A 44400-nucleotide genomic window follows, 5' to 3' on the forward strand; every position below is an offset into this window, starting at 1 on the left:
CGTTTGCGCAGAAGAATACTTCGACAAGGCGACTGTGAACTCACTCGACCGGAAACGGGACCAACTTGCAGGTGCGCGGCTCAAGAAGCAGGCAGCGGATGCGATCATTGCGAACGCGGCAGCGGCGTTGCCTATCATCGACGACGAGATTGCCCACAACGAGTGGGCGGCGGAGGCCGCGATGATGAAACTCAGGCCTTTCGTCCCGCCTGCCGTCTGCGAAAAGATCAAAACGTCCGATGTCTCGGGCGTCGCGTATCTCGGCCAGTCATGCCGCGCCTTCGGTGATGCGCGCGGTGGGATCGCTTCAATCGCGGCAAAGGCCGATGGCGTCACAGAGGGTGAGGCCGTGAAACTTATGGAAAGGCGCGCGGCGGTTGTCGAGCGCATCGAGCAGCCCTCTGCGTCCCTGAAAAGCCGTTGCGCTTTCGCAGGTTGATGGATGAAGGCAAAAGTATCGTGATCGATCTGAGCAAGGGACAGCTTGGGGCGGACACGGCCAATGTACTCGGTGGCGTCCTTCTGGCGAGCATCGTCAACGCGGCGTTCTCGCGGGCGGATCTGGCCGCCAAGGAACGCAGACCCTTCATTCTCTACTGTGACGAATTTCATCATTTCAGCACGGCGGTGTTTGCAGATGCTTTGTCGGAATGTCGTAAATACGGATTGGGTGTTGTCTTGGCGCAGCAATACACCACACAGACCGACAAGGCCGTTCTGGAGGCGATATTCGGAAACGTGGGCACCATTCTAGCGCTGCGCCTTGGTGCTTTAGATGCGCCGATGATCGCCAGACAACTTTTAGGGGTGTCGCTCGAGCAATTGATCATGCAACCCAACCATCGAGCGTTTGTGCAATTGATGGTGCAGGGGCGGAAATACGTGCCATTCTCAGCTGACCTGCATCCGCCACGCGGGGCACATCAGCGGTCCTAGTCCTCAGATCTTCAGGCGTTATTATTGGTCAATGACAAACGAAGAACGCCTACAAGCTCATTTTGATCTCTGCGAACAGACATATCTGCGGCTATTGGCAGAGGGAAAATGGCCGTTTGAACCTCCGAAAGATTCGTCTGAATCTGACTCTTGTGCTAGAGTCCAAAACATAACCCTTCCACCATGAAACCCTGCTTTGGCTACATCCGAGTGAGTACCGTTCGCCAGGGGGAGGGAGTCTCACTTCAGGAGCAAAAGGATGCGATCTTAGCCTGTGCAGCTATACGCAACCTGCAGATTATTGAGTGGTTTGAAGAACTCGAAACGGCCGCCAAGTCGGGGCGACCAATTTTCAACAAAATGATTTCACGACTGCGCAAAGGTCACGCGCAGGGTTTCGTCGTGCACAAGATTGATCGGTCGGCGCGCAATCTTAAAGACTGGGCATTAGTATCTGAATTGCCAGACGAGGGCATTGACGTCCACATTGCCACAGAGACGCTGGACTTCAACACGCGCGGTGGCCGAATGACAGCTGACTTCTTGGCGGTGATTGCCGCTGACTTCATCCGCAATCAGCGCGAAGAAACCAAAAAGGGGCTGAATGGCCGTCTCAAACAAGGTTTGTATCCGTTCAGGGCGCCCTTGGGCTATCTCGATATGGGGCGTGGCGAGCCAAAAGCGCCCTGTCCAGTGAAGGCGCCACTGATCAAGCAAACCTATCAGCTCTACCTAACTGGTCAGCACTCATTGCGCAGTTTGCATGCAGAGATGCAGCGACGCGGGCTGAGCGGCCATACCGGAAAACCGGTGAGCCTGCATGGCATCGAAAAAATCCTCAGCAACACCTTTTATCATGGCTTGATCACGATCACGCGGACTGGTGAAACCTATGAGGGCGTTCATAAAGCTCTCGTGACCAAGGCTGCGTTTCAGCAGACTCAGAAAATCAAATCTCGTCGGTGCGGGCCAAAGGTAACCCGGCACAACCATCCATTCCGAGGTCTCTTTCGGTGCGGGTTCTGCAATGGACCAATGGTCCCCGAGCGGCAAAAGATCGTCCACGTCTACTATCGATGCAAAACGCCAAGTTGCTGCATGAAAACGATCCGCGAAGATCGTTTGGAATCTGCGATTACCGTGCGGCTAGCCAGGGTGCAGTTGAACAAATCAGCGGTAGCAGAACAAAAGCGGCGCTGGAAGTCGGGGCGGCTGCAGGATGATCTGACAAGGAAGCGCCGTTCGCTTGCCGCGAGAATAGAAGCCGAAGAAACCAAATTGGCACGAGCGGCGGATCTGCTGATCGAAGGTGCATTGGACCGGTCAACCTATAGCCAGAAGAAGCGTGATGCTGAGTTCGTACTGGGACGGCTGCGTGAAGAGTTAGATGCGCTGCCAGATCCAAAAGCTGTGAGGTCTGCTCGGGATGCGTACATCAAAAAGATGTCACGGCTATCGGCCTTGTATGCAGCTGGGACAGTGGCCGAGCGTCGTCAGCTGATTGACAACACATTTGATGGACGGCTGGTCACTCCGGACGGGGTGGAGCTCAGGCTTCGAGAGTGGACAGAGCATCATGCTCATGTGAGGCAGGTGACCCGCAAGGTTGCACAAAGCTAGTGTTCTGCACTTAACGCAAGTTCCGCAGCCTGCCTCTGATGCGCCCCCGCCGTTCGGACGAAGGTCTGAACGTCAACAATGCACAGGAAGCGGGCGGGCAAAGTCTTGTCCATCTACCGACAGCGAACTTTCGAAACATGATCGGCGAATGGCAGGAAGGCGATCTGTTTGACACGGGCCGCATCCACCAATACCGGAGAGGTACGAGATGAATACGAAAGGCCAATTATGGAGCGTGCAAGTGACATTATCGCCCAGATATCGTGCAACTCGGCGGCTCGTGCCTCCGGTGTCCGCGTGGTCATTCCAACTTTGCACAAGTCAGGCATCGTCGGGTTGGTCAGGATGTATACTCACGCTGGTTTGTTCAACAATATCGAGGCTGGCTCTGACATAGAATTGGACCTTGCGGATGCTTCCGACAAGGCATTTGTCGATGCAATTTTGGACGGGTTTGATGACCTAATAAATAATCACCCTCAGCATTGCTTCCGAATTTTGAATGGGCGTCAAATTGTCGATTTGATGAAGCAAGGAATTCTTGAGGACGAGCGCAACCCCAAGACGCAAACTGCGTTTGGTTCTGGTAAGCAAGGCAACACAACGAGCAAACCTCGAATAAACCTTCCGTTTAAGGGTTCACCTAACAAAACAAAGAAAAAGAAACCAAAGTTGACCGCGACTGCACCTGCCAGCGGCGCGCCCATCTCCCCGCCGATCTATGGACAACTTGTGTGGTCGAAGCCGAGATTGCCTCGATCAGATCTTCAACTGAACCCTGGACACGCGCCGGGTGTGCTTCGGCTCACCCAAGCAAAATACAAGATCAATGGGACAGTCATCGACCAAACGACTTATTTCCGAAATCAAGTTTTTTCACTGGTGAACTGGACATACAACCCAACAGCGCAGAAGGACGAAGCTGTTGTGGCGACTTCTCTGATCATCGCGGGAGTGCATGTCGGAGACTTCGATATGCCTCTCAGCCACAAGCCAGCTTGGGCGGCGGGTCAGGGTAGTGCGATACCGAATGTCGCCTGTCTCCTACAACGCGACGCGAACGACCGAAAGCGTCACGCGTTGCAAAACTGTTGCAAAAACCAAAAAAGGCGAACCCGAAGGTTCGCCCATTTTTCTTAACTATCAAGTAGTTAATTGGCTCCGGCGGTAGGGATCGAACCTACGACCAATTGATTAACAGTCAACTGCTCTACCGCTGAGCTACGCCGGAACACGCTGGCCGTATAGCAATCAGGTTTCGCGAGGTCCAGAGGGATTGTGACAAAAATTTCACTCAGGCGCATCATTCTTTGCCGGGCGCGCGAATTGGCTGTTGGCGTGCAGGGGGCCCTGCGGGAAAACCTTGGATTTTTGCATAAGATCAATCAGATGGGCCAGAACGTTGCGGGCGGCGGCGGGCATGAGCTTGGCCGTTGTCTCGGTGTAGATATCATGGGCGATTTGCGTGGCTGTGCGCGGACCGGCGGCAAGCGCTTCGAGAATCGCGGCTTCGCGCCCAAGGCGGTGGCCGATCAGCCAGCCAAGCCGCGCAGCGGGGGCGTCAACCGGGGCGCCGTGGCCGGGCAGGTGGCGGCGCGCATCAAGATCGCGAAGCCGCGCGCAGGAGGCCATGAAATGCGTGAGATCGCCGTCAGGGGGAGAGACGAGCGAGCTTGCCCAGCCCATCACCAGATCGCCGCTAAAGACGCTGTCACCGCTTTCAAAGCACAGGTGATTGCCAAAATGCCCCGGCGTCCAATGGGCCCTGATCTGCCAGCCGTCGCCGGTCACCTCCTGGCCGTCAACAAGGGCAATGTCGGGGGCGAACCCGTGATCGACGCCTTCGCCACCGCCGATCTCGCCACTTTCGGCAAGCCCGGTCATGACCGGGCTGCGGCCCGCGCGCGCATCGCCGTAGGCCAGCACTGGCGCGCCGGTCTCAACTGCAAGGCGCGCGGCAAGGGGCGAATGATCGAGATGCGAATGAGTCACGAAGATATGGCTGATCCGCTGGCCCGGTTCCAGCGCCCCAAGGATCGCGGCAAGATGCGCGGGATCGTCCGGGCCGGGATCAATCACCGCCAGATCGCGCGCGCCCAGAAGATAGGTGTTCGTGCCCCAGAACGTCATCGGCGAGGGGTTCGGCGCCAGAATGCGGCGCAGATCCGGGCCGATGGTCTCGGCATGACCAAAATGCGGCCTTTCGCCTTGGGGGAGGTGCATGGCTCTTCCTTCTCTGTGCGCCGGGGGCTAGGCTTGGGCGATGTCGTTACGCTGGCTTAAACCCTATGTGCCCCGCAGCCTGTATTGGCGGGCAACGCTGATCCTGCTCTTGCCGGTGATCACGCTGTTGCTCGTTGTCTCGATCGTCTTCATTCAACGCCATTTTGAGGGTGTGACGCAACAGATGACCGAGACGGTCAGCCGTGAAATTGTTGCGGTGCTGGGGGATGGCACGCGCCCGCCCGAGGCGTTGATCGATCAGCCGATTGCCAGAACGCTTGAGATTGATCTAAGCGTGATGAGCAAAGAGGACATCCCGGAAACTGATTTTCGTCAGTGGTTCGATTTTTCGGGCGTTGTTGTGATCCGGGAGTTCAAAAAGAAGTTCCCCGACTTGCAGGTGCTCGAACTGACGGATGACAGCCAGGTGCATTTGTATTTTCTGCGCGACGGGCAGGGCATAAAGCTGGCGTTTGACCGGCGCCGGGTCTCGGCGCGCCAACCGCATCAACTCTTGGTAAACATGGTGTTCTTCGGGGTTCTGATGACGGTTATCTCGTATATTTATCTTCGCAAACAACTGCGCCCGATCACCCGGCTGGCGCGCGCCGCAGAGGCCTTTGGGCGCGGGCGGCATGTGCCCTATCGCCCGACCGGCGCGGCAGAGGTGCGCGCGGCGGGGGGCGCGTTTCTGGATATGCGCGCCCGGATTGAGCGCCAGATCGAACAGCGCACGCTGATGCTCTCGGGGGTCAGCCACGATTTGCGCACGCCGCTGACACGGTTGCGGCTTGGGCTGGCGATGCTGGAGGAGGATGAGGCCGAGCCTATGCTGCGCGATGTCGAGGATATGCAGCGGCTTCTGGACGGGTTTCTTGCCTTTGCACGCGGCGCGCAGGAGGGCGAGGCAGAGCCGGTCGACCCGATCGCCCTGATGCGCAAGATCGTCGAGGACGCGCAGCGCAGCCAGGTCAACGTAGCCCTCACCGAAACCAGCGGCGAGGGCGAGATCAGCCTGCGCATCGGCAGTATCAGGCGCGCGGTCGAGAACCTGATCAACAATGCCGTCCGCTATGGCAGTCGCGCCGAGGTCTCTGTTGTGCTGACTGATAAATCGCTGCGCATCCGGGTCGAGGATGACGGGCCGGGGATTGCCGCCGAGAGCCGCGATGAGGCGGTCAAGCCGTTCACCCGGCTGGAACCCGCGCGCAACCAGAACCGGGGCACCGGGGTGGGGCTTGGCCTGTCGATCGTGCTTGACGTGGCGCGTGCCCATGGCGGCATGCTTCGCCTTGGGCAAAGCGACCGCCTTGGCGGATTGCAGGCCGATATCGTGATTGCCCGTTAGAGGGCCTCGCGTTCATTCGAATTCACGCGAGCCCCTCCAACGTATTGATTTTGCATGTTTGAGAAGCTCAAAACCGGGTTCCACTTTTGAGCAACATGCTCTGGGAAAACGGGGGGCTTGCCAGCCCTTTCAGGCTGGCCCGCAGGAGACCCTCTAGCGGGTGCGCCGCTCGTCAAAGCTCAGGGCGATGAAGCCGGGCAAATGGTCCCCCATGCCCGTCACCTTGCCGCCGCCATGATCCTGACGCCCGCGATCAGAGCCGCCGCCACCACCCCGGCGCGAGGAGCGCTCTTTACGCTCCGGCTTGGGGGCGGGTTGCTGCGGCTCCGGTGCTGCCTCCTGGGCGGCGACGGGGGCGGCAACCGGGGCCTCGGCAGCCTCTTGCGGTTTTGGGGTCTCTTCGGCCTTGGCCGCAGGTGCGTCGGTTTTTGGCTCTTCGGATTTCTTGGAGCGTCGGCTTACGCGGGGTTTGGCGGCTTTTTTCTCGGGCGCGGGGGCGGCTTCGGCTTCTGCCTCGGGGGCGGTGCCGGATTGCAGCGGATTATCGACGCGCGGAATCGCCTTTTGCAGCAGATCCTCGATCGCGGCGAGGTTCTTTTCGTCGCGCGGGATGCAGATCATGAGCGCCTTGCCATCGCGCCCGGCGCGGCCCGTGCGGCCGATTCGGTGCACGTAATCCTCGGCATGGCTTGGCACATCGAAGTTGAACACATGGCTGACGGCGGGCACGTCAAGGCCACGCGCGGCCACGTCCGAGGCAATCAGAAACCGCAGGTCGCCGGCGCGAAAGCCGTCAAGCGTGCGGGTGCGTTGGCTCTGATCCAGATCACCGTGAATCGGCGCCGCGTCATAGCCGTATTTGGTGAGCGATTTGGCAACGATATCCACGTCGACCTTGCGGTTACAGAACACGATGGCGTTGGTGCACTTGTCACCCTCACGCTCGATCAGCGCCCGCAACAGGTTGCGTTTCTCACTGGCTTCGCGGTCGCGCCGCGAGGCCTTGAGCATGACAACGCCCTGCTCGATCGTCTCCGAGGCGGTGGCCTGTCGGGCGACTTCGACGCGCTCGGGCGCGGAGAGGAAGGTATTTGTGATACGCTCGATCTCGGGCGCCATCGTGGCCGAGAAGAACAGCGTCTGGCGGGTAAAGGGCGTCAGGCTGAAGATGCGTTCGATATCGGGGATAAAGCCCATATCAAGCATGCGATCGGCTTCATCCACGACCATGATCTGCACCCCGGTCAGCAACAGTTTGCCGCGCTCGAAATGGTCGAGAAGGCGACCGGGAGTGGCGATCAGAACATCAACGCCCTTGTCGATCAGCTTGTCCTGTTCCTTGAACGACACGCCGCCAATCAGCAGCGCCTTGGTCAGTTTCAGGTACTTGGAATAGGTGTCAAAATTCTCGGCCACCTGTGCGGCCAATTCCCGCGTCGGGCAGAGCACAAGGCTGCGCGGCATCCGCGCACGGGCGCGCCCGCGCGACAGAAGCGACAGCATGGGCAGCGTGAAGCTTGCGGTCTTTCCGGTGCCGGTCTGGGCGATGCCCAGAACGTCGCGACCTTCAAGGGCGGGGGGGATCGCCGCCGCCTGAATGGGGGTCGGGGTTTCATATCCGGCATCCTCGACAGCTTTGAGGACTTTGGGATTAAGATTCAGATCTGAGAATTTGGTCATGGGCATCCGTAATTTACGGACACAATCCTGGCCCGTACGTATGAGACCGGATCGGGCCCCTCTTGGGCCTGTGGTTCTCCACATGGATGATCCGGTGGCTTGCACTTACCTGAATATAGGGGGGCTGGTCAATGGAGTGCTCTGCAGCGATGACAATGCACCGGTCCACACCAAAGATTGTATCCAAATTGGCAGCAATCAGCGGTGACTGGGAAAATGCAGCGCGCGTTTGCGGTCAAGATCGAGGGCCACATTATGGAGATGGCCTCGCTCTGCCAGACGCGCGCGCAGGGCCGGTGTGGCGGTACAGACCTCGTCAAAGAATTGCCGCAGGGCTGTCTCGCCGCCATCCCCCTCAAGCATCGAGAACAGCGCGTGCATGTTCAGCCCGGCGCCATCGGCCATCGGCGCAGGCTTTAGCCCTTCGCGGTAAGAGCCATGGCGCAGCCGATAGGCAAAGGCCGATTGCCACCGCTCCCAGCTTGGCGCGTGCAGGTGACAGAGCCGGGTCTCAGAGAGCTCAACCGGCGTGTCATCCATCACCTTGTCAACAAATGCGTTGTGAATCCGCAGGCTTATGTTCTCAAGCCCGGTGCGCACAAAGACCTTGCCCGCGACATGGCTGACAAAGCCGCCATTCAGGTGCGGGCCGAAAGTTGGATAGATCGCATTGGTGTCCTCGCGGCGCCGTCCCTGAAGGCGGGCGCAGGATTTGAACCATTGCTGCCCCTCGGGCGGGGGATCGGCGAGGTCAGGCGCCAGGGCCTCGATCGGTCGCGCGCGCGCACTCAGCGTATCGGCGGGCAGGGCGGCCAATTGCACCGACAGCGGGCTTGCAGGCAGCAGTAATTCATCCACATCAATATGGGCCAGCCAATCCACCTGCGGGCGCCGGTTCAGGCAATGGGTGGCGTTCAGGCTCTGGCGGGGCTGATGGGCATCGGGTCGGCCCTTGCGGCGACGACGGCGCCAATAGGCCTCATCGCACACGATCACACGGCATTTGGGATGCGCGCGCAGGGCGGCCTCGGCCTCGGCGTTCGGGGCGTCAAGATAGATGTGAATGCGATGCGCACCCAGATCAAGGTGATAGGCGGCAAAGTTCAATATATCGCGGGCAGGCGCCTTGACGGTCGCCACAACGCCCCATTTGGGTGTGTCACTCATGGCCGCAGAATGCGGTCACGCCAAGGGCGGCGCAAGGGCCAAAGAGCGCGCGGGCACGCCTTAGTCGAACTTGCGCGAGGGCGCCAGAACCGTGGCCTCGCCGATCAACACCTTCTTGCCGTTCACCAGACATCGGCAATCAAGCTGAACCCGGCGCTTGCCGTGGTCAATCGCGATCACCTCAACCTCGGCATGAACCATGTCGCCGGGGCGCACAGGCGCAAGAAACTTGAGGCTTTGCCCCATGTAGACGGTGCCGTGACCGGGCAGTTGCTCGCCGATCACCGCCGAAATCAGCCCGGCGGTCAGCATGCCATGGGCAATGCGACCTTCAAAGATCGTGTCGCGGGCATAATCATCATCAAGATGCACCGGATTGCGGTCGGTCGAAACCTCAGCGAACATCTCGATGTCGCGGTCGGTGACAACTTTGCGCAGATGGCGCGTCATGCCCATTTCAATGTCTTCGATACAGATCGTGCCGCGTGGCATATTATCCAACATGCGCCCCTCCGGGTGGTGTGTTGCGTTGTTCGGTGCGTAATATTAAGGCGCAAAAAGTGCCCGTATTGGAATTTTATTACTTCGCAACCGCAGCAAAATCAAGCCCTTTCTGTCACCGCAGAAACCCGATTGCATAGCTTGGTGAGGAGTTTTCCTTTTGCAGGTAGGTGCTTAGCGCCTCTGGGTCGGGCTGCTGCGACGTTTTGGTTTCCTGAGCCGCAAGGCCGCCACTGATGAAAAGAGAATCAATATCCTCGCCCATGGCCCCGGCGATATCGGTCAGAACCCCGTCGCCAATCGCCAGAATGCGCGAATCCTCGACATCATGGCCAAGCTCTGCAAGGCGGCGGCGGGCCAGATCATAGATCGGCGGGTGCGGCTTGCCGAAATAGAGGCTCTCGCCGCCCATTTCCGTATAAAGCCGCGCCAGGGCGCCGGCGCACCACTCGCGGTGCTCGCCGCGATCCACCACGATATCGGGATTGGCGCAAAGAAATTTCATGCCCTTTTGCTTGGCATAAAGGAACTGCGGGCGCATCTCGGAGGGGTCGGCGGTGGGATCAAACGGACCGGCGCAGACGATGCCCTCGGCCTCGTCGAGCGGCACGCGCCGGATATCGACGGGGTTTTCGATCAGGTGCAGCGGCTCGAAGAACTTGGTGTCGCGATCCTCGCCGATGAAGAACACCTTTTCGCCGACCACGCCGCGAAACATCGCGGCGCGCGCGCTGTCGCCTGAGGTGGCGATGGTATCCCAGGCATCCTCGGGCACGCCGAAGCTGACAAGCTGTTTTTCAACGCCGTGGCGGGCGCGCGGCGAATTGGTCACCAAAACCACCATGCCGCCGGTCGCGCGGTAGGCCCGAAGCGCGGCAACGGCACCGGGCAAGGCGCGCACCCCGTCATGCACACAGCCCCAGAGATCGACAAACAGGGCGTCGTACTTGTTGGAAATCTCGGTGAGCGAGGTGATGATCTGGGTCATGGGCGGGCTCCGCAACGGTAAGGGCTGCGCGAGATATGGCAGGCGCAGCCCGGTTTGGCCAGCGGTGCAACGATGAGTATTTGCACCAGGAAGAAGGGCAGGGTGCGCTTAAAGCATGTTGCTCAAAAGTGGGAACCGGTTTTGAGCGTCTCGAACATGCGACATGCTCTAGCTCTTGTGGGGGCGCACGATGTGATAGCTGCCGCTGAGATAGGTCAGCGGTTTTTCCCCGGCATTTGCCAGTTCCAGCACGCTGCCAATGCAGATCGCGTGGCTGCCGTGGATCATCTGGTCGTTGAGAGCGCAGGAAAAGGCGGTGGCGCGGGGCAGGATAGGGCCCTGGGCGCTATGGGTGACCGCGAGGCCGCAAAACCGGTCGCTGGGGGCATCGGGCGAGGGGCCGGCAAAGGCCTGTGCCACGTCGACCGCATCTTCGGGCAGGATATTGACGCAGAAGGCCCGGTTTTCGATGACGGCGCGCGCGATCCGGCTATCGGAGCGCAGGCAGACCAGCACCGAGGGCGGATCGGCGGTGAGCGAGGTAAAGGCGCTGACGGTGGCGCCCACGCGCCCCGCCGGGCCATCGGTGGTGACAACCGTGACCGTGGCCGCAACCTGGCGCATGGCGGCGAGAAAGACGTCGCGATCAACGCTCATGGCTGATGCCTTTGGGGCTGTGTGGTCACGCGGCTGTCTCCTGTCGGGGATGGGCGGGGCTTATGGTTATCGGCGAAATGTGGCGCGGTAAAGGATTTCCCGCTCTGGCGGCATGTAGCGCGGGCAGGGCGGGGTTTCAAACCCTGTTGCGGGTTATTTTGAAAAGAGCGCGGGCGCCGGGATTTGAAAAGAAAAACACCACGCAAGCCGGGGCCTGCGTGGTGCGGTTTTTGTCATAGCGTCCGAGAGAGCGGCGCTAGTTGGTGATGATCTCGGGGCCCATGAAGGTATTGGGCAGGAACGTCGAAATCCATGGAACATAGGTCACGATGATCAGGAACACGAAGAGCACAGCCAGGAAGGGCAGCGCCGCGCGCACCACCGCCATCATCGGCATGCCCGCCACACCCGAGGTGACGAAGAGGTTGAGACCGACCGGGGGGGTAATCATGCCGATTTCCATGTTCACCACCATGATGATGCCAAGGTGGATCGGGTCGATGCCAAGCTCCATCGCGATCGGAAAGACCAGCGGCGCCACGATCACCAGAAGGCCCGAGGGCTCCATGAACTGACCACCGATCAGCAGGATCACGTTGACCATCACCAGGAACATCACCGGGCCAAAGCCTGCGCTCAGCATGGCGTTGGCGATGCTTTGAGGGATCTGTTCGTCGGTCAGCACGTGCTTGAGGATCAGCGCGTTGGCGATCACGAAAAGCAGTGTGACCGTCAGCTTGCCCGCGTCCAGCAGGGTCTTTTTCGTATCCGGATGCACAAAGGCCGTCAGGATCGCCTGTGGCTTGAGCATCAGGCTGATCGATGTGCCATCCGAGGCCGACAGCGGGCCCATGTCCTTATAGACGAAACAGGCGATGAAGAAGGAATAGACCGCCGCAACCGCCGCCGCCTCTGTGGGGGTGAAGATACCGCCATAGATGCCGCCAAGGATGATCACGATCAGGAACAGGCCCCAGCCGGCCTCGCGCCCCGAGGTCCAGACCTCGCCCCAGCCTTTCCACTCGCCCTGCGGCAGGCCCTTGACCTTGGCGATGACATAGATGGTGATCATCAGCATGGAACCGGCCATGAGGCCCGGAATGACGCCCGCAAGGAACATCCGGCCCACCGACACATCGACCGAGGCGGCATAGACCACCATCACGATCGAGGGCGGAATGAGGATGCCGAGCGTGCCCGCGTTACAGATCACGCCGGCGGCGAATTCCTTGGTATAGCCAACCTGACGCATGCCCGCGATCACGATAGAGCCGATGGCGACCACCGTAGCGGGCGAGCTGCCCGAGAGGGCGGCAAACAGCATGCAGGCAAAGACGCCCGCAATCGCCAGACCGCCGGGCAGATGCCCCACGCAGGCAATCGAAAAGCGGATGATCCGCTGCGCCACGCCGCCGGTGGTCATGAAACTTGACGCCAGGATAAAGAACGGGATCGCAAGCAGGGTATAGTGGCCGACAAAGGCCTCAAGCAGGGTGCCGGCGACCGAGGCCAGCGAACTGTCGGAATAGATCAACAGGAACAGCGTCGAGCTGAGGCCGAGCGAGATCGCAATGGGCACACCGATCAACAAAAGGGTGATGACCATCGTAAAGAGCAAAAGCACGTCCATTATCGTGTTCCTTCCTGGCTATCGTGCTCATGGCTGGCGCGAATTTCGTCTAGTTCGTCTTCGACCTCGTGAGAGGCGACAAGGCGGTCAACCTCGCCTTTCCAGACCTGCACGGCGACCTGCGAAAACCGCAGCACCAACAGGAATGCCGAAATCGGCAGCACGATATAGGGCACGACCTTGGGCAGCTTTTCATAGCTGTCACCATAGTTGATCATGTCTTCGAGAAAGCGAAAGATGCCGAGCATCGGCACGTCCTGCACCTCGTAAAAGCTCTGGCTGCGGGCGGTCATGTCAAACCCGGTCGGAAACCAGCGCCCCGAGGTCGGCGGAAGATCTGCGAAGACCGCCCAGTAGTCATAGGTGCCCTTCAGCAAGAGCAGCGAGAACATCAGGCAGGCCCCGACCGAGATCAGCGCTAGAACCCGGCGCACCGGCGGCGGTGTCATGTTCAGAACCGCATCCACCCCGAGGTGAGCGTGTTTCTTGACCGCATAGGAGGCGCCCAGCAGAACCAGCCAGCCGAACATGAACACGGTCAATTCCAGTGCCCAGAGAATGTTTGCATTGAAGATATATCGCGCCACGACATTGGCGAAGGTGACCACTGTCATGAGACCAAGAAGGGTGGCAATCACCGATTCCTCGATAGTGTCGATTAGCCCGGTTTTGTGCTTCATCGTCCCGTTTCCCAGATTTTATTGTTATTTTCTACACATCGGGCGGGTCTTTTGAACCCGCCCGTTGCTGACACAGACCTTTGTCGCCAAGGGCCGTACTGGTTAAACCCGTGTCACGAGTTCGAGTTTGACGCGACGGCCGCGTCGATGTTTTCCTGGCCGACGTCGCCTTTGAACTGGTCCCAGACCGGGTTCATGACTTCAACCCACTTGGCACGCTGCTCGGGGGTGAGCTGACGGACAACGCCACCGGCATTGATGATCGCCTGCTTGGCTTCGGCGTTGACCTTGCTCGATTCCGCGTTGCGGGTCTCGGTGACTTCCTTGACGATTGTCTGGAATTGCTCGCGCACGGCCGGATCAAGGCTGTCGAGCCAATCAACGCTGGTCACCAGAAGATAGTCGATGATGCCGTGGTTGGTTTCGGTCGTGCCGTCCTGAACCTCGAAGAACTTCTTGCCGTAGATGTTGGACCAGGTGTTTTCCTGACCATCGACAACGCCCTGCTGGAGCGCGCCGTAAACCTCGGAAAAGGCCATCTTCTGGGGGCTGCCACCGATGGCGGCCATTTGCGCGACCAGAACGTCAGACGACTGAACCCGGAACTTGAGGCCATCGGCATCCGACGGCTCGATCAGCGGCACGTTGGCCGACATCTGTTTCATGCCGTTGTGCCAATAGGCAAGGCCCTGAAGACCGCGGCGCTGCATGCTGTCAAGCATGCCCTGGCCGGTTTCAGAGGCCTGAAAGGCGTCAACCGCGTGCACGTCCGAGAACAGGAACGGAAGGTCGAACAGGCGGAATTGCTTGGTGAACTTTTCAAATTTCGACAGCGACGGCGCGGCGAGTTGCACATCGCCCTGAAGCATGGCCTCAAGCACCTTGTCGTCATTGTAGAGGGTCGAGTTCGGGAACACCTCAAGGCACATGGTGCCGTTCATCTCTTCGTTGATACGCTTTTCAAGCAGCGAGGCGGCAATGCCCTTGGGGTGCTTGTCGGTGTTGGTCACATGGCTGAACTTGACGACGATTTCACCATCATCGCAGGCGGCCATTGCAGTGTTGGCACCAACGGTCAGGGCCAGTGCCGAGACGGCAGCGGTCAAAAATTTCATTCGGGTCTCCTCCCATTTTGAGACGTGTCTACGCAGCACCCAGAGGGGCGCGGTGAGCACATCGTGAGAGAAACGGCGCGTGGCCTCAAGTAAATGTCATGAAAATGCGCAATACGCGGCATTTTTAATCGTTTTCAGAAGGTTACAGTTCAAGGGTGATGTGACACTACGCCGCTTCCGCGCGCGCTGTGCGGAAATCCGCACGGGGTGTCGCGGTGTTGTGCGGTTTTTCGCACAGATCACGGCGGGGATCAGCGGCGGTAATCCTCGGGGCGAATCCCATAGCGCGCGAGCTTGTCGTAAAACGTCTTGCGCGGCAGCTTGAGCGCTTTTGCCGCCTCTGACGCGCGCCCGTTTTGCCGCCCGAGCGCGGCGATAAGCAAGGACCGCTCCACCCGCGCCATCTGATCGGCAAGGCCAAGATCGGCGGCCTCGGCATGATCCGGCATGCCAAGCACAAAGCGCATCGCCGCCGACATCAGCGAGCGCGCGTTGCCCGGCCAGTCCTGCGCCATCAGCGCCGCAAGGTGATCGGGGCCAACCTCGGGCGCGGCAAGCCCGGCCTGTTCGGCCGCCTGCGCCACGTAATGACGAAACAGCACCGGGATATCCTCGGGCCGCTCGGACAGGGCAGGGATGCGCACGCGCATCACCTCAAGCCGGTAATAGAGGTCGCCGTTAAAGCGCCCGGCCTCGACCGCGGCGGACAGATCGGCAGTGCTGCCGGCAATCAGACGCACGCTGTCGCCGTCTTCAAGGCGCTCCAGCAGGGCATATTGCGCCTCGGCGGGCAGGGCGCTTATTTCATCAAGGAAAAGAGTGCCGCCCGAGGCCGATTGAAATGCCGCGTCAAGCGCGCCGGGATCAAGCGTCGCGGCAGCGCGTTTCACGTAAGGTCCGCCCGCGCCCTGCGACATGTGGTGGATCACCTCGGCCACCTTCGACACACCCGCACCCGCCGGGCCGGTCACCAGCACTTCGGTGCCCGCGCGCGCCGCCTGACGCACCCGCGCGCGCAGCTCTTCGGCAAGCTGCGAGGTGCCAAACAGCATCCGCGCCGCCGGATCGCCGGTTTCAAGCTGTGCCTTCAACCGGCGGTTTTCCAGCACCAGCACGCGGTTTTTCATCGCCCGTTCCAGCACCGGGATAAGGGCGTCGGGCGCACAGGGCTTTTCGAGGAAATCGAACGCCCCTTGGCCCATCGCCTTGACCGCCATCGGAATATCGCCCTCGCCGGTCAGCAGGATCACCGGCAATTCGTCGTCAAGCGCGCGGGTATGGGCCAAAAGGTGAAACCCGTCGCGCCCCGGCATGCGGATATCAGACAGGATCACGCCCTCGAACTCGGGCGTGATGTGGTCCTTGGCCTCGATGAACGACCCCGCCGCGCGCACGTTGTAATCGGCAAGCTCAAGCGTCTGCGCAAGCGCCTCGCGCACCGGGCGGTCATCATCGACCACCAGAACAGTCCGGATCATGCGGCCCCCTCTCTTTGATCTCTGGGCAGGGCGGTTGCGGTCCACGGGTCAAGCTCGACGGTGAATTCAGCGCCGCTGCCGGTATTGGTGCCGGTGATCTTGCCGCCAAAGCTCTGCACAAGCCCATAGGATATCGACAGCCCAAGCCCCATGCCATCGCCCGCGCCGACAAGCTTGGTGGAATAAAACGGATCGAAAATCTTTTCCGGCTCTTCAATGCCGGGGCCGGTGTCGCGCAGGCGCACGGTGACCGGCGCACCGCCCTCGACCACGATCTCAAGGCGCCTGGTGTCGCTGTCGGTCATCGCATCGGCGGCGTTGGTGATGAGGTTGATCATCACCTGACCAAGCCGCACCTCGCCGCCGCGCACCCAGACGGGACGGGGCGGGGCCTGCCAGGCGATGTCGATCCCATCTCTGCCAAGCCGCTCGCCGGTCATCTCAAGCGCGCTGTCGATCACCTTTACTATATCGACCTGTGCCGTCGGTTCGTTCTCGTTGCGCACAAAGGCGCGCAGGTTGCGGATGATCCGGCTCATCCGGTGCGCCATCTCGTCAATCCGGCCAAGGTTCTCGGCGGCCTTTTCGGGTTCCTTACGCTGAAGGAACGCGCCGGCGTTGGCCGCAAACTGTCGGATCGCCATCAATGGCTGGTTCAACTCGTGGCTGATGCCGGCGCTCATCTGGCCAAGCGCGCGCAGCTTGCCCGCCTGCACAAGCTCGGCCTGGGCGCGCTTGAGGGCGGCCTCGGCCTCCTCGCGCTCGCGCACTTCGCGGCGCAGGGCAAGGTTGGTCTGGGTCAGGGTCGCGGTGCGCTCGGCGACGCGGCCCTCAAGCTGGGCATTGGCGCGCGCAAGGCTGCGCCGCCGCTCCTGGGTAAGGACAAGCAAGGCGCCGAAGAACAACAGCCCCCCGGCAACCGCCCCCGCCTGAAGCGCCGCGATCTGGCGGGCCGGGGCCACATCGACAAGCGCCACGCCGGTCATGCCGATGCGCGGCAGATCCTGGCCAAGTTGCAGCGCACGTTTGGGAAGATAGGGGCCAAGGTCGACCTGCCAGATGTCATGCGGGCCAACGCTCTGGCGGGCAAAGCCGATCGGTGCCCCCTCGGGCGGGATCAGCAGGTCATCGCCCGGCACCCCGCGCCAGCCAAGCAATTCAGAGCGGTTCGACATGAAGACCCGGCCCTCGTCATCCACCAGAAACACTGCCGTCTGTGACCCGCGCCAGCCGAATTCGACGTTCTCGGCATCGGCAAGCGCCACAAGCGCGCCCTGAACCTTGCCATTGCTGGCAAAAGAGGGGGCTGCGAATTGAAACACCCGCCGTTTGGCCGCCCCCTCAAGCCCATGCGCGGTGCCAAGCGCGCCATCCATCGCGCGGGTGAAATACTGCGAGCGGGCAAGACCCTCGGGCGCGCGCGCCTGCGAGCCGGCAAGCACATCGCCCATGGCATCGACATAAAACAGCGCCGTGGCGCCGGTCCGGTCAGCGGCGGCGACCAAAAGACGGCGCGCCGCGTCCTGTTGATGCGGGGTGGAGGGGCCGCTCAGCGCGGTCAGGGTCGGATGTTCGGCGAGGGCGACCGCCTGATCGCGGTAGCGTTGCAGATCAGACACCAGCCCGCCGAGCACCAAAGACATATCCGCCGTGCCGCGCCGCTCCAGCTGATCCAGCGCCTGACGATAGCCGTAATGCCAGACCGTGCCGCCGATCAGGGCGACGACAAGCACGAAAGGCACGATGATCAGGGTCAGGGGCGGTCTGCGCGACATGGGGGTCAATCTATCAGCGCCGCGCCGCAGTTGGAAAGCGCCAAAGCGCGGCCTCAGGCCCGCCCGGCATCAGAGGACAGCATCAGCGGTGAAACCCCGAGGCGCGCCAGGGCGGCCTCCCATTTGTCGGGATCGGGGATGTCAAACACCAGCTCATGATCCGCGTCACAGGTCAGCCAGCCGTTTTGCGCCAGCTCGGCCTCAAGCTGTCCCGGTCCCCAACCGGCATAGCCGAGCGCCAGAAGCGCCTTGGCCGGGCCGCGCCCGTCGGCAAGGTCCTCAAGGATATCAAGCGTTGCCGTCATGGCAAAATCACCGTTCACGTTCAGCGTCGATATTGCCGAGTTATAGCCGCGCTCATGCAGGACAAACCCGCGGCCATGTTCCACCGGTCCGCCGAAATAGACCGGCAATTCGCGCGCGTCCGGCCCGATCGTGATCGAGAGCTGTTCAAACATATCGCGCGCCTTGAGATCCGACGTCGGCTTGTTGACAATAAGCCCCATCGAGCCCTCGGGCGAATGGGCGCACAGGAAGACAACGGCATTGCCAAAGCGCGTATCGGTCATGCCGGGCATGGCAATCAACATTTTTCCGGTCAGGTCCATATCTTGGGTCAAATGGGATACCTCTTTGTCTTTACACAAGAATGGGCATCATGGGGCCGCTCTGCAAGCGCGGCATTAACGTCACGCTAACAATTCTCTCCGGAAAGTGAGTTGGCATTCGCCGCGCCATGCCCCATTTCAGTGCCATGATCAAAGCGTTTTTCCTCTCTCTTGTTGCGACTCTGTCGCTGTCGCTTCAGGCCGCGCCTGCCAAATCCTTGGATGACATGGTCACTGTAAGTGTCCTTCCAGGCTGGACCATGGCCGACGGAAGCCATGTGGCGGCGTTGAAATTCGTGCTCAAGGACGGCTGGAAAACCTATTGGCGCGCGCCGGGCGAGGCGGGCATTCCGCCGCACTTTAATTGGAGCGGATCGCGAAATGTCGCCGGGGTGACGGTGGAATGGCCGACACCGGTACAAACCGTCACCAATGGCATGCGCACCATCGGGTATCGGCATTCGCTGGTTTTGCCGATCCGCCTGACCCCCGCGAAAGCCGGGCAGCCTATCCACCTTGCGGCCGAGCTTGAGATCGGCGTTTGCAGCGATATCTGCGTGCCCGTCACCCTCAGCATCGCGCAGGACCTGCCGCGTGGCGTCACCCGCCCGGACCCGCAGATTGCCGCCGCGCTCGCCTCGCGGCCCTATACCGCCAAAGAGGCGCGGGTTGGCCGTGTCGTCTGTCGCGTAACGCCGGTCAAGGGCGGGCTTCACGTCGTGGCCGAGGTGGATATGGAACAGATGGGCAAGAGCGAGCTTGCAGTTCTGGAAACCGACAACCCCGATCTCTGGGTTGCCCAGGCCGTGACGTCGCGCAACGGCAACCGGCTGCGCGCCGAAACCGAGATTTTCCATGCCGAGGGTCACAGCTTTGCGCTCAACCGCTCCGGCCTGCGGATCACGATCCTGAGCAGCGGCGATGCGGTTGATATCCGGGGCTGTCCAGCGGGCTAGCCGCCCTCAGACGGTCTTGGGGCGCAACGGGCGCCCATCGGGCAATGAGATATTGGCCACCTGCTCGGCAATCGGATCATTCACAAGCGGGCGGGCATGGCTGCTGAACGCCTCCGGGTCGCGCATCTTCTGCCAGGTGTTGCCGACATAGACCTCAAGCCCGGAAAACCCGGCCTTATAGCCCATCTTATCACTACCCGGCACCCAATAGCCTAGGTACACATAAGGCAGATCGTTTTCGCGCGCGATCTGGATGTGATCGAGAATCACATAGGTGCCAAGCGAGGCGCTCTGCATATCGGGTTCGTAGAACGAATAAACCATGCTGACCCCGTCATCGAGGATATCGGTCAGACAGACCGCCGCCAGATCGCCAGAGGCGCTATCGGTATATTCCACCACACGGGTGCGAATGGGGGTTTCTTCGACCATCGCCGCGAATTCGAACGTATCCATATCCGCCATCCCGCCGGTGGCGTGGCGGCTTTCAAGGTAACGGCGAAACAGCGCGTATTGCTCTTCGGTGGCCCAGGGCGATGTGGCCCGCCGCGTCAGCCCGGCGTTGCGCCGCATGGTCTTGCGTTGGCTTTTGCTTGCCGTGAACTTGGCCACGTTGATGCGCGCGGACAGGCAGGCGGCGCAATCGGCACAGGACGGACGATAAAGAACGTTCTGCGAGCGGCGAAACCCCTGCTTTGAGAGACCATCGTTAAGCCGTTGCGCCCCGTCGCCCTGAAGCGCGGTGAAAAGCTTGCGCTCCATCCGCCCCGCCAGATAGGGGCAGGGTTGCGGCGCCGTCACGTAAAACTGGGGCGCGATGGGAAGAGTGTGACGCATGTTTTCAGTGGTCCGGCTTGGTTTGCCCGACGATAACAATGATAATGCGCCCCGCCAAGTGGGTTATAGCGCTAGTTTTAGGTGGCGGCGCGGCGGTTGATGGCAACCGTGCCGAGGACATGATCACTCAGCCCTTGCGCGCGCGCGCTCGTGAGCATCAAGACAATCGAAATCACCTGTAACAGCGGCAACAGGAATGAGAGTGTAAGCCCGAAAGTATGGGCAAAGGCCATGCCAAGATCGAACCGCTCGCCACTTGCCGTGCGAAATTCGATCGCCGTCAGACGCATCCCCCAGGTCGCCGAGCCTCGCGAGATTGTGATCACCCGATAGGCAAATCCCACCACCGTCATCAGAAGCGGGAAAAAGAACAGGCCGGTAAAGGCGGTGAACGGCACGATCACAAGGCTTATCGCGATGATCACGATGGTATCGACCACAAAGGCCAATAGCCGTTTGGTGGGCACATCGGCGTAAAATTCGGGCTGCGTGCCAGGGTCGGGCAGGTGCCAGCTCATGTCGCTCATATCGGCCATTTGGGTCCTTCGAGGGGGCGGTTACCGGTATAAGGTCGGCACCCCGAGGGCGATTTGCAAGGGCCGACGCAGTTTAAGCGGCGCTAAAGTCCCCCAGCTCGGACCCCGAAATCCGCAGCAAGACATCCGGCGCGATGCCGAAAAGGTGGCGCGGAGTGCCCGCCGCCGCCCAGACCGTTTGAAACGCCAAAAGGCGCGGATCGAAAAACGCGCGCGGCGGCGTGAGGTGGCCCACCGGCGATACCCCGCCGATGGCAAACCCGGTCTGCGCCCGGATCAGCGCCGCATCGGCCTGGCCCAACGGCTCTCCGGCAAGCGCAGAGGCGCGCGCGCCGTCCACCTGGTTGCCGCCCGCCGTCACGAACAAAAGCGCCGACCCGCTGGTTTGCCCGCGAAAGATGATCGGCTTGGCGATCTGATCAATCTCGCAGCCGACAAGATCGGCCGCCATTTGCGCCGTGGTCGCATTGCCGGTCTCGACCGGTGTGATCTCAAGACCCGCGTCGACAAGCGCGCGGGTCACGCGTTTCAGGCTCTTGCTCATGATTGTCCCTCGGTTTTTTCGCAGTATTCCAACTCTGTCAGCCATTGACCAGCCCCGCGCGCCTTGTATCACTGGGCCGATGAATTTCATTGACCGCATCACCCGTTTGCCCCGCGCCCATGATCCCGTTGACGGGCAAGAGGCGCTTGCCGCCATGCCCGATCTGCCAGAGCCGCTAAGCGATCTGATCGCCGGGGCCGGGGGCAGTAGCCCGTTTCTGAAATCGCTGATCCTGCGCGAGGGCGACTGGCTTCGGTCTGCGTTTGATGACCCCGAAGCGGCGCTTGAGCGGCTTTTTTCAGAGTTGCACGAGGTGCCCGCCGAGGCGCTTGGCGACGCCCTGCGCCAGGGCAAGCGGCGCGTGGCGCTGTTGACGGGGCTGGCCGATCTGGCCGGTGTCTGGCCGCTTGAGGTGGTCACCGGGCGGCTGACGGATTTTGCCGATCTGGCCTGTGATCTGGCGCTCAAGGCCGCCGTGGGCGCGGAAATCCGCCGCGGCAAGCTTCCGGGTATGGGCGAGGCGGATATCGCGACGGCGGGCGGCATGGTGGTGCTGGCCATGGGCAAGATGGGCGCGCATGAACTCAATTACAGCTCGGATATCGACCTGATCTGCCTGTTCGACGAAACCCGTTTTGCGCCGGACGACTATCACGAGGCGCGCGCCTCCTTTGTGCGCGCGACCCGCAAAATGGCGGCGATGCTGAATGACCGCACTGCCGAGGGGTATGTGTTTCGTACCGATCTGCGGCTGCGCCCTGATCCAAGCGTCACGCCGGTCTGCCTCGCGATGGCCGCCGCCGAAAGCTATTACGAAAGCCTTGGGCGCACATGGGAGCGCGCGGCCTATATCAAGGCGCGCCCCTGTGCGGGCGACATCGCCGCCGGTCTGCGGTTCCTGGCCGCGCTCAAGCCGTTCGTGTGGCGCAAGCATCTGGATTTCGCCGCGATCGAGGACGCCCATAACATGCGCTTGGCGATCCGCGAACATAAGGGGCTTGGCGGCACGCTAAGCCTTTTGGGCCATAACATGAAGCTTGGCCGTGGCGGCATCCGCGAGATCGAGTTTTTCACCCAGACCCGGCAGTTGATCGCGGGCGGGCGCGACCCCGATCTGCGGTTGCGTGGCACCGTCGAGGGCCTGGCGGCCCTGGCGCAAAAGGGCTGGGTGCCCGACGAGGCCGCAGAGGTCTTGACCGATAATTACCGGTTTCACCGCGAGGTCGAGCACCGCTTGCAGATGTTGCGTGACGCGCAGACCCATGTTCTGCCCAACTCCGGGGAAGAATTCGACCGCCTCGCCGCCTTCATGGGCCGCGAGAGCGATGATCTTCGCGCCGCGCTTTTGCGCCGCCTGAACGCGGTGCATGACCTGATCGAGGGGTTCTTCAAACCCGAAGAGGCCTCCGATGCCAGTGACGCCGCCGAGGCGCTTGACGGCGAGGTGATCGCGCGCTGGCCGACCTATCCGGCGCTGCGCTCGGCGCGCGCGGTCGAGATTTTCCGACGTCTCAAGCCCGATATCCTTGCCCGTCTTGCGCGCACCTCGAACCCGAACGAGGCGCTTTTGGCCTTTGACGGCTTTATGGCGGGGCTGCCTGCGGGGGTGCAGGTGTTTTCTCTGTTCGAGGCCAATCCGCATCTGATCGACCTGTTGGTCGATATCGTCGGCACCGCGCCGGCCCTTGCGGCGCATCTGTCGCGCAATGCCGGGGTGTTTGACGCGGTGATCGCGGGCGATTTCTTTGCGCCCTGGCCGGGGCAGGCGGCGCTTGAGGCCGAGCTGTCGGCGCGCCTTGGCCCCGAGGTGGATTACGAGCACGCGCTTGATGCGCTGCGCCGCTGGCGCAAGGAATGGCATTTCCGCATCGGTGTGCATCATCTGCGCGGCTTGTGTGATGCCGAGGCGGCGGCCGCGCAATACGCCGACCTGGCGCGGGCGGTGATCACCGGGGTCTGGCCGCTTGTGATTGAACAGTTCAGCGCCAAGCACGGCGCGCCGCCGGGGCGTGGTGCGGTGGTGCTTGGCATGGGCTCGCTCGGGGCCTCGCGGCTGAATGCCGGGTCTGATCTTGATCTGATCGTGATTTATGACGCGGGCGATGTCGAGGCCTCTGACGGGCGCCGCCCGCTGGCGGCGCGGCCCTATTACGCGCGCCTGACGCAGGCGATGATCACAGCGCTGACCGCCCCCATGGCCGAGGGGCGGCTCTATGAGGTTGACATGCGCCTGCGCCCGTCGGGCAATCAGGGGCCGGTCGCCACCAGCTGGCCGTCGTTTCAGGAGTACCAAGAAACCGACGCCTGGGTCTGGGAGCATCTTGCGCTGACCCGGGCGCAGGTGATCACCGGCGAGCCGGGCCTTGCGCGCGATGTCGAGGCGTTTCGCCAGAGCCTGATGCGCGACAAGGGTGCGCCCGAGGCGGTGCTGGCCCAGCTTGTCGAAATGCGGGGCCGCATCGCATCCGCCAAGGCCCCGGCGGGCCCCTGGGATGCCAAGCTCGGTCCCGGTCGGCTGATGGAACTTGAGCTGATTGCGCAGGCGGGCACGCTGATGGCGGGGCAGGCCGCGCGCGATGTGGCCTCTGGCTTTGACGGGGGTGTCGCAATCGGCTGGCTGGATGACGGTGACAGGGATGCATTGGCGCATGCCTATGCGATCTGTTGGCGGGTACAGATGGTGGCGCGGCTGATTAGCGACAAACCGCTCGATCCGGGTTTGATGGGCGAGGGCGGCGCGGCCTTCTTGCTGCGTGAAACCGGCCAGGAGGATTTGGCGGAGCTTGAGGCGCGCCTTGAAGGCGTCAGCAAAACGGCCGCCGGTGTGATTGATGCCGCGCTAGAGCGGCTGCCAAAGAAGGTGTGACAGATGCAACGCGACCCGCTTGACCCAAAAGGCCTTATCCGCGAGGCCTATCGCATCGAAGGCATCGTGAGTGCCGAATGCCGCTCGATCTTTCTGGACTGGGCGCTGTCCTTGCCCGACGGGCAGGACACCCAGGCCGCAATTGCCACCATGATCGCGCGCTATGCGTCCGAGCACCCGGATCATCCGATGACCGAGGTGCTCCGAGAGGCCACCGCCGTCGCCACGGTACCGCACCGCCGCGGCGGTTGGCGTTCACGCCCGCGCGAAAGCTGATCCTTGCCGACCTTACAGACCAGACTACTTAGCGCAAACTTGCCTGTGACAGCCGCAGAAGCATCACGCTATTGCACTGACTTTGTCTAAAATGCGCCTCAATTCACATGCATCTTCCGGGGGATCAAAGGGTAACAGCCCGTGGAGGAAGACATGAAATATTTTCGTCTGATTGGCGCACTGATGCTTGGTTTTGGCCTGTCGGCCTGCGCAGCAGGTGATACAGCCACCCGTAACGCGCCACTTGAAAGCCCGGCGCTGCAAGCCGCTCCGCTCTCGCTTGATGTGCAGGGCGTCCGCGTGTCGGTGCCCAAGTCCCTCAAGGTTTCCGAGCGCAACCGCTATTATCCCGGTGGCGACATTGTTTGGCGCGAAGATCCGCGCGGCGATCGCCACGCACAGGTCAGGGCGATCTTTGAAGCAGGCCTGAACCAGGGCATCGCCGAGATGGATCACGGCACCGTTCCGGTGATCCTTGATGTCATCGTCACCCGCTTTCACGCCCTGAGCGAAAAGGCGCGCTATACCATTGGTGGCGTACATGCGGTGCAGTTCAAGTTCGTCCTGCGTAACCCGGAAACCGGCGAAGCCTACGGTGAGCCGAAGTTCGTCAAGGCCGATTTCAAGGCCTACGGTGGTCAAATGGCGATCAATGCCGAGAGCAAGGGCCTAACCCAAAAAGCGCGGATCACGCATAAGATCTCTGAGGTGATCCGCCAGGAGCTTCAGGGTACCGGTGGCTACCATGCCGAGGCGAACGGTCTGATCGGTGCTTTGAACCAACTCTGATCTTTTCCCTTTTCCAACCGACAAGAAACCGCGTAAGGGGACAGTATGACACTGTCCCCTTATCCCGTTATCCGCCTCCTTCCCAAAGTCCACGCCCGCGCAATCCGCCACGGCGCCCCTTGGGTTTTTGACAACGAGCTTGTGACCGACCGGCGCACGCGCGCCCTGGCCCCAGGCACCATCGCCGTGCTTGAGGATAGCGATCGAGAGCCGCTTGGCCTTGTCGCCTTTAGTCCGGCCTCCAAGATCATGGCCCGCATGCTGGATCGTGACGCCACCGCGCGGGTCGATCGGGAATGGCTGCGCGTGCGACTTGCGCGCGCCCATGCGATGCGCGAGCGGATTTACGACACGCCGCATTACCGGCTGATCCATGCCGAGGCCGATGGCCTTCCGGGGATCGTGATCGACCGGTTCGGCGATATCGCGGTCATCCAACCCAATGCCGCCTGGGCCGAAGTTGTGCTGTCGGATCTGGTGGCGGCGCTTGTCGAGGTAACCGGTGTCACCACCGTTCTGAAAAACGCCTCGGGGCGCGCGCGCGTTCTTGAAGGTCTTGATGAAGAGCATGCCGTTCTGGTCGGGCAGGCGCCCGAGGCCCCGGTTGCGGTGCCGATGAATGGTGCGATCTACATGGCCGATCTGACCGGCGGACAGAAAACCGGCCTGTTTTTTGATCAGCGCCCCAATCACGCCTTTGCCGCCCGGCTTGCCAAGGGCGTGCGGGTGCTCGACGTGTTCTCGCATGTCGGCGGCTTTGCCCTTGCGACCCTTGCGGCAGGGGCCGAGCATGCGCTTGCGGTCGACGGCTCTGAACCCGCGTTGACGCTCGCGGCGCAGGGTGCGGCGCAGATGGGCATGCAGGACCGGTTTGAAACCCGCAAGGGCGATGCCTTTGACGTGCTCACGGCCCTTGGCGAAGAGGGGGCGCGGTTTGACGTGGTGATCTGTGATCCGCCCGCCTTTGCCCCCAACAAGAAGTCGCTAGAGGCCGGGCTGCGCGCCTATGAGCGGGTGGCCAAACTGGCCGCCGAGCTTGTGGCGCCGGATGGCTTTCTGGGTGTGTGTTCGTGCTCGCATGCGGCGGATCTTTCGAAGTTCCGCGCTGCATCAAGTCGCGGGATTGGCCGGGCAGGGCGTGCCGGGCCGCTGATCCACACCGGCTATGCCGGGCCGGATCATCCGCTGCACCCGCAACTTGCCGAAAGCGGATATCTGAAGGCGCTGTTCTATCGCCTATGAAGCTGCTGCTGGATACCTGTGTGATCTATCCGACGGTCATGCGGCAAATGCTGTTGGGCGTGGCCGAGGCCGGGGCCTTTACCCCGCTCTGGTCGGCGCGCATCATCGCGGAATGGCAACATGCGGCGGCCAAGCTTGGCGCGGATGGCCTTGCGCAGGCGGGCTCCGAGGCGGTGGTGATGGCCGCCAGATGGCCGACGGCGCAAGTCAGCTATTCGCCCTCGCTTGAGGCGCGGCTCTGGCTGCCCGATCCTGCCGATACCCACGTTCTGGCGGCGGCGATTGCGGGCTCTGCCGATGGGATCGTCACCCTCAACGCGCGCGACTTTCCGCGCAATATTCTGGCGGAAGAGGGCCTGTGGCGCGCCGATCCCGATGGGTTTCTGCATGGCATCTGGAAGGCACAGCCGGGTCTTGTGTCCGAGGTGGCCGACCGCGTTCTGGCCGAGGCGATCCGCCTGTCCAGTGCCACATGGGAGATGCGCCCCTTGTTGAAAAAGGCGCGCCTGCCGCGTCTGGCCAAGGCGCTCTCGACCGTCTGATCGCCGGGCTTGGTGGCGTCGTCGCGCTTTTGAGTATTTTTGCTAAGAAGAAGCCTATTGGCGTGGTTCTAGCGGACCAGGTCGCGCATGCCGTGATCCAGCCCTTCAAGCGTCATCGGGATCATGCGATCTTCAAAGATATCGCGGATCATGGCGATCGAATGGGTGTAATCCCATTGGTTGCGCGGCACCGGGTTGATCCAGAGATTGCCCGCCCATTGCGCGCGCGCGCGCTCTAGCCAGACCTGCCCTGATTCGGCATTCCAATGCTCGTTCGCGCCGCCCGGATAGGCGATCTCGTAAGGGGACATGCTGGCATCGCCTACAAAGATGCATTTGTAATCAGGGCCGTAGGTGCGCAGCACCTCTTGCGTTGGGGTTTGGGCGTTCCAGCGCCGCGCGTTGTCGCGCCAAACGCCTTCATAAAGGCAGTTGTGGAAATAGTAATATTCCAGATGCTTGAATTCGGCGCGCGCGGCGCTGAACAGCTCTTCCACCACCTTGATGTGCGGGTCCATCGAGCCGCCCACGTCGAGAAACAGCAGCACCTTGATCGCATTGCGCCGCTCGGGGCGGGTTTTGACGTCAAGATAGCCATGTTCGGCGGTGGCGCGGATCGTGCCATCCATGTCAAGCTCGTCGGCCGCCCCGTCGCGCGCCCATCGGCGCAGGCGCTTGAGGGCGACCTTGATGTTGCGCGTGCCTAGCTCGACACTGTCGTCGAGATTGCGAAACTCGCGCTTGTCCCAGACCTTGACCGCGCGCTGATGGCGCGACTTGTCCTGACCGATGCGCACGCCTTCGGGGTTGTAACCATGGGCGCCGAACGGGCTTGTGCCGGCGGTGCCGATCCATTTGCTGCCGCCCTGGTGGCGGCCCTGTTGTTCCTTGAGGCGCTCCTTGAGCGTTTCCATCAGCTTGTCGAAGCCGCCAAGCGCCTCGATCTCGGCGCGTTCTTCGGCGCTCAGGTGCTTTTCGGCCAGCTTTTCAAGCCATTCCTTGGGCAGATCAACAGCGTTCAGAACATCATCGGCGCTGATCGCCTCGAGCCCGTCAAAGCTTGCGGCGAAGGCGCGGTCAAAGCGGTCGATCAGGCGTTCGTCTTTGACCATCGCGCTGCGGGCAAGGTAATAGAACCCCTCGACGTCATAGGTCACAAGCCCGGCAAGCATGGCCTCAAGAAAGGTCAGGTATTCGCGCAACGAGACCGGCAGGCCGGCTTTTCTGAGGTTTTCGAAAAACGGCAGAAACATCGCGCTTTACAGGGCGTTGCGGTGAATGATCAAGGTCACGAACAGGCCCACAAGCGCAAACATGAGCGCATAGACAAAGGCATATTGCAGGATATCGGCCAACTTGCCCTTGCGACGTCGCGCCAAGAGCGCGCCGGTCACTGCGCCAAGAAGTACCCCGAAAATAACGATCATTTTTTACCCGTTCGGTCCTTTTAACGGGCTGAGCGCGGTCACTTCTCTTAGCTTTGCGCGCACCGCCCAATCTGCGCCATAGCCGTATCGTGCCCAGCCCAGACTGTCCAGTCGAATGCTCTGCGCCTCAGAGACGCGCCCGCTCAGATCAAGCGCCTCGGCGCGCAGCATCATGAGCGTCGCCAAAAGGGCCGCATTTTCATAGCGTTCCGCAGTGCCAAGGTGGGCCCCGAGCAGCATGAGCGCATCTTCGCCGCGGCCCTGACTGACGGCATAGGCGGCAAGTTGCGCGGCGCTGTAGGCGCGGTGCAGATCGGTGCCGGGGGTGCGTTTGTAAAATTGCTCGGCGGCGACAAACTGATCCTGTGCGTAATCGGGATCGCTTGCCTGGGTGATGCGGCCAAGCGCGAAATGGCTGAAGGCGCGGCGGTGATCGGTCCAGCCGACGGCCTTGGCAATGCGCAGCGCATCCTGGGCGGCAAGACGGCGCTGATTTGGGAGGCTTCCGGGCCCAAGGGCGGTCTGGATCGCTTCGATCCAGGCCCGCGGTGTCGATCCGGCAAAGCGGGGCGCGACGTGATCACCGGCCGGGTGCAGCCGCGACAGGATGCCGGGCAGGCGGGCCTCGACCTCGCGGCGCGACATGCCGCTGCGCAATTCGGGGGCATAATAGGTGCGCAGAACCAGCATATCAAAGCCGGTCAGAACCGCATGTACATTGTCATCGTTGAACACGCTGTCGGACAGCCGGTAAAGATCGTTGAGCGGCCCAAGCGCCTGCGCCAGCTCTTCATGCAGGCAATCGCGCACTTCTTGCGGGCTTGAATCGCTTGGCACGAAGATGGCGATCTTCTTGCGCTCTTTAAGCTGGCTCCAATCGGTGAGCCGCGTGTTGCGCGCGGCCCGGTATTGCGACAGGCGAGAGATGTTCGGCACTACGAAACAGGCCGCTTTGGGCAGGCTGCGGCGGATGTCATCCCGGCTTACCGCCTCGATCGTGATATTGGCGCCGCTGTCGCTGACGCGGCTGATGTCGATCCCGGCCTCGGTGCGCAAGCGGTGCAAAAGGCGGTTGAGATCGGGGATCAGGGTAAGCGGCGGGCGGCCGGTGACCTGCACGGTGATCGGCCCTTCAAAACGCGACAGATGTTGCAGCATCCGCCCGGATTCAAGCTGAAAGCTCAGGTCGAGAAAATCGCGCTGAATGTCGCGGTTCGAGCGTTGCGGTGGCAAGGGGCGCGGCGCCGAGAACGATTTCATCGGCGGCATGGTGCTTTCCTGCTGCATTGCTGCGCGGGTCGGCATTTCATTGTAGTGTCCCGGCACACAGGCGCCCAGTAACAGACAAATTGGTAAAATTACGCGACGCATCGGGCCCCCGAAATTGTTTTCAGCATCAAAAGCCCCTCCATCCAAGACACGAGGGGCCGTACACCGACACAGGCGGTCAAGAAAAGGCGCGGTCGCTTGAAGATCAGCCCGCACCTCATCCCGGCCAATCCATAGCCGGGTCAGGGGCAGGATTGATGTTCATCCTGCTCTGGGTAAGGAGCATTTAAGGCAAAAATGTGGCAAACGCAATTCACGCGTGCAGGGCGGGTGTTTCGAGGCCCTGTTTCTTGCCCCAAATCACCCGATCCCGACCCGATAAATCAGCGCTGACGCCGGGCCATGAAGGCCAGCCGTTCAAACAAATGCACGTCCTGTTCGTTCTTCAAAAGCGCACCGTGCAGCTTGGGCAGGGCGTCGGCCCCGTCACGGCGCAGGTCCTCAACGCTCAGGTCTTCGGCCAAAATCAGCTTGAGCCAGTCCAGAACCTCGGAGGTCGAGGGCTTTTTCTTGAGACCGGGCTGTTCGCGCAGCTCGAAGAACTGGGTCAGGGCAGTGGTGAGCAGCGCATCCTTGATGCCGGGGTGGTGCACTTCGACGATCTTGCGTAACGTGTCGGCATCGGGAAAGCGGATATAATGGAAAAAGCAGCGCCGCAAAAACGCATCCGGCAGCTCTTTTTCGTTGTTCGAGGTGATGATGATCACCGGGCGATTGCGCGCCTTGACGGTTTCGCCGGTCTCGTAGACGTGAAACTCCATCTGGTCGAGTTCCTGCAACAGGTCGTTGGGGAACTCGATATCGGCCTTGTCAATCTCGTCGATCAACAGCACGACCTTTTCGTCAGAGGCAAACGCCTCCCAGAGCTTGCCGCGCTTGATATAGTTTTTCACGTCATGCACGCGCGCGTCGCCAAGCTGGCTGTCGCGCAACCGGCTGACGGCGTCGTATTCGTAAAGACCCTGCTGCGCCTTGGTGGTCGATTTGATGTTCCATTCGATAAGGCGCATCCCAAGCGACTGTGCCACCTGTCGGGCCAGTTCGGTCTTGCCGGTGCCCGGCTCGCCCTTGACCAGAAGCGGGCGCTCAAGCGTCACGGCGGCATTGACCGCGACCGTCAGGTCATCGGTGGCGACATAGGCGTCGGTGCCTTCAAATTTCATCTCGTTTTCGTCCCTTTTTGCGGCGTTTGGGGCCAGTCATTCGGGCCACCCTAGATTGTCCGACAATTCACATCAATGGCGTGTGATTGCCTAGTGACAATCTGATAACGCAGGTGTAGATCACCGCGCAGGGCACCACCGGCCCAAGGAGAATATCATGCCTGACACTGGCCTTGGTGAGGGGATCGACATGAAAGCAGAAGTTTTTTTGCCCGAAGATTATCAGCCGGCTGAAGACGAGCCGTTCATGAATGAGCGCCAGACGGAGTATTTCCGTCGCAAGCTTCTGGCCTGGCGTGAGGATCTTCTGGAGGGCAGCCGCGAGACCATCGAAGGTCTTCAGGATGGCACTCGGGCCATTCCCGATGTCGCCGACCGCGCCAGCGAAGAAACCGACCGCGCGCTTGAACTGCGCACGCGGGATCGTCAGCGCAAGCTTGTCGCCAAGATCGACTCGGCCCTGCGCCGGATTGATCAGGGCGAATATGGTTATTGCGAAGTGACCGGCGAGCCGATCAGCCTCAAGCGGCTGGATGCGCGCCCGATCGCCACCATGAGCCTTGAGGCGCAAGAACGCCACGAGCGCCGCGAAAAAGTTCACCGCGACGACTAAGGTCGTCTGCGCCACGGCGCACAGAGGATTTTCACGAAATGACGCGTCGGGGCTTTATCCCCGGCGCGTTTCGGTTCAAAGGGGCCTTATGGAGTTGGACAAGCTCAACATAACGGTCATCGGGGCCGGTATCGGTGGTCTTGCCGTGGCGCGCGCACTTGCCCTGCGCGGGGCCAATGTGACCGTGCTTGAACAGGCCGCCGAGATTTCCGAGGTCGGCGCCGGTCTTCAGATAAGCCCGAATGGCTTTGCGGTGCTGCGCGCGCTTGGACTTGGCGATGCCCTGCGCCGCGTCGCGGTTCAGGCCAAGGCCGTCAGCCTGCGCGATTATCGCCGCGAAGAGGTGCTGCGCCTTGATCTCGGGTCGCTCGACAATGATGATTACTATTTCATCCACCGTGCCGATCTGATCGACATTATGGCGGCTGGCGCGCGGGCGGCGGGTGTGAAAATCCGCCTGTTGCAAAAGGTCTTTGGCGTCATCCCCGGCGCGCGCCCCAAGGTCGAGCTGGCCAATGGCGCGACGCTTTGTTCGGATCTGGTGATCGGGGCCGATGGGTTGCATTCGCATGCCCGCGCCGCGCTCAATGGCACAACGGCGCCGTTTTTCACCCGCCAGGTGGCCTGGCGCGCGACGATTCCCAATACAGGCGGGCGCGGGCCAGAGGCGCGCGTTCACATGGGGCCGATGCGCCATGTGGTCAGCTATCCGTTGCGCGACAGCACGCTTTTGAACATCGTCGCGGTTCAGGAAAAGGCCGCCTGGGCCGCCGAAAGCTGGAGCCAGAAAGACGACCCCAATGCCCTGCGCGCGGCCTTCGGCGATTTTTGCCCCGAGGTGCGCGCCATGCTCGCTGCGGTGCAAGAGGTGCATCTCTGGGGGTTGTTCCGCCACCCGGTCGCGCCGGTCTGGCAGGCCGGGAATGTCGCGCTTTTGGGCGACGCCGCGCATCCGACCTTGCCGTTCATGGCGCAGGGCGCGTCAATGGCGCTTGAGGATGGCTGGGTTCTGGCCGATGCCCTGGCGGGGCGCGCGGATATGTCAGAGGCGCTCGCCCGTTATCAGACCCGCCGCGAGGCCCGCGTGCGCCGCGTGGTCGAGGCCGCCAATCGCAACGCCTGGAAATATCACCTGTCGTTCCCGCCGCTTCGCTGGGCCGCCCATACCGCCCTGCGCGCCGGAGGGGCCCTGGCGCCGACCCGCATGATGCGCCAGTTTGACTGGCTCTACGGCCATGACGTGACGCAAATCCCGGCCTGATTCACAAGCCGTTAATACGTGTTAATCGCGCAACGATTGCTCTTTTTTGTGGCAACGATGCTTGCGGATTTCTCCCAAATTGGTGACAAGCGGGTCACAATAACAAAACACGTGAGGAGCGGTATATGTCTTTGAAAACAAACATTTTTATGGGTGCACTTTTTGCATCCATGCCCCTTGCGCTTTGCGCGCAGGACGCGGGCGGCGCCTTTACCCTTGGCTATGGTGCCTCGTCGGTCTCTGGCCCGGCTGGCGACCTCTCGACCCTGTCGCTGGACGGCGTTGGCAATATCGCGCTGAACAACAGTTTCAATATCGGGCTTTACGGCTCTTTCCGCAGTGTCGACGAAAACAACACAAGTGATGATCTCGCGGCCTCTGACTTTGGTTTTACGCTGAATTATCAGTTTCTCAACGGCGTGGTGCTTGGCGGTTATCTTGATTACGCAAAGCTTGATTTTGGGTCATTCGCGACGGATTTCGATACCACGTCTTATGGCGGTACGGTGGGCTACGTGACCAATACCTTCGGAGCGGAGGCCTTTCTTGGCGGCACCGAAACGTCGCCGGATCTGGCGGCGGGCGTGGATTGGGTCGATTACGGCCTTAACCTTCGCTACGTGGTCTCGCCGCAGGCCCGCCTTGGCGGTCACATCATGCGCAGCGATATCTCCGTTCCCGGAGGCACGGATGTCGAGATTGATTCTTATGGAATTGGCGGCGATTACGCCTTTGGCAACGGCTGGTCTGGCTTTGGCGGGCTAAGCTATGTTGACCTCGGTGCGGCAGCTGTCGACGCCACGACATTTGGTGTTGGCGTCGGCTATGACCTCGGACAGATCAGCCGACTGCCGGCCTCGGTCTCGCTTGAATTGTCGCGTACGGATATTAGCGCACCGGGCGCCGACGCAGATGTGGACACCCTCCGCCTGAGCCTGACCGTACCGCTTGGCAACCGCCCAAGCACCACCCCGCTGAACAGCGTCGCTCGCTCGGCCATGGCCCCGCGCCACAACGCTGTGTCAACGCTGCTTGAGTCTGCCTTCTGAGACATTGGCAGGGCTGGGGCATGCTGCCTGTCTGATCGATCCCGAAAAGGCGCGCCGTTCCAACGATGCGCGGGTGATCAAGGCGGCGCGTTCCAGCGGTGAGTATGTAAGCCCCGGCTATCTGCCGCCCTGTTCGGACGGGCGCGGCAGTGGCTATGCCGTTGATCTCAAGGCGATCGAAAAGACGGGCAAGGTGCTGGACGAAATCACCAATTTCGATATCGGCAAATACTGAGCCCGCTCAGGCATCGCGCCACGTGCCGGGCGCGATGCCGTCAAGCGACCACTCGCCGATGCGCCACCGCACAAGCCGCAGGGTGGGGTGGCCGATATAGGCGGTCATCCGGCGCACTTGGCGATTGCGCCCCTCGGAAATGGTGATCGACAGCCAGCAATCGGGCACCGATTTGCGATAGCGCACCGGCGGGGTGCGCGCCCAGATATCCGGCGCCTCGATGCGCGCCACCCTGGCGGGTCGGGTCGGGCCGTCCTTGAGGGTGACACCGCTGCGCAGCGCGGCAAGCGCCGCTTCATCGGGCAGGCCTTCGACCTGAACCAGATAGGTTTTTTCCATTTTAAAACGGGGGTTTGTGATGCGCGCTTGAAGTGCGCCATCGTCGGTCAGCAAGAGCAGGCCCTCACTGTCACGATCCAGCCGACCGGCGGGATAGACCTTGGGCACGTCAATGAAATCCGAAAGGGTCGCGCGCGCGCTACCAGCGGTGCTGCGGTCGGTAAACTGCGACAGCACGCCGAAGGGTTTGTTGAACAGGATCAGCCGGGCCATACGCCCGTGATGCCTGAGCGCGCGCGGGCCTGCAAGCCTTGGTTACTTGTGACCGGGCCACAGCCCCGCGCGTACCTTGTATGTCCAGGGCAGGCCCGCATTGCGCCAGCCATTGACCGCGCGCACGCCCGCATCGTTCTTGTCGCCCTCGAAACCATCGACGACGTTGTAAAGCGTCACATCGAGTCCCGCCTTGACCAGCTTTTCGATGGCTGCCGCGCTGCGCGAGCCAGAGCGGCACATGACCAGAATTGTGTCGATTCCCTGTGCGGCATCGCTGGCAAGCCATGCTTGCACCTCGGCCACGAAATCGGGGTTGTCGATCATCTTGTAGACGCCCTTTTGCGCGTCAAACCCCAAAGCGGGGTCGACGAATTTGGACGGGATATTGGCCGCCGCCTGCATCGGATAGCCTATCAGCATGGTCTCGGACGGGGTGCGCACGTCAATCAGCGCCATGTTGGGGTGATCGGCCAGCACGCGCCCCGCATCGGCGGCGGTGATATAGAGGCCGGGGGTGGTTTGTTTGCTTTTGCTCAGGTCGGCCGCAACAACAGGGGCCTGAAGGTCAAGCGCGGTTTCGGCGGCGCTGATCTGCGGGCCAAGCGCCAGCGTCAGGGCAACGAACGCGGGGGCGGCAAAGCGTGAAAGTCGGGTGATAGGAAGCATGTCAAAGTCCTCTCCGATTACATTCATGTAGGTGAATGTGATGGGTCAGACCTACGCCTGTCAAGCACTCTGTGCCTTGATCTTTGTCAACGGCCTTAGGTATTGCCATCGCCCAGAAAACGCGCCGCATCCGCCGCCGCGCGCCGTATGGCATTGGATTTATGGACAGTTTCCATATATTCCGCCTCGGGGTCGCTATCGTAAACGACACCGCCACCGGCCTGAATATAAAGCTTTTCATCTTTCACCACGGCAGTGCGCAGCGCGATACAGACATCCATGTCGCCGCCCGAACTGAAGTAGCCGACACCGCCGCCATAGACGCCGCGCTTTTCCGGCTCAAGCTCGTCGATGATCTGCATGGCGCGGACCTTGGGCGCGCCCGAGACCGTGCCCGCAGGCAGACCGGCCAGAAGCGCCGAAAGCGCATCCTGATCTTCTGCCAGCTCGCCCACCACGTTCGAGACGATATGCATCACGTGGCTGTAGCGCTCGATGATGAACTGCTCGGTCGGGCGTACGGTGCCGATCTTGCTGACGCGGCCCGCGTCGTTGCGGCCCAGATCAAGCAGCATGAGATGCTCGGCCAGCTCTTTCTTGTCGGCCAGAAGATCGGCCTCTAGCGCGCGATCCTCGGCCGGGGTGGCGCCGCGCGGACGGGTGCCCGCAATCGGGCGCACGGTGACCTCGTTGCCAAACACCCGCACAAGGATTTCGGGGCTGGCACCGACCACCTGAAAGCCGCCGAAATTGAAATAGAACATGAAGGGCGAGGGGTTTGTGCGGCGCAAACTGCGATAGAGCGAAAACGGCGGCTGGCGGAAATCCTGGGTCCAGCGTTGGCTTGGCACGACCTGAAAGATATCACCGGCGCGGATGTAATCCTTGGCCTTTTCGACGGCGGCTTTGTAACCCTCACGGGTGAAGTTCGACACCGGGGCGGCGTCTTCATTGGCCTCGCCAAGGGTGCGGCTGGCCTGAGGCAGGGCGCGGTCAAGATCGCGCATCGCGTCCATCACCCGTTCGGCGGCCTGCGCATAGGCGGCCTTGGCCGATTGCCCGGAACTGACCCATGCGGGGGCGACGACCGTGACCTCGCCCTTGACACCATCAAGCACGGCCACGACCGAGGGACGCAGCATCACCGCATCGGGAAGGCCAAGCGGATCGGGGTTCACATCCGGCAGGTGTTCGACCAGACGGATCATGTCATAGCCAAGATAGCCAAACAGCCCGGCACTTGAGGCCGGAAGGTCGTCAGGCAGATCAATCTGGCTCTCGGCGATCAGCGCGCGCAGATTGTCGAGCGGATCACCCGCCTGATCCTCAAAGCTATCGGTATCAAAGCGCGCCTGACGGTTGATCCGGCTGCCGGTGCCGTGACATTGCCAGATCAGATCGGGCTTCATCCCGATAATCGAATAGCGCCCGCGCACCTCGCCACCCGTCACCGATTCAAGCATGAAGGCATCGCGCGCGGCACCCGTCAGCTTGAGCATCAGCGACACCGGCGTGTCGAGATCGGCCGCAAGGCGGGCATGCACGACCTGATTTTCGCCGGCCTCGTAGGCGCGGGCAAATTCTGTGAACGAAGGGGTCAGATCCAAGGCAGGCAATCCTTAGTTGAAATTGGAATGCACGGCGTTCATGGCGGCCTGATCAAGGGTCACCCCGGCGCGGGTGCGGATGTCGTCAGCCAGCACCTGAAACAGATCCTGACTGAGGTCGGCGGCGACCTGATCACGCAGGGCATCGCGCAGACGCCGAAGGTCTTCATCCTCTTCGGCGGGCGGCAGGACGTTGTCGAGCTTGAGAACGAACAGACGCCCGTTGCCTTCGATCACGCGAACCTCGCCTTTTTCCATGCCGAACACGGTTTCGATAAACTCTGCAGGGGCGTCGGCCTGATAGCTGCGGCGGGTCAGATCACGGACCACCGTCGCCGCAAGCCCGAGATCGTCAAAGGATTTCCCGGCCTGCAATTCGGTCACCTGGCCCTCGATTTCCGCGCGCAGTGCTTTGATCGTGGCCTGCGCCCGCCAGCCTTGCACCACGGCGTCGCGTACGTCTTCCAGCGGCTGAATGCGCGGCTCGTCGATGCCATCGAGGCGGAGTGCGAAAATGCCGTCATCCTCAAGCTTGGCAACGGCAGGGTAATCCGCTTCGGTCACCTCGGCGGCAGCAGTGCGAAACGCGCCATAGGCGGCGATCTCGTCGCTTATTCCGGGATGCCAGTCGATCTGGCCAAGCACAAGATCGGTCTCATTGGCGATTTCCTCAAGGGTGGCCCCACCGGCCAGGAGGTCATCAACCGTGTCGATCTGCGCATCAATCACCCGGCGCGCGCGGTCGCCGGCAAGCGCTGCGCGCAACTCGGGCATAGCCTCTTCAAAGCTGGTAGTTTCGGCGGCAAGCACCGCATTCACCCGGAAAATCGCCGGGCCAAGATCGGTTTCCGCCGGGCCAACCACGGTGCCGACATCGGCGCCAAAGACAACATCGGCGGCGGGGCCAAGATCGGCCGCCGAGACATCACCCATATCGACATCCGCCAGGTCTAGCCCGCGTTCGGACACCAGCATTTCAAACAGGATACCCTGATCAAGCCGCGCCATCGCGGTTTGCGCGGCCTCGGCATGCGGGAAAACCAGACGCTCGACCAGGCGACGCTCTGGCTGGTTGAACTCGGCCTCGCGGTCGGCGTAGGCCTCGCGCAGCGCCACCTCATCCACCTCGACGGTGTCGAGGATCATGGTCGGGGTCATCCAGGCATAGGTGATCTTCTTGGTTTCCGGCGTGGTGAAATCGGGCAGGTGGCCCTGATGATAGGTCTTGAGATCCTGTTCAGAGGGCACCGGAAGGCCGGTCGCCAGATCGTTGCGGTCAAGCGTTGCAAAGGCAATGCTGCGACGCTCTGACAAATAGGTCAGCATCGCATCCATATAGGAGGTCGGCACCTGAACGCCCGACACCACCGCCGCCTGGAGCAGGGTGCGCGCGGTTTCAGAGCGGATATTGCTTTCAAAGCGGCCCTCGTTCATGCCGGCCTGCTGCAGCGCAAAGGCATAGGCCTCGCGGTCAAACGAGCCGTCGATACCCTGAAAAGCGGGGATTTCGATGATCTGGTTGCGCAGGTTCACATCGCCGATGGAAATGCCAACCCGGTCGGTCTCATTTTCCAGTGCCGCCGCCGAGACCAGCCGTGACAGAACCGCCTGATCCACCCCAAGCGCCTGAGCGCGGGCAAAGCTAATGGGCTCGCCACGTTCGGCCTCAAGCGCACGAATTTCGTTTTGCAGGGCGCGGGCATAGGTGGTGACGTCGATATCGGTCTCGCCCACTGCGCCGATGCTGCGCACATTGCCCGAAAGGTTGGTTGCGCCAAAGCCGCCAAGACCGATGACCAAAAGGCCCATCAGAATCCAGACCAGTGTTTTCGTGATGCCGCTGCCCGCCATTTGACCCCCTGTACGTCTTGTCTGAAACCGCGCTTGCGCGACTGTCTACGCGTTGCCCGTCGCCGGGGCAAGAGGCCAGCGCAGCGCCGCAAGTCGCTCAAACAGCGCGGTGATCCCGGCGCGGTCGAGATTGGCAAAGGCGACGCGCATCTCGCGTTGCCCCGACAGGTGATCTTCGGGCTGAAACATCGTGCCGGGCAAGAGCAGAACCCCCGCCTCGCGGACAAGTTTCGGCGCAAGCTGAGCCGAGGTTTCCTCAAAAGGATGCGCCGCATAGGCGAAATAGGCGCCACAGCCCAAAAGCCGCCACCCCTGCGCCAGCAGCTTCGGCATGTTGTCGTGGATCGCGGCACGGCGGTCCAATATCTCGGCGCGCTCGCCCGCAAGCCATTGGCCAAGGTTCTGCATGCCCCAAAGGGCTGCGACCTGGCCAAGCTGATTGGGGCAGATGGTGACGGTATCAAGAAATTTCTCCGCCTCGGCAAGGCGCGCGGGGCTGGCCACCATGGCGCCAACCCGGTGCCCGGTGAGGCGGTATGCCTTGGAAAAGGAATAAAGCTGAATAAGCGTGTCATGCCAGTCGGGATCGTGAAACAGGTCATGCGGCGCGCCGGGGCGCGCATCAAAGTCGCGATAGGTTTCGTCCACGATCAACGCGATGCCACAGGAGCGCGCCAGATTGAAGAAGGCGCGCACAAGGTCTGCGGGATACTCGACCCCGCCGGGGTTGTTGGGCGTCACCAGAACAATTGCGCGGGTGCGCGGCGTGATCAGGCGGGCGGCCTGATCCGGGTCAGGCAGCAATTCCGCCCCGGCGGGCAGCGCGACCGAGCGCACACCGGCCATATCGAGCCACATCTTGTGATTGAAATACCAGGGCGTCGGCACGATCACCTCGTCACCCTCGGCGCAAAGCGTTGTGATCGCCGCGCAAAACGCCTGATTGCAGCCCGAGGTGATGGCGACATTCTCGGCGGCAAGCGTGCTGCCATAAGCGGCGCTCCACTGCGTCGCGACCTCTTCGCGCAACTCGGGCAGGCCGAGAACGGGGCCATAAAGGTGCGCCTCGGGGCGATCGAGCGCGGCCTCTGCCACCACCCGGCGCAGGGCCTCTGGCGGGGCCTCGACCGGGGCGGCCTGGCTGACGTTGATCAGCGGGCGATCTGGCGGGAAGGTGACCCCGTCAAGCCAGCGGCGCGCCTCCATGACGGGCGGGCTGAAGGTGCGGGCAGTACGGGGCAGGGGCATCGGGTCTCTCCTGGAAACGGGGGCTCGTCGGGCCTCTCAGCCCGCCTCGCGGTGCGGGCACGCAAGGGCGCGAAGAGCCGCACGGTTACTTGCCACGGTAAGGCTCAACATACTGCAAAGCCATATCCCAGGGAAAGAAAATCCAGGTGTCCTGGCTGACTTCGGTGACAAAGGTCTGAACCTGTGCGCGGCCCATCGGCTTGGCATAGACGGTGGCCACATGCGCCTTTGGCATTTGTGCGCGCACCACTTCAAGGGTGCGTCCGGTATCGACCAGATCGTCAATGACCAGCACACCGGACCCATCGCCGACGATCTCCATGTCCGGTGACTTGATCACGCGCGGTTCGCTTTGGGTCTGGTGGTCATAGGATTTGACGCTGATCGTATCGACAATGCGAATATCAAGCTCGCGCGCCACGATCATCGCCGGGGCCATGCCGCCACGGGTGATCGCCACAACCGCCCGCCAGCCGCCCTCGGGGGCGTCGTTCTGCAAGCGCCACGCCAAAGCGCGCGCATCGCGGTGAAGCTGATCCCAGCTGACGTGAAAGCCTTTTTCGTGCGGAAGCCAATCGCTCATCTCAGTCACCTGTCCAGTAAAAGTTTCAATCCCAGGGCGCCCATCACAAGCGCCGCGGCCCGGTCAAGGCCGGGCTTTGCCCCTACGTAAGCCCGGCGCGCCGCTTGTCCGCTTAGCAGGGTCGCGAACAGGCCGTAAAACAGCCACTCGACCAAAGCGTGGTTGGCAACGATCAAGGCGATGTCAGTGGCGCTCAACCCCTTGGGGAAGATCACGACCAGCACCGAGGCGGCGAATAAAACCGACTTGGGGTTGCCAAGGTTGATCAGCGCGCCGTCGAAAAGCGCGCGCCCACGCGGGCGCGCCGCCGCATCAAGCGGGGCTTTCGCGTCACGCCATGTGCCATAGGCAATATAGATCAGATAAAGCGCGCCACCGATCTTGAGCAGGCCGTAAGCCCAGGGAAAGACCGCGAACAGCCCCTCAAGCCCCAAGAGCGCCGCCAGCGTCCAGCCCGCCGCGATCGCCCCAAGCCCCAGACCCGCCGCAATCCCCGAGGCGCGCCCATCCGCAAGCGCGGTGCGCAGGGCAAACAAAAGGGCCGGGCCGGGGCTGAGCAGGGCGGCCAGCAGAACCGCGTTGAAGGCCAGAAGGTCGAGATAGGACATCGCGAGGCCCCGCTTAGATCAGGTCGCGTCGATATCGGGCGCGTCGACCGCCTTCATGCCTACGATATGATAACCCGCATCCACATGCAGGTTCTCGCCGGTCACACCGCTGCCGAGATCCGACAGAAGATAGAGCGCCGAACGGCCCACATCGTCAATCGTCACGTTGCGGCGCAGCGGTGAATTGAGCTCGTTCCATTTCAGGATATAGCGGAAATCGCCGATGCCGCTGGCGGCCAGTGTCTTGATCGGGCCTGCGCTGATGGCGTTGACGCGGATGCCGTCCTTGCCAAGATCCTCGGCCAGGTATTTCACGCTGGCCTCAAGCGCGGCCTTGGCCACGCCCATGACGTTGTAATGCGGCATCACCTGCTCGGCGCCATAATAGGTCAGCGTCAGGGCGCTGCCGCCGGCGTTCATCATCTTTTCGGCGCGCTGCATCACGGCAGTAAAGGAATAGACGGAAATATCCATCGTCATCATGAAATTGTCGCGGCTGGTGTCGACATAGCGCCCGCGCAATTCGTTCTTGTCGGAAAACCCGATGGCATGCACCACAAAATCAAGCGTGCCCCAGTGTTGTTCCAACTCGGAAAACAGCGCGTCGACCGATGCCATGTCGCTTACGTCACAGGGCAGGACAACATCCGAGCCAAGTTGCGCCGCCAGCGGGGCAACCCGCTTCTTGAGCGCATCCCCTTGATATGAAAAGGCAAGTTCAGCGCCCGCGTCGGCACAGGCCTTGGCGATGCCCCAGGCAATCGACTTGTCATTGGCAAGACCCATGATAAGCCCGCGTTTCCCCGCCATCAGATTATTTGACATTCCCAGCCCCCGGCCCAATTCTGCGTTATCTGTCCTTTAGGCGATAGGCGGGATTGCATCAAGGGCTGCGACCCCCCACTTGGGCAGAGACCCGCAACTATGGGTATTTTCAGCACGATGCGGCGGGCCGACGCCGAATGTATTCTATGGATAGAGAAGATGAACACCATGCAACGAGACGGAATTTTCGCAGGCGACAACCCCTTCGAGATCGCCCGGACCTGGCTGGCTGAGGCCGAATCCTCTGAACTGAATGATCCCAATGCCGTTGCCCTGGCGACGGTCGACGCAAGCGGTCTGCCGAACGTGCGCATGGTCCTGCTCAAGGAAATCGCCGAGGATGGGTTTATCTTTTACACCAACTACACAAGCGCCAAGGGCAGGGAACTGGCCGAGAACGGCCAGGCTGCGATGGTGCTGCACTGGAAATCGCTGCGCCGCCAGATTCGCATTCGCGGGCCGGTGGAGCGCGAAGAGGGCGACAAGGCCGACGCCTATTACGCATCGCGATCCCTCAAGAGTCGCCTCGGGGCCTGGGCGTCGGATCAGTCGAAGCCGCTGGATTCGCGTGCAACCCTGATGGCCAAGGTTGCCAAAATCACCGCCCAAAAGGGCCCGAACCCACCACGCCCACCCTTTTGGGGAGGTTTCAGAATCGCGCCGGTTGAGATTGAATTCTGGGCGGATGGGGCGTTTCGTCTTCATGATCGCTTTGTTTGGCGCACCGAAACCCCCGGGGGAACCTGGAAAATTCGGCGATTAAATCCGTAAATTACACGTCACGTGAAATGCAATACGCTGAAAAGTAAGATTATTTTAGGCTTGCATGAGGGGGCTGTTATAACGCAAGTGTTAATGCAGTCTTGGGGATGAAGACTGTTAGGTAGGACAAAGTGACCACAGAAAATGAAGATATTTGCAGAGTAAGAGGGCGTGTTAAGTGGTTTGACCCGGTAAAAGGGTTTGGGTTTGTGGTTTCTGATGAGGGTGGCCCCGATATTTTGTTACATGCCAATGTTCTAAGGAACTTTGGCCAAAGCTCGGTGGCCGATCGCGCCAGCGTTGAACTTGACGTGCAAAGCACAGAGCGTGGCCGCCAGGCGGTCACGGTCCATTCAATCGAGCCGCCAGATGCGTCCGAGATGGGGACTCTTGCCGATCTTGACGACATTGATCCGGAAGTCATCCGCGCCGCACCGCTAGAGCCGGCGCGCGTCAAATGGTTCGACAAGGGCAAGGGATTTGGCTTTGCCAACACCTTTGGGCGCGATGAGGATGTGTTTGTTCACATAGAAGTGCTCCATCGCTCGGGTTTAGCCGATTTGCAGCCCGGTGAGGCATTGGCGATCCGCGTGATTGAGGGTAAAAGGGGGCGAATGGCAACTGAGGTGTGCGGATGGGAAATGGCAATAAAGGCATCGGAGTCTTAGCGGCGTGTGTTTTGGCCTTTTCGGGGGCGATGGCCTCTGCAGAAGAGTGTCGTGAAGACGCGGTCATTTTCCGCAGCGATGCCGGCATGGCGCGCTTCCGCGTCGAGGTCGCCGATGACAAGGCCGAGCGCGCGCAGGGACTGATGAACCGCGAAACGCTGTCGAAAAGTGCGGGTATGTTGTTTGTCTATCCGAACCCGCAGCAGGTCGGGTTCTGGATGAAAAACACGCTGATCCCGCTCGACATGATCTTTCTGGACAAAACCGGCACGGTGAAGAAAGTGCATAGCAATGCAAAGCCGCATGATGAAACCCCGATCATGGGCGGGAGCGGCATTCTTGCGGTTCTTGAAATCAACGCTGGTCTTGCCCGCAAGATCGGCATCAGCGAAGGCTGGCAGATGCGCCACCCGAGCTTTGACCGGGACACGGCGGCCTGGCCCTGCGACGGATAAATTCCGGGGCGGTGAGTTAGGGCTTTTCAATCCCGGGAATCGCCTTTAGACACCCCCTCAGTTCGGGGCGTAGCGCAGCCTGGTAGCGCACCTGTTTTGGGAACAGGGGGTCGTGAGTTCGAATCTCTCCGCCCCGACCACAAAATCCCAGATGTGACGGCTTGGACCGTCCGCCCTCCGGGTGGGCGGTTTTTGCTTTTGCGGCGCTCCTGCCCCGAGACGTTGCGCGCACAAAGCGTTAGCCGAAATACGCCATCTGTCCCTTGCCTTTAAGGTGTTTCGCTGAGGCTGCGGTGCCGGAAAGGGTAGGTTCGCCTATTCCTCTCGGCGCTCTGCTTCGTCACGATCTCGTTCGTATTGCTTTGTGCCAGGAAACGGCGGCAACCAGGCCTCGCGGCGAATGACCTGTGTGGATGGCTCCTGCATAGCAAGACATTTTTGATCAGATTTGTGCATTTGTCAGAAGCAGTCATGTGTCCGGCCTGTTTGCGCGGTTTTGAC

The 44400-nt window shown here is 61.5% G+C and carries 46 protein-coding genes and 2 tRNA genes; 19 read left to right on the top strand and 29 right to left on the bottom strand.

Going from position 1 to position 44400, the window contains the following annotated elements:
* Nucleotides 1-34: 34 nt before the first annotated feature.
* The 3 genes from BUB78_RS12405 (at nt 35) to BUB78_RS12415 (ending at nt 2556) form a co-directional block, all read left to right on the top strand.
* Complete coding sequence (locus BUB78_RS12405) at nt 35-439, top strand: hypothetical protein (RefSeq protein ID WP_220084007.1); 405 nt, start codon at nt 35-37, stop codon at nt 437-439.
* Complete coding sequence (locus BUB78_RS12410) at nt 439-936, top strand: type IV secretory system conjugative DNA transfer family protein (RefSeq protein WP_073198411.1); 498 nt, start codon at nt 439-441, stop codon at nt 934-936. Before BUB78_RS12405 ends, BUB78_RS12410 begins: the two co-directional genes overlap by 1 nt.
* Nucleotides 937-1119: 183 nt before the next feature.
* On the top strand, nt 1120-2556 hold the full coding sequence (locus tag BUB78_RS12415) for a recombinase family protein (RefSeq protein WP_073198412.1): 1437 nt from the start codon (nt 1120-1122) through the stop codon (nt 2554-2556).
* A gap of 113 nt (nt 2557-2669) precedes the next feature.
* Here BUB78_RS12415 and BUB78_RS21565 read toward each other — a convergent pair whose 3' ends face one another.
* Nucleotides 2670-2885 carry a GIY-YIG nuclease family protein gene (locus BUB78_RS21565; RefSeq protein WP_139279339.1) on the bottom strand — a complete coding sequence of 72 codons (216 nt, stop codon included), beginning with the start codon at nt 2883-2885 and terminating at the stop codon, nt 2670-2672.
* Between the two features lie 16 nt (nt 2886-2901).
* Between BUB78_RS21565 and BUB78_RS12420 the strand changes: the two genes are divergently transcribed.
* Nucleotides 2902-3696, top strand: coding sequence for a hypothetical protein (locus BUB78_RS12420; RefSeq protein WP_139279340.1), 795 nt, complete (start codon nt 2902-2904; stop codon nt 3694-3696).
* 16 nt (nt 3697-3712) lie between these two features.
* On the opposite strand, the gene BUB78_RS12425 is transcribed toward BUB78_RS12420, so the two are convergent.
* Nucleotides 3713-3787, bottom strand: a tRNA-Asn gene (locus BUB78_RS12425).
* A 59-nt stretch (nt 3788-3846) separates the two neighbouring features.
* Entirely contained in the window at nt 3847-4779 is a 933-nt protein-coding gene (locus BUB78_RS12430; RefSeq protein WP_073198414.1) for an MBL fold metallo-hydrolase, read from the bottom strand.
* 40 nt (nt 4780-4819) lie between these two features.
* On the opposite strand from BUB78_RS12430, the gene BUB78_RS12435 reads away from it, so the two are divergent.
* Nucleotides 4820-6127, top strand: coding sequence for an ATP-binding protein (locus BUB78_RS12435; RefSeq protein WP_073198415.1), 1308 nt, complete (start codon nt 4820-4822; stop codon nt 6125-6127).
* 153 nt (nt 6128-6280) lie between these two features.
* Here the strand turns inward: BUB78_RS12435 and BUB78_RS12440 are convergent, their stop codons facing one another.
* From BUB78_RS12440 to BUB78_RS12490, 11 genes are all read right to left on the bottom strand, one after another.
* Nucleotides 6281-7807 carry a DEAD/DEAH box helicase gene (locus tag BUB78_RS12440; protein ID WP_073198416.1) on the bottom strand — a complete coding sequence of 509 codons (1527 nt, stop codon included), beginning with the start codon at nt 7805-7807 and terminating at the stop codon, nt 6281-6283.
* A gap of 198 nt (nt 7808-8005) precedes the next feature.
* Entirely contained in the window at nt 8006-8974 is a 969-nt protein-coding gene (locus BUB78_RS12445; protein WP_073198417.1) for a glycosyltransferase family 2 protein, read from the bottom strand.
* Between the two features lie 60 nt (nt 8975-9034).
* Complete coding sequence (locus BUB78_RS12450) at nt 9035-9478, bottom strand: MaoC family dehydratase (RefSeq protein ID WP_073198418.1); 444 nt, start codon at nt 9476-9478, stop codon at nt 9035-9037.
* A 112-nt stretch (nt 9479-9590) separates the two neighbouring features.
* On the bottom strand, nt 9591-10463 hold the full coding sequence (locus BUB78_RS12455; protein WP_073198419.1) for a TIGR01459 family HAD-type hydrolase: 873 nt from the start codon (nt 10461-10463) through the stop codon (nt 9591-9593).
* 168 nt (nt 10464-10631) lie between these two features.
* A complete protein-coding gene (locus BUB78_RS12460; protein ID WP_073198420.1) occupies nt 10632-11120 on the bottom strand; it encodes a flavin reductase family protein in 489 nt (162 codons plus the stop codon).
* Nucleotides 11121-11376: 256 nt separating this feature from the next.
* The gene (locus BUB78_RS12465; RefSeq protein WP_073198421.1) at nt 11377-12750 is read right to left on the bottom strand and encodes a TRAP transporter large permease; all 1374 of its coding nucleotides are present in this window, start codon (nt 12748-12750) and stop codon (nt 11377-11379) included.
* Entirely contained in the window at nt 12750-13430 is a 681-nt protein-coding gene (locus tag BUB78_RS12470; RefSeq protein WP_073198422.1) for a TRAP transporter small permease, read from the bottom strand. Before BUB78_RS12470 ends, BUB78_RS12465 begins: the two co-directional genes overlap by 1 nt.
* A 113-nt stretch (nt 13431-13543) precedes the next feature.
* Nucleotides 13544-14545 (bottom strand): DctP family TRAP transporter solute-binding subunit, encoded by a 1002-nt coding sequence (locus BUB78_RS12475; protein ID WP_073198423.1) that lies wholly within the window; start codon nt 14543-14545, stop codon nt 13544-13546.
* A 251-nt stretch (nt 14546-14796) separates the two neighbouring features.
* Nucleotides 14797-16023, bottom strand: a complete 1227-nt coding sequence (locus BUB78_RS12480; protein ID WP_073198424.1) for a sigma-54-dependent transcriptional regulator — start codon at nt 16021-16023, stop codon at nt 14797-14799.
* A complete protein-coding gene (locus tag BUB78_RS12485) occupies nt 16020-17798 on the bottom strand; it encodes a sensor histidine kinase (protein WP_073198425.1) in 1779 nt (592 codons plus the stop codon). The genes BUB78_RS12480 and BUB78_RS12485 overlap by 4 nt, the downstream gene beginning before the upstream one ends.
* Before the next feature lie 53 nt (nt 17799-17851).
* Nucleotides 17852-18406, bottom strand: a complete 555-nt coding sequence (locus BUB78_RS12490; protein ID WP_073198426.1) for a YqgE/AlgH family protein — start codon at nt 18404-18406, stop codon at nt 17852-17854.
* Between the two features lie 146 nt (nt 18407-18552).
* On the opposite strand from BUB78_RS12490, the gene BUB78_RS12495 reads away from it, so the two are divergent.
* Nucleotides 18553-19362, top strand: a complete 810-nt coding sequence (locus BUB78_RS12495) for a protein-disulfide reductase DsbD domain-containing protein (RefSeq protein WP_073198427.1) — start codon at nt 18553-18555, stop codon at nt 19360-19362.
* A gap of 6 nt (nt 19363-19368) precedes the next feature.
* Here the strand turns inward: BUB78_RS12495 and BUB78_RS12500 are convergent, their stop codons facing one another.
* The 3 genes from BUB78_RS12500 to BUB78_RS12510 all read right to left on the bottom strand — a co-directional run bounded on the left by BUB78_RS12500 (nt 19369) and on the right by BUB78_RS12510 (nt 21279).
* A complete protein-coding gene (locus BUB78_RS12500) occupies nt 19369-20199 on the bottom strand; it encodes an arginyltransferase (RefSeq protein ID WP_073198428.1) in 831 nt (276 codons plus the stop codon).
* Between the two features lie 77 nt (nt 20200-20276).
* The gene (locus BUB78_RS12505) at nt 20277-20726 is read right to left on the bottom strand and encodes an RDD family protein (protein WP_073198453.1); all 450 of its coding nucleotides are present in this window, start codon (nt 20724-20726) and stop codon (nt 20277-20279) included.
* An 82-nt stretch (nt 20727-20808) separates the two neighbouring features.
* Nucleotides 20809-21279, bottom strand: a complete 471-nt coding sequence (locus BUB78_RS12510; RefSeq protein WP_073198429.1) for a YbaK/EbsC family protein — start codon at nt 21277-21279, stop codon at nt 20809-20811.
* A 79-nt stretch (nt 21280-21358) separates the two neighbouring features.
* Here BUB78_RS12510 and BUB78_RS12515 point away from each other — a divergent pair, with 79 nt between their 5' ends.
* From BUB78_RS12515 to BUB78_RS12535, 5 genes are all read left to right on the top strand, one after another.
* Nucleotides 21359-24145, top strand: a complete 2787-nt coding sequence (locus BUB78_RS12515) for a [protein-PII] uridylyltransferase family protein (protein ID WP_073198430.1) — start codon at nt 21359-21361, stop codon at nt 24143-24145.
* A gap of 3 nt (nt 24146-24148) precedes the next feature.
* Nucleotides 24149-24421, top strand: a complete 273-nt coding sequence (locus BUB78_RS12520) for a hypothetical protein (protein ID WP_073198431.1) — start codon at nt 24149-24151, stop codon at nt 24419-24421.
* Between the two features lie 153 nt (nt 24422-24574).
* The gene (locus BUB78_RS12525; protein WP_073198454.1) at nt 24575-25210 is read left to right on the top strand and encodes a DUF6778 family protein; all 636 of its coding nucleotides are present in this window, start codon (nt 24575-24577) and stop codon (nt 25208-25210) included.
* 45 nt (nt 25211-25255) lie between these two features.
* On the top strand, nt 25256-26452 hold the full coding sequence (locus BUB78_RS12530) for an RSP_2647 family RNA methyltransferase (protein WP_073198432.1): 1197 nt from the start codon (nt 25256-25258) through the stop codon (nt 26450-26452).
* Entirely contained in the window at nt 26449-26994 is a 546-nt protein-coding gene (locus tag BUB78_RS12535; RefSeq protein ID WP_073198433.1) for an RSP_2648 family PIN domain-containing protein, read from the top strand. Before BUB78_RS12530 ends, BUB78_RS12535 begins: the two co-directional genes overlap by 4 nt.
* A gap of 68 nt (nt 26995-27062) precedes the next feature.
* Here BUB78_RS12535 and BUB78_RS12540 read toward each other — a convergent pair whose 3' ends face one another.
* The 4 genes from BUB78_RS12540 to BUB78_RS12550 all read right to left on the bottom strand — a co-directional run bounded on the left by BUB78_RS12540 (nt 27063) and on the right by BUB78_RS12550 (nt 30913).
* The gene (locus BUB78_RS12540; RefSeq protein WP_073198434.1) at nt 27063-28247 is read right to left on the bottom strand and encodes a vWA domain-containing protein; all 1185 of its coding nucleotides are present in this window, start codon (nt 28245-28247) and stop codon (nt 27063-27065) included.
* Nucleotides 28248-28253: 6 nt separating this feature from the next.
* The gene (locus tag BUB78_RS20725; RefSeq protein ID WP_170865072.1) at nt 28254-28421 is read right to left on the bottom strand and encodes a hypothetical protein; all 168 of its coding nucleotides are present in this window, start codon (nt 28419-28421) and stop codon (nt 28254-28256) included.
* A 3-nt stretch (nt 28422-28424) separates the two neighbouring features.
* Nucleotides 28425-29792 (bottom strand): DUF2927 domain-containing protein, encoded by a 1368-nt coding sequence (locus BUB78_RS12545; RefSeq protein WP_073198435.1) that lies wholly within the window; start codon nt 29790-29792, stop codon nt 28425-28427.
* Nucleotides 29793-30073: 281 nt separating this feature from the next.
* Nucleotides 30074-30913, bottom strand: a complete 840-nt coding sequence (locus BUB78_RS12550; protein ID WP_073198436.1) for an AAA family ATPase — start codon at nt 30911-30913, stop codon at nt 30074-30076.
* 157 nt (nt 30914-31070) lie between these two features.
* On the opposite strand from BUB78_RS12550, the gene dksA reads away from it, so the two are divergent.
* The 4 genes from dksA to BUB78_RS12570 all read left to right on the top strand — a co-directional run bounded on the left by dksA (nt 31071) and on the right by BUB78_RS12570 (nt 34071).
* The gene (gene dksA, locus BUB78_RS12555; RefSeq protein WP_073198437.1) at nt 31071-31526 is read left to right on the top strand and encodes an RNA polymerase-binding protein DksA; all 456 of its coding nucleotides are present in this window, start codon (nt 31071-31073) and stop codon (nt 31524-31526) included.
* Nucleotides 31527-31614: 88 nt separating this feature from the next.
* Complete coding sequence (locus tag BUB78_RS12560) at nt 31615-32787, top strand: FAD-dependent monooxygenase (RefSeq protein ID WP_073198438.1); 1173 nt, start codon at nt 31615-31617, stop codon at nt 32785-32787.
* 170 nt (nt 32788-32957) lie between these two features.
* Entirely contained in the window at nt 32958-33836 is an 879-nt protein-coding gene (locus tag BUB78_RS12565; RefSeq protein ID WP_220084008.1) for a hypothetical protein, read from the top strand.
* 4 nt (nt 33837-33840) lie between these two features.
* Nucleotides 33841-34071: a hypothetical protein gene (locus BUB78_RS12570; RefSeq protein WP_073198440.1), complete on the top strand. Its 231-nt coding sequence runs from the start codon at nt 33841-33843 to the stop codon at nt 34069-34071.
* A gap of 6 nt (nt 34072-34077) precedes the next feature.
* Here BUB78_RS12570 and BUB78_RS12575 read toward each other — a convergent pair whose 3' ends face one another.
* From BUB78_RS12575 to fabI, 8 genes are all read right to left on the bottom strand, one after another.
* Nucleotides 34078-34623: a pseudouridine synthase gene (locus BUB78_RS12575; protein ID WP_073198441.1), complete on the bottom strand. Its 546-nt coding sequence runs from the start codon at nt 34621-34623 to the stop codon at nt 34078-34080.
* A 42-nt stretch (nt 34624-34665) separates the two neighbouring features.
* The gene (locus tag BUB78_RS12580) at nt 34666-35292 is read right to left on the bottom strand and encodes a rhodanese-like domain-containing protein (protein ID WP_245813469.1); all 627 of its coding nucleotides are present in this window, start codon (nt 35290-35292) and stop codon (nt 34666-34668) included.
* Nucleotides 35293-35387: 95 nt separating this feature from the next.
* A complete protein-coding gene (gene trpE / locus BUB78_RS12585) occupies nt 35388-36899 on the bottom strand; it encodes an anthranilate synthase component I (protein ID WP_073198442.1) in 1512 nt (503 codons plus the stop codon).
* 12 nt (nt 36900-36911) lie between these two features.
* The gene (locus tag BUB78_RS12590; protein ID WP_073198443.1) at nt 36912-38750 is read right to left on the bottom strand and encodes a peptidyl-prolyl cis-trans isomerase; all 1839 of its coding nucleotides are present in this window, start codon (nt 38748-38750) and stop codon (nt 36912-36914) included.
* Nucleotides 38751-38795: 45 nt separating this feature from the next.
* Complete coding sequence (locus tag BUB78_RS12595; RefSeq protein WP_073198444.1) at nt 38796-39998, bottom strand: aminotransferase; 1203 nt, start codon at nt 39996-39998, stop codon at nt 38796-38798.
* A gap of 85 nt (nt 39999-40083) precedes the next feature.
* Nucleotides 40084-40581 (bottom strand): xanthine phosphoribosyltransferase, encoded by a 498-nt coding sequence (gene gpt / locus BUB78_RS12600; RefSeq protein ID WP_073198445.1) that lies wholly within the window; start codon nt 40579-40581, stop codon nt 40084-40086.
* A 5-nt stretch (nt 40582-40586) separates the two neighbouring features.
* Entirely contained in the window at nt 40587-41189 is a 603-nt protein-coding gene (locus BUB78_RS12605; RefSeq protein ID WP_073198446.1) for a LysE family translocator, read from the bottom strand.
* Nucleotides 41190-41207: 18 nt separating this feature from the next.
* Nucleotides 41208-42014, bottom strand: a complete 807-nt coding sequence (gene fabI / locus BUB78_RS12610; RefSeq protein ID WP_073198447.1) for an enoyl-ACP reductase FabI — start codon at nt 42012-42014, stop codon at nt 41208-41210.
* Nucleotides 42015-42182: 168 nt separating this feature from the next.
* Here fabI and pdxH point away from each other — a divergent pair, with 168 nt between their 5' ends.
* The 4 genes from pdxH to BUB78_RS12630 all read left to right on the top strand — a co-directional run bounded on the left by pdxH (nt 42183) and on the right by BUB78_RS12630 (nt 44039).
* The gene (pdxH, locus tag BUB78_RS12615; RefSeq protein WP_073198456.1) at nt 42183-42785 is read left to right on the top strand and encodes a pyridoxamine 5'-phosphate oxidase; all 603 of its coding nucleotides are present in this window, start codon (nt 42183-42185) and stop codon (nt 42783-42785) included.
* A gap of 122 nt (nt 42786-42907) precedes the next feature.
* Nucleotides 42908-43444, top strand: coding sequence for a cold-shock protein (locus BUB78_RS12620; protein WP_084732860.1), 537 nt, complete (start codon nt 42908-42910; stop codon nt 43442-43444).
* 29 nt (nt 43445-43473) lie between these two features.
* A complete protein-coding gene (locus BUB78_RS12625; RefSeq protein ID WP_245813471.1) occupies nt 43474-43899 on the top strand; it encodes a DUF192 domain-containing protein in 426 nt (141 codons plus the stop codon).
* 63 nt (nt 43900-43962) lie between these two features.
* Nucleotides 43963-44039, top strand: a tRNA-Pro gene (locus tag BUB78_RS12630).
* The last annotated feature ends 361 nt before the right edge of the window (nt 44040-44400 follow it).

It is taken from the genome of Roseovarius marisflavi (genome assembly GCF_900142625.1).
Taxonomy (GTDB): Bacteria; Pseudomonadota; Alphaproteobacteria; order Rhodobacterales; family Rhodobacteraceae; genus Roseovarius; species Roseovarius marisflavi.

What these genes read in the sequence shown, in the direction of transcription:
- BUB78_RS12505 (WP_073198453.1), bottom strand. Translation starts at nt 20,726, where the DNA reads ATGAGCGACATGAGCTGGCACCTGCCCGACCCTGGCACGCAGCCCGAA.
- BUB78_RS12430 (WP_073198414.1), bottom strand. Translation starts at nt 4,779, where the DNA reads ATGCACCTCCCCCAAGGCGAAAGGCCGCATTTTGGTCATGCCGAGACC.
- BUB78_RS12470 (WP_073198422.1), bottom strand. Translation starts at nt 13,430, where the DNA reads ATGAAGCACAAAACCGGGCTAATCGACACTATCGAGGAATCGGTGATT.
- BUB78_RS12490 (WP_073198426.1), bottom strand. Translation starts at nt 18,406, where the DNA reads ATGGACCTGACCGGAAAAATGTTGATTGCCATGCCCGGCATGACCGAT.
- BUB78_RS12475 (WP_073198423.1), bottom strand. Translation starts at nt 14,545, where the DNA reads ATGAAATTTTTGACCGCTGCCGTCTCGGCACTGGCCCTGACCGTTGGT.
- pdxH (WP_073198456.1), top strand. Translation starts at nt 42,183, where the DNA reads ATGCAACGAGACGGAATTTTCGCAGGCGACAACCCCTTCGAGATCGCC.
- BUB78_RS20725 (WP_170865072.1), bottom strand. Translation starts at nt 28,421, where the DNA reads ATGATCGTTATTTTCGGGGTACTTCTTGGCGCAGTGACCGGCGCGCTC.
- fabI (WP_073198447.1), bottom strand. Translation starts at nt 42,014, where the DNA reads ATGTCAAATAATCTGATGGCGGGGAAACGCGGGCTTATCATGGGTCTT.
- BUB78_RS12590 (WP_073198443.1), bottom strand. Translation starts at nt 38,750, where the DNA reads ATGGCGGGCAGCGGCATCACGAAAACACTGGTCTGGATTCTGATGGGC.
- BUB78_RS21565 (WP_139279339.1), bottom strand. Translation starts at nt 2,885, where the DNA reads ATGCCTGACTTGTGCAAAGTTGGAATGACCACGCGGACACCGGAGGCA.
- BUB78_RS12435 (WP_073198415.1), top strand. Translation starts at nt 4,820, where the DNA reads ATGTCGTTACGCTGGCTTAAACCCTATGTGCCCCGCAGCCTGTATTGG.
- BUB78_RS12465 (WP_073198421.1), bottom strand. Translation starts at nt 12,750, where the DNA reads ATGGACGTGCTTTTGCTCTTTACGATGGTCATCACCCTTTTGTTGATC.
- BUB78_RS12415 (WP_073198412.1), top strand. Translation starts at nt 1,120, where the DNA reads ATGAAACCCTGCTTTGGCTACATCCGAGTGAGTACCGTTCGCCAGGGG.
- BUB78_RS12460 (WP_073198420.1), bottom strand. Translation starts at nt 11,120, where the DNA reads ATGAGCGTTGATCGCGACGTCTTTCTCGCCGCCATGCGCCAGGTTGCG.
- BUB78_RS12495 (WP_073198427.1), top strand. Translation starts at nt 18,553, where the DNA reads ATGATCAAAGCGTTTTTCCTCTCTCTTGTTGCGACTCTGTCGCTGTCG.
- BUB78_RS12485 (WP_073198425.1), bottom strand. Translation starts at nt 17,798, where the DNA reads ATGTCGCGCAGACCGCCCCTGACCCTGATCATCGTGCCTTTCGTGCTT.
- BUB78_RS12535 (WP_073198433.1), top strand. Translation starts at nt 26,449, where the DNA reads ATGAAGCTGCTGCTGGATACCTGTGTGATCTATCCGACGGTCATGCGG.
- BUB78_RS12455 (WP_073198419.1), bottom strand. Translation starts at nt 10,463, where the DNA reads ATGACCCAGATCATCACCTCGCTCACCGAGATTTCCAACAAGTACGAC.
- BUB78_RS12575 (WP_073198441.1), bottom strand. Translation starts at nt 34,623, where the DNA reads ATGGCCCGGCTGATCCTGTTCAACAAACCCTTCGGCGTGCTGTCGCAG.
- BUB78_RS12525 (WP_073198454.1), top strand. Translation starts at nt 24,575, where the DNA reads ATGAAATATTTTCGTCTGATTGGCGCACTGATGCTTGGTTTTGGCCTG.
- BUB78_RS12530 (WP_073198432.1), top strand. Translation starts at nt 25,256, where the DNA reads ATGACACTGTCCCCTTATCCCGTTATCCGCCTCCTTCCCAAAGTCCAC.
- BUB78_RS12580 (WP_245813469.1), bottom strand. Translation starts at nt 35,292, where the DNA reads ATGCTTCCTATCACCCGACTTTCACGCTTTGCCGCCCCCGCGTTCGTT.
- BUB78_RS12410 (WP_073198411.1), top strand. Translation starts at nt 439, where the DNA reads ATGGATGAAGGCAAAAGTATCGTGATCGATCTGAGCAAGGGACAGCTT.
- BUB78_RS12500 (WP_073198428.1), bottom strand. Translation starts at nt 20,199, where the DNA reads ATGCGTCACACTCTTCCCATCGCGCCCCAGTTTTACGTGACGGCGCCG.
- BUB78_RS12625 (WP_245813471.1), top strand. Translation starts at nt 43,474, where the DNA reads ATGGCCTCTGCAGAAGAGTGTCGTGAAGACGCGGTCATTTTCCGCAGC.
- dksA (WP_073198437.1), top strand. Translation starts at nt 31,071, where the DNA reads ATGCCTGACACTGGCCTTGGTGAGGGGATCGACATGAAAGCAGAAGTT.
- BUB78_RS12445 (WP_073198417.1), bottom strand. Translation starts at nt 8,974, where the DNA reads ATGAGTGACACACCCAAATGGGGCGTTGTGGCGACCGTCAAGGCGCCT.
- BUB78_RS12540 (WP_073198434.1), bottom strand. Translation starts at nt 28,247, where the DNA reads ATGTTTCTGCCGTTTTTCGAAAACCTCAGAAAAGCCGGCCTGCCGGTC.
- BUB78_RS12450 (WP_073198418.1), bottom strand. Translation starts at nt 9,478, where the DNA reads ATGTTGGATAATATGCCACGCGGCACGATCTGTATCGAAGACATTGAA.
- BUB78_RS12420 (WP_139279340.1), top strand. Translation starts at nt 2,902, where the DNA reads ATGTATACTCACGCTGGTTTGTTCAACAATATCGAGGCTGGCTCTGAC.
- BUB78_RS12595 (WP_073198444.1), bottom strand. Translation starts at nt 39,998, where the DNA reads ATGCCCCTGCCCCGTACTGCCCGCACCTTCAGCCCGCCCGTCATGGAG.
- BUB78_RS12515 (WP_073198430.1), top strand. Translation starts at nt 21,359, where the DNA reads ATGAATTTCATTGACCGCATCACCCGTTTGCCCCGCGCCCATGATCCC.
- BUB78_RS12560 (WP_073198438.1), top strand. Translation starts at nt 31,615, where the DNA reads ATGGAGTTGGACAAGCTCAACATAACGGTCATCGGGGCCGGTATCGGT.
- BUB78_RS12605 (WP_073198446.1), bottom strand. Translation starts at nt 41,189, where the DNA reads ATGTCCTATCTCGACCTTCTGGCCTTCAACGCGGTTCTGCTGGCCGCC.
- BUB78_RS12520 (WP_073198431.1), top strand. Translation starts at nt 24,149, where the DNA reads ATGCAACGCGACCCGCTTGACCCAAAAGGCCTTATCCGCGAGGCCTAT.
- BUB78_RS12480 (WP_073198424.1), bottom strand. Translation starts at nt 16,023, where the DNA reads ATGATCCGGACTGTTCTGGTGGTCGATGATGACCGCCCGGTGCGCGAG.
- BUB78_RS12565 (WP_220084008.1), top strand. Translation starts at nt 32,958, where the DNA reads ATGCCCCTTGCGCTTTGCGCGCAGGACGCGGGCGGCGCCTTTACCCTT.
- BUB78_RS12440 (WP_073198416.1), bottom strand. Translation starts at nt 7,807, where the DNA reads ATGACCAAATTCTCAGATCTGAATCTTAATCCCAAAGTCCTCAAAGCT.
- gpt (WP_073198445.1), bottom strand. Translation starts at nt 40,581, where the DNA reads ATGAGCGATTGGCTTCCGCACGAAAAAGGCTTTCACGTCAGCTGGGAT.
- BUB78_RS12545 (WP_073198435.1), bottom strand. Translation starts at nt 29,792, where the DNA reads ATGCGTCGCGTAATTTTACCAATTTGTCTGTTACTGGGCGCCTGTGTG.
- BUB78_RS12550 (WP_073198436.1), bottom strand. Translation starts at nt 30,913, where the DNA reads ATGAAATTTGAAGGCACCGACGCCTATGTCGCCACCGATGACCTGACG.
- BUB78_RS12510 (WP_073198429.1), bottom strand. Translation starts at nt 21,279, where the DNA reads ATGAGCAAGAGCCTGAAACGCGTGACCCGCGCGCTTGTCGACGCGGGT.